At 73.6% G+C, this 56,689-nt stretch carries 48 protein-coding genes and 1 pseudogene (1 of these 49 cut by a window edge); 20 read left to right on the top strand and 29 right to left on the bottom strand.

From position 1 onward, the window contains the following. From AB0E77_RS15340 to AB0E77_RS15310, 7 genes are all read right to left on the bottom strand, one after another. Window positions 1–2,771: the 5' portion of a DUF5682 family protein gene (locus AB0E77_RS15340; RefSeq protein WP_361570348.1), read on the bottom strand. The gene continues 763 nt to the left of window position 1, outside the view; the window shows 2,771 of its 3,534 coding nt (coding positions 1–2,771); its start codon is at window positions 2,769–2,771; its stop codon lies beyond the left edge, outside the window. Between the two features lie 41 nt (window positions 2,772–2,812). Continuing rightward, window positions 2,813–3,982, bottom strand: coding sequence for an AAA family ATPase (locus AB0E77_RS15335; RefSeq protein ID WP_361570345.1), 1,170 nt, complete (start codon window positions 3,980–3,982; stop codon window positions 2,813–2,815). Between the two features lie 32 nt (window positions 3,983–4,014). Then, the gene (locus AB0E77_RS15330) at window positions 4,015–9,198 is read right to left on the bottom strand and encodes a hypothetical protein (protein ID WP_361570023.1); all 5,184 of its coding nucleotides are present in this window, start codon (window positions 9,196–9,198) and stop codon (window positions 4,015–4,017) included. Then, a complete protein-coding gene (locus AB0E77_RS15325; protein ID WP_361570021.1) occupies window positions 9,195–10,049 on the bottom strand; it encodes a DUF4132 domain-containing protein in 855 nt (284 codons plus the stop codon). Before AB0E77_RS15325 ends, AB0E77_RS15330 begins: the two co-directional genes overlap by 4 nt. A 73-nt stretch (window positions 10,050–10,122) precedes the next feature. After that, on the bottom strand, window positions 10,123–11,205 hold the full coding sequence (locus AB0E77_RS15320) for a MerR family transcriptional regulator (RefSeq protein ID WP_361570020.1): 1,083 nt from the start codon (window positions 11,203–11,205) through the stop codon (window positions 10,123–10,125). Window positions 11,206–11,293: 88 nt separating this feature from the next. After that, window positions 11,294–11,950 (bottom strand): maleylpyruvate isomerase N-terminal domain-containing protein, encoded by a 657-nt coding sequence (locus tag AB0E77_RS15315; RefSeq protein ID WP_361570019.1) that lies wholly within the window; start codon window positions 11,948–11,950, stop codon window positions 11,294–11,296. Window positions 11,951–12,011: 61 nt separating this feature from the next. Then, window positions 12,012–13,205 carry a phospholipase D-like domain-containing protein gene (locus tag AB0E77_RS15310; RefSeq protein WP_361570018.1) on the bottom strand — a complete coding sequence of 398 codons (1,194 nt, stop codon included), beginning with the start codon at window positions 13,203–13,205 and terminating at the stop codon, window positions 12,012–12,014. A 190-nt stretch (window positions 13,206–13,395) separates the two neighbouring features. Between AB0E77_RS15310 and AB0E77_RS15305 the strand changes: the two genes are divergently transcribed. Further along, window positions 13,396–13,926: an SRPBCC family protein gene (locus AB0E77_RS15305; RefSeq protein WP_361570016.1), complete on the top strand. Its 531-nt coding sequence runs from the start codon at window positions 13,396–13,398 to the stop codon at window positions 13,924–13,926. 39 nt (window positions 13,927–13,965) lie between these two features. Here the strand turns inward: AB0E77_RS15305 and AB0E77_RS15300 are convergent, their stop codons facing one another. Continuing rightward, the gene (locus AB0E77_RS15300) at window positions 13,966–14,829 is read right to left on the bottom strand and encodes an LppX_LprAFG lipoprotein (protein ID WP_361570014.1); all 864 of its coding nucleotides are present in this window, start codon (window positions 14,827–14,829) and stop codon (window positions 13,966–13,968) included. A gap of 346 nt (window positions 14,830–15,175) precedes the next feature. After that, entirely contained in the window at window positions 15,176–15,661 is a 486-nt protein-coding gene (locus AB0E77_RS15295; protein ID WP_361570009.1) for a MarR family transcriptional regulator, read from the bottom strand. Window positions 15,662–15,794: 133 nt separating this feature from the next. Here AB0E77_RS15295 and AB0E77_RS15290 point away from each other — a divergent pair, with 133 nt between their 5' ends. The 4 genes from AB0E77_RS15290 (at window position 15,795) to AB0E77_RS15275 (ending at window position 18,845) form a co-directional block, all read left to right on the top strand. Then, window positions 15,795–16,967, top strand: coding sequence for a PP2C family protein-serine/threonine phosphatase (locus tag AB0E77_RS15290; protein WP_361570007.1), 1,173 nt, complete (start codon window positions 15,795–15,797; stop codon window positions 16,965–16,967). A gap of 122 nt (window positions 16,968–17,089) precedes the next feature. Next, window positions 17,090–17,986, top strand: a complete 897-nt coding sequence (locus tag AB0E77_RS15285) for an STAS domain-containing protein (RefSeq protein ID WP_361570341.1) — start codon at window positions 17,090–17,092, stop codon at window positions 17,984–17,986. Then, on the top strand, window positions 17,983–18,402 hold the full coding sequence (locus AB0E77_RS15280) for an STAS domain-containing protein (RefSeq protein ID WP_361570005.1): 420 nt from the start codon (window positions 17,983–17,985) through the stop codon (window positions 18,400–18,402). The genes AB0E77_RS15285 and AB0E77_RS15280 overlap by 4 nt, the downstream gene beginning before the upstream one ends. Further along, a complete protein-coding gene (locus AB0E77_RS15275; protein WP_361570003.1) occupies window positions 18,402–18,845 on the top strand; it encodes an ATP-binding protein in 444 nt (147 codons plus the stop codon). The genes AB0E77_RS15280 and AB0E77_RS15275 overlap by 1 nt, the downstream gene beginning before the upstream one ends. Window positions 18,846–18,942: 97 nt before the next feature. Here AB0E77_RS15275 and AB0E77_RS15270 read toward each other — a convergent pair. Continuing rightward, window positions 18,943–19,408, bottom strand: a pseudogene (locus AB0E77_RS15270) (MarR family transcriptional regulator); the annotation flags it as partial. Between the two features lie 130 nt (window positions 19,409–19,538). Continuing rightward, window positions 19,539–20,165: a dihydrofolate reductase family protein gene (locus tag AB0E77_RS15265; RefSeq protein WP_361570001.1), complete on the bottom strand. Its 627-nt coding sequence runs from the start codon at window positions 20,163–20,165 to the stop codon at window positions 19,539–19,541. A gap of 514 nt (window positions 20,166–20,679) precedes the next feature. On the opposite strand from AB0E77_RS15265, the gene AB0E77_RS15260 reads away from it, so the two are divergent. Together AB0E77_RS15260 and AB0E77_RS15255 are read left to right on the top strand one after the other, a co-directional pair. Beyond that, window positions 20,680–22,239 (top strand): APC family permease, encoded by a 1,560-nt coding sequence (locus AB0E77_RS15260; protein WP_361570000.1) that lies wholly within the window; start codon window positions 20,680–20,682, stop codon window positions 22,237–22,239. A 131-nt stretch (window positions 22,240–22,370) separates the two neighbouring features. Beyond that, window positions 22,371–22,847, top strand: a complete 477-nt coding sequence (locus AB0E77_RS15255; RefSeq protein WP_361569998.1) for an NUDIX domain-containing protein — start codon at window positions 22,371–22,373, stop codon at window positions 22,845–22,847. A 13-nt stretch (window positions 22,848–22,860) separates the two neighbouring features. Here the strand turns inward: AB0E77_RS15255 and AB0E77_RS15250 are convergent, their stop codons facing one another. From AB0E77_RS15250 to xylB, 6 genes are all read right to left on the bottom strand, one after another. Beyond that, window positions 22,861–24,081 carry a metallophosphoesterase gene (locus tag AB0E77_RS15250; protein ID WP_361569997.1) on the bottom strand — a complete coding sequence of 407 codons (1,221 nt, stop codon included), beginning with the start codon at window positions 24,079–24,081 and terminating at the stop codon, window positions 22,861–22,863. 300 nt (window positions 24,082–24,381) lie between these two features. Continuing rightward, on the bottom strand, window positions 24,382–25,905 hold the full coding sequence (adh, locus tag AB0E77_RS15245) for an aldehyde dehydrogenase (RefSeq protein ID WP_361569995.1): 1,524 nt from the start codon (window positions 25,903–25,905) through the stop codon (window positions 24,382–24,384). Between the two features lie 133 nt (window positions 25,906–26,038). Continuing rightward, window positions 26,039–27,298, bottom strand: coding sequence for a GAF domain-containing protein (locus tag AB0E77_RS15240; protein ID WP_361569994.1), 1,260 nt, complete (start codon window positions 27,296–27,298; stop codon window positions 26,039–26,041). A 108-nt stretch (window positions 27,299–27,406) separates the two neighbouring features. Beyond that, window positions 27,407–28,015, bottom strand: coding sequence for an N-acetylmuramoyl-L-alanine amidase (locus AB0E77_RS15235; RefSeq protein ID WP_361569992.1), 609 nt, complete (start codon window positions 28,013–28,015; stop codon window positions 27,407–27,409). Between the two features lie 489 nt (window positions 28,016–28,504). Beyond that, window positions 28,505–29,716 (bottom strand): ROK family transcriptional regulator, encoded by a 1,212-nt coding sequence (locus AB0E77_RS15230; RefSeq protein ID WP_361569990.1) that lies wholly within the window; start codon window positions 29,714–29,716, stop codon window positions 28,505–28,507. A 145-nt stretch (window positions 29,717–29,861) separates the two neighbouring features. After that, complete coding sequence (gene xylB, locus AB0E77_RS15225; protein ID WP_361569988.1) at window positions 29,862–31,307, bottom strand: xylulokinase; 1,446 nt, start codon at window positions 31,305–31,307, stop codon at window positions 29,862–29,864. Between the two features lie 197 nt (window positions 31,308–31,504). Between xylB and xylA the strand changes: the two genes are divergently transcribed. Next, window positions 31,505–32,668, top strand: a complete 1,164-nt coding sequence (gene xylA / locus AB0E77_RS15220) for a xylose isomerase (protein WP_361569986.1) — start codon at window positions 31,505–31,507, stop codon at window positions 32,666–32,668. 109 nt (window positions 32,669–32,777) lie between these two features. After that, window positions 32,778–33,221 (top strand): NUDIX domain-containing protein, encoded by a 444-nt coding sequence (locus tag AB0E77_RS15215; protein WP_361569984.1) that lies wholly within the window; start codon window positions 32,778–32,780, stop codon window positions 33,219–33,221. 139 nt (window positions 33,222–33,360) lie between these two features. Here AB0E77_RS15215 and AB0E77_RS15210 read toward each other — a convergent pair whose 3' ends face one another. Further along, window positions 33,361–34,650, bottom strand: coding sequence for an SWF or SNF family helicase (locus AB0E77_RS15210; RefSeq protein WP_361569982.1), 1,290 nt, complete (start codon window positions 34,648–34,650; stop codon window positions 33,361–33,363). Next, window positions 34,647–37,523, bottom strand: coding sequence for a DEAD/DEAH box helicase (locus tag AB0E77_RS15205; protein WP_361570338.1), 2,877 nt, complete (start codon window positions 37,521–37,523; stop codon window positions 34,647–34,649). Before AB0E77_RS15205 ends, AB0E77_RS15210 begins: the two co-directional genes overlap by 4 nt. A gap of 269 nt (window positions 37,524–37,792) precedes the next feature. On the opposite strand from AB0E77_RS15205, the gene AB0E77_RS15200 reads away from it, so the two are divergent. Beyond that, a complete protein-coding gene (locus AB0E77_RS15200) occupies window positions 37,793–37,975 on the top strand; it encodes a hypothetical protein (RefSeq protein WP_187827720.1) in 183 nt (60 codons plus the stop codon). Between the two features lie 4 nt (window positions 37,976–37,979). Here AB0E77_RS15200 and AB0E77_RS15195 read toward each other — a convergent pair whose 3' ends face one another. The 3 genes from AB0E77_RS15195 to AB0E77_RS15185 form a co-directional block, all read right to left on the bottom strand. Next, window positions 37,980–39,368 (bottom strand): tannase/feruloyl esterase family alpha/beta hydrolase, encoded by a 1,389-nt coding sequence (locus AB0E77_RS15195; protein ID WP_361569980.1) that lies wholly within the window; start codon window positions 39,366–39,368, stop codon window positions 37,980–37,982. A gap of 145 nt (window positions 39,369–39,513) precedes the next feature. Continuing rightward, complete coding sequence (locus AB0E77_RS15190; protein WP_361569978.1) at window positions 39,514–40,479, bottom strand: hypothetical protein; 966 nt, start codon at window positions 40,477–40,479, stop codon at window positions 39,514–39,516. 139 nt (window positions 40,480–40,618) lie between these two features. Continuing rightward, window positions 40,619–40,915 (bottom strand): hypothetical protein, encoded by a 297-nt coding sequence (locus AB0E77_RS15185; protein WP_361569976.1) that lies wholly within the window; start codon window positions 40,913–40,915, stop codon window positions 40,619–40,621. Between the two features lie 98 nt (window positions 40,916–41,013). Here AB0E77_RS15185 and AB0E77_RS15180 point away from each other — a divergent pair, with 98 nt between their 5' ends. After that, the gene (locus AB0E77_RS15180) at window positions 41,014–41,910 is read left to right on the top strand and encodes an oxygenase MpaB family protein (RefSeq protein WP_361569974.1); all 897 of its coding nucleotides are present in this window, start codon (window positions 41,014–41,016) and stop codon (window positions 41,908–41,910) included. A gap of 23 nt (window positions 41,911–41,933) precedes the next feature. Here the strand turns inward: AB0E77_RS15180 and AB0E77_RS15175 are convergent, their stop codons facing one another. Beyond that, window positions 41,934–42,458: a PadR family transcriptional regulator gene (locus AB0E77_RS15175; RefSeq protein ID WP_361569972.1), complete on the bottom strand. Its 525-nt coding sequence runs from the start codon at window positions 42,456–42,458 to the stop codon at window positions 41,934–41,936. 183 nt (window positions 42,459–42,641) lie between these two features. On the opposite strand from AB0E77_RS15175, the gene AB0E77_RS15170 reads away from it, so the two are divergent. After that, a complete protein-coding gene (locus AB0E77_RS15170) occupies window positions 42,642–43,397 on the top strand; it encodes an alpha/beta hydrolase (RefSeq protein ID WP_361569970.1) in 756 nt (251 codons plus the stop codon). Between the two features lie 4 nt (window positions 43,398–43,401). Here the strand turns inward: AB0E77_RS15170 and AB0E77_RS15165 are convergent, their stop codons facing one another. Beyond that, window positions 43,402–44,001, bottom strand: coding sequence for a class I SAM-dependent methyltransferase (locus AB0E77_RS15165; protein ID WP_361569968.1), 600 nt, complete (start codon window positions 43,999–44,001; stop codon window positions 43,402–43,404). Between the two features lie 152 nt (window positions 44,002–44,153). On the opposite strand from AB0E77_RS15165, the gene AB0E77_RS15160 reads away from it, so the two are divergent. From AB0E77_RS15160 to AB0E77_RS15140, 5 genes are all read left to right on the top strand, one after another. Next, window positions 44,154–44,927, top strand: coding sequence for an MHYT domain-containing protein (locus AB0E77_RS15160; protein WP_361569966.1), 774 nt, complete (start codon window positions 44,154–44,156; stop codon window positions 44,925–44,927). A gap of 67 nt (window positions 44,928–44,994) precedes the next feature. Further along, complete coding sequence (locus AB0E77_RS15155) at window positions 44,995–47,607, top strand: sensor histidine kinase (RefSeq protein WP_361569964.1); 2,613 nt, start codon at window positions 44,995–44,997, stop codon at window positions 47,605–47,607. Further along, window positions 47,604–48,041: a roadblock/LC7 domain-containing protein gene (locus AB0E77_RS15150; protein WP_361569963.1), complete on the top strand. Its 438-nt coding sequence runs from the start codon at window positions 47,604–47,606 to the stop codon at window positions 48,039–48,041. Before AB0E77_RS15155 ends, AB0E77_RS15150 begins: the two co-directional genes overlap by 4 nt. A gap of 22 nt (window positions 48,042–48,063) precedes the next feature. Continuing rightward, the gene (locus AB0E77_RS15145) at window positions 48,064–48,477 is read left to right on the top strand and encodes a DUF742 domain-containing protein (RefSeq protein ID WP_361569961.1); all 414 of its coding nucleotides are present in this window, start codon (window positions 48,064–48,066) and stop codon (window positions 48,475–48,477) included. 34 nt (window positions 48,478–48,511) lie between these two features. Beyond that, window positions 48,512–49,150: an ATP/GTP-binding protein gene (locus tag AB0E77_RS15140; protein ID WP_361569960.1), complete on the top strand. Its 639-nt coding sequence runs from the start codon at window positions 48,512–48,514 to the stop codon at window positions 49,148–49,150. A 32-nt stretch (window positions 49,151–49,182) separates the two neighbouring features. Here AB0E77_RS15140 and AB0E77_RS15135 read toward each other — a convergent pair whose 3' ends face one another. Continuing rightward, window positions 49,183–49,611: a PPOX class F420-dependent oxidoreductase gene (locus AB0E77_RS15135; RefSeq protein ID WP_361569959.1), complete on the bottom strand. Its 429-nt coding sequence runs from the start codon at window positions 49,609–49,611 to the stop codon at window positions 49,183–49,185. Window positions 49,612–49,717: 106 nt separating this feature from the next. On the opposite strand from AB0E77_RS15135, the gene AB0E77_RS15130 reads away from it, so the two are divergent. Both AB0E77_RS15130 and AB0E77_RS15125 read left to right on the top strand, forming a co-directional pair. Beyond that, window positions 49,718–50,131 carry a roadblock/LC7 domain-containing protein gene (locus AB0E77_RS15130; protein WP_361569957.1) on the top strand — a complete coding sequence of 138 codons (414 nt, stop codon included), beginning with the start codon at window positions 49,718–49,720 and terminating at the stop codon, window positions 50,129–50,131. A gap of 137 nt (window positions 50,132–50,268) precedes the next feature. After that, on the top strand, window positions 50,269–51,159 hold the full coding sequence (locus tag AB0E77_RS15125) for a DUF6397 family protein (protein WP_361569955.1): 891 nt from the start codon (window positions 50,269–50,271) through the stop codon (window positions 51,157–51,159). A 19-nt stretch (window positions 51,160–51,178) separates the two neighbouring features. Here the strand turns inward: AB0E77_RS15125 and AB0E77_RS15120 are convergent, their stop codons facing one another. Then, window positions 51,179–52,045: an acyl-CoA thioesterase II gene (locus AB0E77_RS15120; protein ID WP_361569953.1), complete on the bottom strand. Its 867-nt coding sequence runs from the start codon at window positions 52,043–52,045 to the stop codon at window positions 51,179–51,181. Window positions 52,046–52,064: 19 nt separating this feature from the next. Continuing rightward, window positions 52,065–54,578: a DUF3516 domain-containing protein gene (locus AB0E77_RS15115; RefSeq protein ID WP_361569951.1), complete on the bottom strand. Its 2,514-nt coding sequence runs from the start codon at window positions 54,576–54,578 to the stop codon at window positions 52,065–52,067. Window positions 54,579–54,735: 157 nt separating this feature from the next. On the opposite strand from AB0E77_RS15115, the gene AB0E77_RS15110 reads away from it, so the two are divergent. After that, window positions 54,736–55,530 (top strand): metal-dependent hydrolase, encoded by a 795-nt coding sequence (locus AB0E77_RS15110; protein WP_361569949.1) that lies wholly within the window; start codon window positions 54,736–54,738, stop codon window positions 55,528–55,530. 71 nt (window positions 55,531–55,601) lie between these two features. On the opposite strand, the gene AB0E77_RS15105 is transcribed toward AB0E77_RS15110, so the two are convergent. After that, complete coding sequence (locus tag AB0E77_RS15105) at window positions 55,602–55,877, bottom strand: type B 50S ribosomal protein L31 (protein WP_361569948.1); 276 nt, start codon at window positions 55,875–55,877, stop codon at window positions 55,602–55,604. Between the two features lie 63 nt (window positions 55,878–55,940). Beyond that, entirely contained in the window at window positions 55,941–56,411 is a 471-nt protein-coding gene (locus AB0E77_RS15100) for a DUF5709 domain-containing protein (RefSeq protein ID WP_361569947.1), read from the bottom strand. Window positions 56,412–56,689: the final 278 nt, after the last annotated feature.

Genomic DNA, 56,689 nt, shown 5'->3' with positions numbered 1-56,689 from the left:
TGCCGGAGCACGGTCCGCAGCAGCTCGACGGAGGGCCGCGCGCTGTCCGGGTGGAGCTCGGCCAGGACGTCGGACCGGCCCGCGGCGGCCGCGGCCGCGAGCACCTCCTCGCGGATGCCCGGACCGAACAGCGCCGCCAGATCCTCGGACCACTCCCGCACCCCGGGGTAGGGCGCTTCCCGGCCGCCACCACCGCCGTGACCTGCCCCCTCGCCCCGGCTGCCCTCGCCGCGCCCGCTGCCGTACAGCTCGTCCAACGCCGTGGCCAGCGCCGCCGCCGACGGAGGCAGCCGGTCGGTGCGGCGGCCCAGCACGAGCCGCCAGCGGTCGGCGGGGGCGGGCCGGCGCTCCTCGGCGGTGCCGGGCTCTGCCTCCCCGTCCCCGCGGTCGGGCCCGCCGGTCCGGGCCTCCCCGGACGGGTGCGGGGGCAGCAGGCCGAGCGCGTCCAGAGTGGCCCGGGCCGCCAGGTCCGCGCCGGTCCACCGGGCGAGGGCGACGGGGTCCACGGTGCCGGTGTCGGCCAGACGACCGACCGCCAACCGCTCCTCGACGGTGGCGAGGAGCCGGTCGCGGGCCGCCGGGCTGAGGGCGTCGAAGCCGCCGCGCAGCGCGGGCAGACGGTCGAGGAAGTCCCGGTCCGGCAGTTCGGACACCCGGTTCAGGAGCGGCTCGAGCGCCGGGGCGGCCGACTCCAGCAACGGCGCGGCGGCCGTCAGCAGACCCGTCAGCCGTGCGGTGAGCGCGACCCGGGAGGCGGGGTCGTTCGCCGTGTCGACCCACGCGGCGACGCGCGCACCGAGCACTCGGGCGTCCTCCTGCCCGAGGAGCACCCGGACGGCGCCGGCGGCACCGCGCATCAGGGGCGAGCCGGCCTCCGCCAGCCGGGCCAGGGCGTCGGTCAGCCGGACGCCGCCGAGGAGGTCGGCCCGGTGGGCCAGCTCCAGCAGGGCGTGCGCGTCCGCCGGGTCCTCCGAGCCGGTCAGGCCGTCCACCTGACGCACCGCGGCGGCGGTGAGCAGCTCGGCCGCGGCGGCGGCCCGCGCGGTACGGTCCTCGTCGGCGCCGAGCCCGGCGAAGTGCCCCGCCCTCAGCCGGTCCAGCAGGCCGAGCCCGCCGAGGAGTTCGGACAGCGACGCGGCACCGGGCAGCACCTCGGCGGCCTCCGCCAGCCGCGCGTCCGTCAGCTCCGGCAGACCGCACTCCGCCGCCTGCCGCAGTCCCTCCAGCGTCTGCGCGGGCGTGGGGCCGCCCTCGTCCAGCTCGGCCCGCCATCGTTCCCGCAGCACGCCCTCGGCGGCCTGGGCGGGCGTCACCCCGCGCACGCCGGCAGCGGACAGCATGGCCTCGGTCGCCGGTGTCCAGCGCACCTCCCACCGGGTGGTGAGCGCCTCGGCGCCCCCCGCGCCGACGACCTCCTGCGGCTCCGCGTACGGCACCCCGCACACGGTCAGCCGGCGCAGCAGCAGGTCGCGCCGGCGGTCGAGGACGGAGCGCTGCGGATCGAGGCGGAGGTCCCGGGCCTTCGTACCGCCGGACCCGTCGGCCGCGGGGCCCGGCAGCCCGAGGTCCGACAGCTCCGCCTCCACCGCCGGGGCGAGACCGCTGCGCGGTGCGCCCGGGGCGGGACGGCCGCCGCGCGTGCCGACGAGCACGTGTTCCATCGCCCGCGCGACGGCCCGCCCCCTGCCGTACGGCTCGCCCTGCGCGAGCACCGTCTGCACCGCCTCGACCAGCTCGCCCCGCCCGGCCGCCGGCAGCCCCCGCAGCCGTGCGAGGTCCGCGGCGAACCGGGTGATCTCACGGGCGTCGGCGGGCCCCGACGGATGTCCGAGGTCACGCAGCCGCGCGCACACCCGCACGGCCGTCCGGGCGAGCGCCTCCTCCAGCGCGGCGGGGTCGCCCGCCGCCCCCAGGACCAGGTGCTGCCACTCCGGGTCCCGGATGCCGGCCGGATAGCCCGACCGCTCGTCCAGGAGCGCGTAGGTGTACGGGATGAGCGAGGTCGTCCACCCGGGCCCTGCGGCCCCCGCGCCTCCCTCCTCCCGGCCGGCCCGGGCGTCCGCGCCGTCCCACGCCTCGCCCTGCCCGGCGGGGAACGCCAGTGCCGGGGCGTGGAAGGCGCCGACGACCACGGCGGCCCGCTCCCCGTGCGCGGTGGCGGCGGCCACCCGGTCGCGCATCCACTGTTCGCGGCGCAGATCCAGCTCGGGCACCCCGCCCGAGGCCGCCGCCTCCTCGCGCAGCGCCCACCCGGTCAGCAGCGCGGCACGGCGCAGCTCCTCGGGCGTGGAGCCGGGAGCCGTCGCCTCGACGAGCCGGTCCCAGAGATCCTCGCCGGGGCGGCCGGTCAGCCGGGCCCGCAGGGCACGGCTCAGGTCACGCGGCCCGGACTCCGCCACGGGACCCCGCCCGCCGCTCCACGCCCGGTCGGCCAGCGGCAGGTCGCACGCGACGACCGGGACGCCGTGCCGTACCGCCCAGCGCACGGCGGCCAGTTCGGGCGAGAAGTCGGCGAAGGGATAGAACGCCGGCCCCCCGCCCCCGTCGGCGGGCGCCGCCGCCAGGGCGACCGGCGCCCGCGTCTCCTCGTGGCCGAGCCAGGGCAGCCACGCCTGCATCTCGGCGGGCAGCTCGATCAGCAGGACGTCCGGTGCCGCCCCGTCCAGCAGCGCGGGCACGGCCGCGGCCAGGGACGGCGCGTGATGCCGTACGCCGACGAGGTAGGGCGCCGCCGGATCCGTGAGGGCGTCGGCCGCCTCGCCGGGCGTCAGCGACGGGGCGGGGAGGGAGGGCGGGAGAAGGGACACGGCGGTCAGGCCTCCAGGACCGTACGCAGGTCCCACAGGGTGCGCCAGGTCGCCGAACCCTGCTCCGCGCGGCGCCGCACCGGACCGTCCCAGTAGCCCCGCAGCCGGGCCGCGTCGGCGGGATCGTCCTTGCGCACCACACCGAGGAGATGCCCGGGCAGCAGGCCCAGCACGTCGCGGTCGCCGGGGAAGTAGGCCGCCGCCAGCCCGAGCGCACCCGCGACGGACACGGCTTCCGCGGTGCTCATCACGGTGGACGGCCGCTCGACCTCCCAGCCCTCCGCCGACCGGCCCTCGCGCAGGTCGCGGAAGGCGACGACCAGCGCCTCCAGCACGGCGTCGTCGACCCGGAAGGGCGCCCCCGCCCGTTCGACCGCGGCCCGCGCCTGGCTGCGGACCAGCGAAGTCTCCGCGTCCAGGTCGGGGATGGGACCGACGGTCTCGAAATTGAAGCGGCGCTTGAGCGCGGCGGACATCTCCGAGACGCCCTTGTCGCGCAGGTTGGCGGTGGCGATGAGGTTGAACCCGGGCGCCGCGTGGGCCAGGGCGTCGTCGGTGCCCGACAGTTCGGGCACGGCGATGCGCCGCTCGGAGAGCAGGGAGACCAGGGAGTCCTGCACCTCCGGCAGACAGCGGGTGACCTCCTCCACCCGGGCCAGGGCGCCGCGGCCCATCGCGGTCAGCACGGGAGAGGGCACGAGCGCCTGCCGGCTGGGTCCCTGGGCGAGCAGCAGCGAGTAGTTCCAGCCGTACTTGAGCTGGTCCTCGGTCGTGCCGGCCGTGCCCTGCACGACGAGCCCGCTGGTGCCGCACACGGCGGCGGACAGCAGTTCGGACAGCAGGGACTTCGCGGTGCCGGGCTCGCCCACGAGCAGCAGGCCGCGCTCCCCGGCGAGGGTGACGACACACCGCTCGACCAGCGCCCGGTCGCCGACGAACTTGCCCTCCACCGCCAGCCGGCGCGGCACCCCGTCGGGCACCTCCGCGTCGTCGGGCAGCCGCAGGGCCCGGCCCTCGCTGCCCATGACGAAGGTGACGACGGCCCGGGGCGTGAGCCGCCAGGCGGGCGGACGCGGGCCCGCGTCGTAGGCGGCGAGGAAGGCCAGTTCGGTGGCGTACCGGTCCTCCGGCGGCACGATCTGGCGGACGGGGGCGGGGGACAGAGCGGTGGTCATCGACGGGTCTTCCAGTGGGCTCGGAGCGGTGGTCATCGGCGGCGGCCCTTGCGTGCGGGCCGGGTGACGAGTTCCTCGTAGGCGGGCGCGTCGCCGGAGCGGACGCGGTCCCAGGCCCGGGCGAACAGCTCGGGCACCGGCAGCAGCGGCACGGCCCGCAGCCCGCCCCGCACCGGGTAGAGGCCCTCCTTCCACGTCTCCACGGGCAGCGCCGGGGACTTGAGGTCGAGCCAGCCGCAGGGCAGGAACAGCGTGCGGCCGGCGCGGGGCCGCTTGGCCTCCACCACCAGGTCCGTCGCGGCGAGTTCGGCGCGGGCCTTCTTCAGACGGGCGGGCTTCCAGCCGGTCCAGCGGGCCACGTTGCGGTCCGTCGGATCGGGCAGGGCGAGCAGCTGGAGGTAGAGCGCCGCGGCGTCCTCGCCCAGGCCGTGGGCCCCGGCGACCTCGGCGACGAGGTCCGGCGCGCCGACCGCGGGATCCTGGGCGTAGCCGACGGGCCCCTCGGGTTCCTGCCCGGCGGCGACGGCCCGGGCCTGCTCGTCGCCGAGAAGGGTCCGCAGCGCCCGCAGCCCCGTCGCCCGCGAGGGGCCCACGAGTCCTTCGAGCAGCCCGAGGACGGCGTCGTCCGGCCCGGTGAGGCCGGCCGGGCGGATCAGAACGGTCTCCGCGTCCCCGTGCCAGGGACGCAGCGCGAGCGCCTCCCCGACCCAGGTCGTGCCGTCCACGTCGGCGCCGCCCGTCTCGGGCAGCCCGTAGGCCTTGCGCACCTCGCCGGCGGTGTACCCGCCCTTCTCGGTCCACCCGATGTTCACGTCGAGAAGCAGCCCGGGGTCGGCGACGCGGCGCCGCAGCGCGGCCAGACCGTCCGGCAGGGCGGCACGCAGAGGGTGGCCGTGGGGCAGGGCGTAGGCGAGCGAGCCGAGGGCGGCGACCGCGCCGGTCAGGTGGTGGCTGCCGGGCAGCGCGGCGGGGTCCGCCGCGGCCAGACGGCCCTCCTCGTCCGGCCGCTGCACGGTCGTGCGGGCGATCCACGCGGTGCGGGACGGATTGAGGACGGACTCGGCGTACGCGGTCGGCAGCCCGTCGAGGCAGGCGGCCAGGTCCTCGGGCACGCGGACGAGGTCGCCGAGTCGCTCGGCCCACACCCGGCCCGCCGTCCGCGTGTCGGGCCCGGACGTCCACAGGTCGGCCGGGTCCCCGGGCAGCAGGGCGCCGATGAGTGCCGCCCGGTCCTCCTCGGTGAGCGAGCCGAGCATCCCCTTGGCCGCGGCGAACTGACGGGGCTTCAGGCCGGTGACGGCCAGTGTCCCGGCGCCCGGGTCCGCCGGATGCCCCGCGAGCAGTACCGCGGCCTGGACGGGACCCAGCGCCCCGCCCGTCGCCTCGGCGAGCGCGGCCGGTGCCTCGGCCTGCCAGGGAGCGGCCTCCTTGTCCCGGACCAGCCGGACGACGGCGGTGAGCTCGTCGGCCGTGAGCGCCGGGGTGCGCCGGCGCTCACGCTCCAGGGCGAAGTGGGCGATCGCCCCGAACCGGCCCGTCGGATCGTGGTCGAGGGCGAGCCAGTGGACACGGTCACGGGCGTAGTCGGTGCTCTGGCAGGCGAGGACGACGACGGTACGGCCGTCGCGGCGCAGCACCTGCCCGACGCGCTGCCCGTTGTCTCGCGGCTCGCTCAGCACGACCTCGCGCAGGGCGCCACCGGGCGCGGTGAGGAGTCCTTCCGCGAGCGCCTCGAGCAGGAGCAACAGGGCCTCGCGCTCGGCGGCGGGCAGGGCCGGCGAGGCGGCACGGTAGGCGAGCGGGCGCAGCACGGCCAGCAGCGGCGGCCAGAGCAGGCCGGCGCCGGGGACCGTGTGCTCCTCGCTGCGCCACCCGTCGCCCAGGGCGGCGAGACGGCCGGGGTCGGGCAGCTTCCTGCCGTCGGCGGGCTTCCCCGACAGCACGTGGTTGACCGCGCGGACCTGACGGAGCGTCTGCCACTGGTCCCGGCCGCCGTAGCCTCCCCACAGCCCGGTCAGGCCGGAGGTGGCCTCGCGCAGGATCTCGTCGGTGCCGTGCTCGGGGCGGTAGTCCGCGAACATGCCCTCGATCAGCCGGCGGTCCTGCTTCGGCTTCTGCACGGGCGGCGTCGCGAACGTGGTGGCCTGTGCGGCGACCTGGAGCGTCGTGCGCACCAGGCCGACCACGCCGGTCAGCATCCGCTCGTCGGTGAGGCCGGGCAGCGACCGGGACACGGCCCGGCGCACGGCCTCGTCGGCGCTCGGCACGACGGGCCGGCCGTCGGCGTCCGCCGCCGTGCCGGAGCCACCGGTGCCGCTGGGGTTCCGGGCGCCGGCCGTGCCACCGGCCGCCTGGACGGGACTGTCCGTCGCCTCGCCGGCCCGGGCCGCCGCGGCCACCTGGGCCTCGCGTTCGGCCAGCGCCTCGGCCGCCTGTGCCAGCACCTCGGCCGCACGCTCGTCGGTGAGGGACCGCAGGACGGCCGACGCCGCCTCGTCCCGGGGCCGCAACGCGTGCCAGAAGGCGACCGGCGGCACGAAGCGCGTGCCCCCGGCGAACGTCCCGCCCCGCTCGTTCGGCGTGACGTGGCCGAGCTCGCCGCCCGCCGTACGGTCGTCCGGCGCGAACAGGGAGATCCTCCGGTGCGTCCGGGCCACGACCGGCTCGGCGCCCCCGGGCAGCCGCAGCGCGCCGAGCGGCACCGCGCGCGCCGCGCCCCGTGGCGTGCTCAGCGTGACGGTGCGTCCGTCGGGCGTACCCGTGGTCGTGCGCAGTTCCTCGGTCTCGTCCTCGGCCCGCACCCAGCGGCCGACGACGCTCCCGTCGGTACCGAACGGGCTGCTCTCCAGGCCGGGCTGCAGAGGCAGCGTCTCGCACTCGTCCTGCAGCAGCGTCGCGTCGTCCCGGATGCCGGAGCGCAGGAAGGCGGGCAGGGAGGCGCGTCCGTGGGTGCCCGTCTGCGGGTCGTACTCCAGCCACACCCGCTGCCGTCCCTGCCTGCCCTGACGCCAGAACAGCGTGCCGTCCCCGAGGACGGGACGGCCGGCGGGCAGGACGGTGTCACCGGCGTGCAGGGTACGGCCTCCGGTGACCCGGCCGCCGCCGGGCAGCGGCAGCGAGGGGGAGCCGGCGTGGTCGCCGTACCACCCGTGGACCACGCGCTCCCCGGAGAGCGTGATCACCTCGGCCGGCCGGGACGACCAGTAGCCGCACTGCTTGCCCTCGTGCCACCACACCACCAGCAGCTCACCGTCGGTGTAGCGGAACTGCGGGCGCTCCCAGCGCCTCAGGACGACCGGTATCCGCAGCTCGTGCTCGAGCACGACGCCGTCCGGACCCACGACGAGCGCCTTGGTCCCGCGGGACAGGATCAGGAAGGGCCAGGCCTCGTTCACGGTCAGCGTGTTGTCGCGGTCCTTGCGCGTCTCGGCGTCGAGCAGCCGCAGCGCCTCGTCGAGCGCGGGCCAGCCCAGCTCGTCCAGGACGCCGGCCCGCAGGGTGCGCCCGAGCAGGGGTGCCGTCGCGTACCCGGCGACCCGGGCGACGGCCTCGGGACTGACGCGCGGGGCCACGGCACGGAAGGGGCTCAGCCGGTTCAGCGCCGCGCGGGCACCGGGCAGGCCGGACGCGCCGGCGAGCTCACCGACCGCGTCGTCCAGCCACTCGCGCAGCACGTCGCCGAGGACGGGGTGTTCCGCGACGCGCTCCAGGGCCCGGGAGCCGTTGCGGTCGCCGCCCACCGCGCCGACGGCGTGCAGCAGCAGGGGGCGCAGCCGGGGGTCGGCGGCCACGGCGGCCAGGTCGCGCCGTCCGGGCCGGTCGGAGAGCACCCACTCGTTCAGCCTCATGTGGACCTCGGTGCCGGGGTCCGGGAGGGCCAGGGGGACGTCCTCGGCGGCGCACAAATCGAGCAGGTCGACGTCGACGCCCGTGTGCCGACGGCCGCTGAACAGGTCCACGGGGCGTTCCTCGGCGCGCAGCCGGGGGGCCATCCGGGCGACGAGGTCCAGGGTGGCCGGCGAGCGGTCGCTGACGGTGCCGCCGTGCTTGCGGTGGGCGGCCCACCGGGTCAGCCAGTCGGCGGCGTCCACGCCCTCGGACGCGTCGGCGCCGGCGGTCCGGTCACCCTCTCCTGTCTCTCCGGTCTCGTCGCCCTCGCCGGTGAGCAGCCGGTCGGCGCCGCACTCGGTGAGCAGCTCCAGCCAGAACTCGTCGGCCTTCGTCGTGCGGTCCAGCCCGGCCGGCATGATCTCCAGCAGCCGGGCCCGTACGTCCGGCCGCTGTACGGCGAGGACGGTCAGGGTGGTCCGGTAGGCGGTCCAGAAGGAGGCGGGCGCCCGCACCGCGGCCGGCGAGGCGATCAGGTCGGCGACCAGTGCGGCCTCGGCCTCGGCCCGGGGAAGGCCCGCGGCCTTGACGAGCGCCCGGGCGTCCTGCGGCAGCGACGCGTACGGCGGCATGCCCGCCGCGCAGCGCTCCACCGTCAACTGCCGGAACTGGTCCCAGGCCTCGGCGCCGTCGAGCCGCGCGGAGAGGTCCTTCACGTGCTGCTTGAGCGCCTTGACCGTCAGGGCCCCGGCGAAGGCGAACTCCAGGAAGACGGCCCGCTGCCGCTCCTCGTCGACGGCTAGCGCGTGCACCCGCTCGGCGTCGCGGGCCTTGCCGAAGAACGCGCCCGCGTAGGTGGTGTTGTCGTGCTGGAGGAAGATGCGGGCGGCCTGCTCGTAGAAGGTGGGCAGGAAGTGCGGAACGGCACGGCCGAGCCGGTCGCCGAGCTCCTCGAAGCCCTCCTTGGCGGTGCCGGGACGGGACTTGGCCTGCCGGGCGAGCCGCTCGACGTCCTTGACCAGGGCCAGCGCGTGGTGCCCGTTGGCCGGGTCGTTGACCAGGGCCCAGGCCGGGAAACCGAGGGTCTCCCGGCGCACCTGCCCGACCTCGGGCGTCTCCGCCTCCCGGGCCAGCCCCAGGAAGTCCAGCGCGAGGTCCTCGGCGTCGCCGAGCGTGCCCGGCACCAGCCGGACGACGCTGCGGTCGCCCAGGGCGGGGTGCGCGTAGGTGCGGACCGTGAGGGTGTCGGCGTCCTCGCGGCCGGTGCTTCCCGGCGGCAGCACCGCGCCGGCCTCCAGGAGGGCGGCGGCCGTCGCGTCGTCGTACCCGCCGGAGCCGGGGCCCGGGGCGGCGGACAGGGAACCGCCGGCGTCGTTCGTCCCGTTCATGCCGCCCGCTCCTCGTCCTCGATGTCCCGCCCGGCGTACAGCGCCGCGGCCATGCGCATGCCCTCCGACCAGGCCACGGGCCCGATCCGGCCGAGCTTCAGCACCTGCCCGGCGGCGTCGGTCCACATCAGGGGTCCGGTCTCCGTCTCCTCGTAGCCCTCGTAGTCGCCGACCCAGACCCTGGCCTCGACGGCGTGGCCCTCCTCGCGCATGGAGCAGACGGAGTATCCGCCGCGCACGCGGTAGCCGAGCTGGGTGACGCGCCCGTGCAGGAAACGCAGTTCCCTGAAGGTGCCGCCCGCGTACTCCTCGACGGAGACGGCCTCGGCGTCGAGTCCGGCGGGCCGGTGCCAGACCTCGCGGAAGAGCTGCTGGGCCCGCTGCTCGACGCCGAGTTCGACCGCGAACTCCCGCAGCTCCTCCAGCTCCTCCAGGAGCACCGGGTGCGGAAGGCGGACCAGGGCGGGGGCGATGCGCACGGTGTCGCCGTCGAGGTCGACGAGGCCGAGCCCGCGCTCGGGGTCGGCGTCCCGCAGGAACCCGGCGACCTCGCCGTCCGCCCCGGTGACCACGAGGTCGTGCAGGGCGGACCGCCAGGCCGGATCGGGCCACACCCGGGTGAGGACGTCCAGGGGAACGGGCAGCGACCGGACCATCCACCGCTCCACGTCGGCCAGGCACTGGCGTTCGTGCCGCTCCAGCCACTCGGCGAGCTGCCGCAGCCCGACCACGGCCGGATCCTCCGCGAGCTTGGCGGGTACCGACTTCAGCCGCCGTCCGGCCGCGTTGCGGCACACCACCTTCCCGTCGTCCAGGGCGACCTCGTAGTCCCCGGCCGTCACCCACCCCATTCGTGCCTCCCCGCACCGCAGTGATCAAGTGCTGGGAACTCTAGGACAGGCCACTGACAACGCCGCCCGCCGGTCAGCTGTCCAGGCGGACCGGCATCAGCAGGGAGAACGTCTCCTCGTCGTCGGTCCGGCGGATCGCGAGGGGCGCGTTGGGCGCGCCGAACTCCAGGACCAGCCGGTCCCGGGCACCGGCGGCGAGCGCCTCCAGCAGGAACGTGCGGTTCACGGCCACGCGGTCCGGGGCCTCGTCGGCGTCCCCGCAGACGGTCACCGTGTCGTCGTCCGCGACGTGCAGCAGGCTGACGTCGTACGGCGCGCGGTCCGGCCCGTCGGTCTCGTCCGGGCGGACGGGACCGCTCTCCAGGGCCCGCCGGAACGCCGGGACATCGACGACCGTACGGCGTCCGGAGGGGAGTCGGACGAGTCGGCGGTAGTCGGGGAAGTCGTGCGGAAGGCACTGGCCGGCCGCCTGCCCGTCCCCGCTGTCGAGCATCACGCGGTCACCGTCCACCGTGAGCCGTACGGGTTCCTCACCGGTCAGCAGCGCACGCATCGCGTCGACGAGCGGAGCCGGCACGACGGCCTGTACGCGGGGCCCGTCGTGCCCGGCCGCACCGAGACGCGCCACGGCGAGCCGGTACCGGTCGGTGGCCACGAGGCGCAGCGCACCGTCCTCCAGGTCGAACAGGACCCCGCCGAGCACCGGCAGTTCGGGGTCGGTGCCGGACGCGAAGCGGACCGTGTCCAGCGCGGCCGCCAGTTCGGGCGCGGGGACGGACAGCCGGACGGTGGCGGTACGGAGCGACGTCATGGGGTTCTCCCTGTGATCGAGTAGGGCGCGGAGCGTGGAGAACTCGTCGCGGGCATCGGACAGCCCCTGTTCGAGGCGGCGCAGATGCGCCTGGAGGAGGGTCCGCACCAGGGCGGCGTCCGGGCCGGCCCAGCCCGCCAGCACCAGCCGGAGGTCCGCGAGCGGCATCCCGGCCCGCCGCAGCCTGGCCAGCACCCGGGCCTCCTCCACCTGTTCCGGCGCGTACCACCGGTAGCCGCTCACCGGATCCACCCGGGCGGGGACCAGCACACCGGCACGGTCGTAGAACCGCAGGGCGCTCACGCCCAGGCCGCTGTCGCGGGCCGTCTCCCCGATACTGCGCATCTCGCTCTCCACGCCGAAGACTCTGGGCCCTTGACCAGGTCGAGGGTCAACTCCCTCCTTGCGTACCCCCGTCCCGTCCCCGTCCGGGTCAGCCGAGCACCAACGGCAGGCGCGCGCCGAGCCCGCCGAGTGCGCCCTCCTCCGCGCGGGTCGGTGCCCGGCGCCCGGTGCCGACGAGCAGCGCGTCCGTGTCGGTGAACGACGCCGGGAAGGCGGCGCCGGCGATCCTCTCCAGCGCCGCGCGGGAGTGGGCCAGTGCCTCCGCGGGCGGCCCCGGCACCTCCGGGAGGTGCGCGATGAGGTCGAGGTGGTGCAGCGTCCACTCCAGGACGTACGCGGTCAGGTAGTCGCCGGCCGTGAGGACCTCGCCCTGCGTGCTCACCCGGGCGCCGGGGTCGGCGAGCCCGGCGGCGCGGCCCGCGGCGGAACCGACGTCGTCGAGGTGGAACGCGAGCAGCCGCGGGTCCTCGTACGCGGCGGCCAGCCGGACGATCAGCGCGTCGAGGGGGTCGTCGCCGGTCGGCGGCCGGTCCCCGGTCTTCCAGTAGGTCACCGCGTCGACGGTCGGTTCCGCATCGGCCGGGGTGACGAGGGTGATCAGGACGTCCTGCGCGTCGATGACCAGATGGCACACGAGGTCCCGCACCAGCCAGCCGGCACAGCCGGAGGGCTTCGCGTAGTCCTCGTCCGGTAGCCCGGCGACGGCGGCGCGCAGCGCCGTCCAGGAGTGTGAGAAGAGATCCACGTCCGCAACGTAGTGCGGGGCCGCGAGCACGGACAAGCCGCGCGAGCCGCGCCCGGGACGCCTACAGGAACCGCCGGACGGGCAGGACCGCGGCCTCCTTCACCCGCTGCAGCGCGGCGCGGCGCTTCCAGCGGGCCCGGTCGATCGCGACGCTGCGCTCCAGGTCCGCGTCGAAGTCCCGGTCCAGACCGGCCGTGAACTCCTCGTCGAGCACGGCCAGCATGACCTCCTCGTCGTGGTCCATGGAGCGCCGGTTGAAGTTGGTGGAACCTATCAGCGAGGCCACCCCGTCCACCGTGATGATCTTGGCGTGCATCATGGTCGGCTGGTACTGGCGGATCGACACGCCCGCGTCGAGGAGCCGTGCGTAGTGGTACTGCCCGGCCAGCTGGCAGGCCCGCTGGTCGGTGTGCGGGCCGGGCAGCAGGATCTCCACCTTCACCCCGCGCCGGGCGGTGGCGCACAGCAGGCCGATGAAGTAGGCGTCCGGCGCGAAGTAGGCGGTGGCCAGGCGGAAGCGGTGCTCGGCGGAGGTGAGCATCACCCGGATCAGGGTCTGCATGTCCTGCCAGCCGAAGCTGGCCGATCCGCGCACCACCTGGACGACGGAGGTGCCGGGCTGCGTGTGCTCGGTGAACCGGTCCCGGTCGTCGTAGAGGTCGTCGTGGCACTCGGCCCAGTTCTGGGCGAACGCCGCGGCGATCCCGTCCACGGCGGGGCCCCGCACCTTGACGTGCGTGTCGCGCCACTCGTCCGGGTTGCGGGCGTCGCCGCACCACTCCTGGGCGATGCCGACGCCGCCGGTGAACGCCGTGTGCTCGTCGACGATCAGCGCCTTGCGGTGGCAGCGATGGTTCTGCTTGAACGGCGACAGCCACAGCGGCTTGCGGAACCAGGCCACCTGCACACCGGCGGCGTCCATGCGGTCGAGCAGCTCCTGTTCGATCTCCTTGGCGCCGAACCCGTCCAGCAGCAGCCGCACCCGGACCCCGGCCCGGGCCCGGTCCGCGAGGGCGGTGGCGAAGTCGTCGGCGACGCTGCCCCGCCAGTACACGAAGGTCATCATGTCGACCGTGTGTTCCGCCGACCGGATCGCCGCCAGCATGGCCGGGAAGATCTGGTCGCCGTTGCGCAGCGCGGTGAGTTCGTTCCCCTCGGTGGCGGCGACGCCGATCAGCCGCTCCAGACGGCGCCGCAGCCGCTGCGCACCGGTCGGACCGGCACCGTCCCGCTGTTCCGGCGTGCTCGTGCGCACGGGCGCTGAAGCCTGGTCCGGCATCGTTCCTCCACCTGCCTGTCTTCCGCGGACGTCCTGCGCCGCCGGGGCCCGGGAAGCTTAATCCGTACCCGGGCCACCGCCAGCACGGACGGTGGCCTCGGCTAGCCTGCGAGCCACGGCTGCCGCGGGCGCCGGCCCGTGCGGGGGCGGAGACGGAGGGGACGACATGGGTTCTGCGGAGCTTCCACAGGTGCGGTGCGAGGTGCTGGTCCGGGCGGCCGTGGCGCGCGTCTGGGACCTGGTGACCGACATCCACTTGCCTGCCCGGCTCAGTCCGGAGCTCCAGCGGGTGGCCTGGCTCGACGGCGTGCCGGGTCCGGCCGTCGGCGCGCGCTTCGAGGGGCACAACAGTCACCGTCTGCTGGGGGAGTGGCGCACCGTCTCCCAGGTCGTGCGGCTGGAGGAGCACCGGGTGTTCGCCTGGGCCGTCCTGGACGCCGACGGCCGCTTCGGTGAGCCGACCCTCGACCCCGCGCGGGCGCTGGCCTCCTGGTGCTACGAGCTCGAGGCCGACGGCGACGGCACCCGGCTGCGCCAGACGGCCGTGCTCGGGCCGGGGCGCAGCGGCGTCACGCTCGCCGTCGAGCGCATGCCGGACCGGGAGAAGGAGATCGTCGCCATGCGCCTGGAGGAGCTCCGCGCCGGGATCGAGGGAACGCTGCGCGGCATCGAGGAACTGGCGGAGCGGGCCGGCTGAGCCGAGTACGGAGCAACCGGCCCCTGCACATCCGGGCGGTCAGTTCTGGGTTCGGCCGCCCTGTGCCACCTGGTCCGTCACATCGGTCACCTGGCCGGCCGGCGGGGCCTCGGCGTCGACCTTCGTGCCGAAGTCGGAGAACTCCATCAGCGTGCTGACCTTCACCTGGGATGCGACGCCCCCTTCGGGCCGGGCGGAGGCCGGCGTCTTGAGCGCCATCTCGATCTGCTGGCGGCGGATGCGGCCCTCGTCGTCGAGCCAGATCTGCATGGGCAGCGTCGGGCCGATCTGCTTGCCGAGCTGTGCGCCGCCGGGAAGCTTCGCGACGTCGATCGACACCTTGTAGTGCGTGGTGTCGACACCGTTGATCTCCTCGGTGCCGACCTCGGAGACGTCCTTGTCGGTGACCGCCTTGGCGTAGGCGGCGGACTGGGCGGGGTCACCGATCTGCTGCGGGTTCGCGCCCTGCCGGCCGGCCACGCGCTTCAAGTCGATCTTCATCCAGGACTTGCCGCCGGAGGCCTTCGGGTCGGGTGCCTTCTGATAGAGGACCTGGTCGACCACTCGCTGCTCGATGCTCTGGCCCTCGGCGGTGATGGTCATGGTGCTGTCTCCCTCGGCCAGGTCGAGGGCGCCGCGGCCGTCGGCGGTCACCGACTTGCCGTTCGCGTCTGCCTTCACCTTGATCGTCATCTTGGCGGTCTCGGCCTCGGCCGTTCTGTCGTAGGCGTTGCGCACGGCCGTGGTGTCCTGCTGCCGGCTTCCGGCGGAGCTGCTCGCGCTCGTCGAGGCGGTGGATCCGTCGGCCGCCGGTTCGCCGTCGTCACCGCAGCCCGTCAGGGCGACGCTCCCCATGGCGACGGCTGTCGCGATCGCGCCCGCCTTCATCCCCCTGCTCCTCATGCGTGTTCCTTTCTCTCCTCACGATGGCCGACCGTCCGGTTCGTGGCGTCGGCTGTCGCCGCGACTGCCCGGCGGGTTCACGAACACGCCTGGGGGACGAAGGGTTGGCTCATTTTCGATATCTCCGCACAACTGGTGCAGAAGATGCGCTTCAGGGGGTAGCCGAGCCACGGAAAGGGCTGCCGAGCAGCGTTGTTGCCGTTTGACAACAATGGCCTCGAGGCAACGGGGTGGCCGTGTCGGACTGCGGGGGAGGACCAGGAATGCTCCGGTGGACGGAGACCGCTCCGTGCGCTGGTCGCAAGTGGCCGCGGGCGGCAGTGGCTCCGGTGCCGCGAACGGTGGTTCAGGCGGTCCGGCTGCCGGAGTCCGAGACGCCCTCGTGCGTCTGCGCGGCCGCGGCGGCGCAGAAAGCCTCCAGCCCCTCCAGCAGGGCGACCCGCTTGCCGGCGGGCATGTCCGCCAGCACGTTCCGCAACTCCCTCTCTCTGCGCGCGCGCAGGTCGGCGAGGAACGCGCGGCCCCGGCTGCTGAGGTGCAGCCGCACCTCGCGCCTGTCCGCCGGACTCGGCACCCGCTCGACGAATCCGGCCGCATGCAGCCGGTCGCACAGCCGGCTGGTGGACGGTGGCGTGGACGCCAGCAACTCGGCCAGGGTGCGCAGGTTGATGCCGTCGTGGTGTTCGAGGATGTGCAGCACGCGCAGCTGGGACGCGGAGGTGGGCGCCGTGGAAGCCCGGCCCCAGACGACTTCCAGCAGCTCAACGGCCGTCGTGGTCACACGAGCGACCTCGTCGGGCTCCGGGCGGCGGCGGAAGGCAGTCACGATCACACTCTCGCAGGCACTGGGGTGCCTGCCAGCGTACTAGGCGCACGCGCTGGTCACGCATGACTCGGGCCACCCGACGCGACTCCGCGAGCGGAGTGGGCCCGCTATTCGGCGAAGGACAGGTGCATTTCTCATCATGAACAGATTTATGGTCGCTGAACGTGCTCTGCGTACAGCGGCTCCCCACGAGTTGCTCGATGCCATCCGTGCCGTACTGATCGACCAGTACGGCGCGGAGGACGTCGAGCTCTTCATGGCTGACTACGGCCTGACCGTGCTTCAGCCTGTCTCCGTACTGCCGCACACCATGGAACCGGTGTCCGTGCACAACAGCGCGGCAGGCCGGGCGTTCGGCTCGCAGAGGCCGTACTGCGAGGAGACCCGGGACGGGCGGGCACGCCTGCATCTGCCGGTCGCTGTGCGCGGCGACCGGCTCGGTGTGCTGTCCGTCACCCTGGCCGAGGCGGACGCCGCGCGGCAGTGGGAGGCCGAACTCGCCGAGATCGCGGACGTGCTGGGGCACGAGGTGATGGTGGCGGAACGCGATACGGACCTGTATCTGCAGGCGCGCCGCAAGGACCGGCTGACCCTGGCGGCGGAGATGCAGTGGCAGTTGCTGCCCGGCCGCTCGTGCTCCCGCCCCGAGTACGAACTGGCGGCTCAGCTGGAGCCCGCCTACGCCATCTTCGGCGACAACTTCGACTGGTCCGCCACCGCCGACCACCTGATGCTGTACGTGACCAACGGCATGGGTGAGGGCATGGAGGCGTCGATGCTGACGAACCTGGCCATCAACGCCCTGCGCAACGCCCGACGCGCCGGCATCTCCATCGCGGATCAGGCCGCCCTGGCCGACCAGGCCGTCTATGCCCACTACCAGGGGCGCTGCTACCTGTCCGTCCTCATGTTCGACTTCGATCTGGCCGCCGGCCGTGCGAGCGTCGTGGACGCGGGCTCGCCGGAGCTGTGGCGACTGCGGGGCGGCACCGTCGAACGCGTCTCCTTCGACGCCCAGCTGCCGCTGGGCATGTTCGAGGAGACCGACTACGTGGTGCAGGACTTCGACGTCGAGCCCGGTGACCGGCTGGTCTTCGTCAGTGACGGCGTTCACGCCGTGGTGTCCCCGAAGGGAGAGGCGTACGGGGAGGCGGCCCTCGCCCGGGCCGTCCACTCGACCCGCTTGCTGCCTGCCGCCGAGGTGCCGCGCGCGATCCTGCGGGAGCTGACCGGTCATCGCGGCGAGGCCGCACCGGAGGACGACGCCCTGGTCGTGTGCCTGGACTGGCACGGACGGCCGCCGACCGGCTGACGGCCGGGGCGCAGGGACGTGACGATCGCGTGCAGGCCGCCTCATTGCGGCGTGTCAATATTTGCCATGAGGCAATAATTGCCTCATGGCCCAGGTGGGTCATGAGGAGCAACAGGGAGACGATGCAGGTGGCGGAGCACGACAATGCCCTTGACGTGACGCAGGACGTGGCCGAGTTCCTCGAACGACGCCGGGAACAGATTGCCCAACGATGGGCGGACGCCGCGCTGTTCCGCACGGTCTTCACCGTCTCGAGGGACGAGGCGGTCGAGGCCTGCAAGTCCGTGGTGGACGCCCTGGCGGACGTGGCCCGCAGCGGGCGGCTGGAGGACGCAGGGGCTCCTGGCTTCGGCACCGTGCGGGACCAGCTCGGCCGCATGTCCGCCTCCCGCAGCCGGGCCGGTGCCCGCCCGTCGCAGATCGCCGACGAGGTCGCCGGCCTGCGCGAGCCGGTCGGCGCGCTGATGCGGGACGAGTTCGAGGAGCCGGTCGGCGAACGGGCCCACGCGTGCCTGCTGGCGTTGACGGTTTTGATGGGCACGCTTCGTCTGGTGGTCGTGCAGACGACGGTGAGCGCGGGTGAGGAGCTGATCGCGCGCCAGCGCGAGCAACTGCTGGAGGTGGCCACCCCCGTCATCAAACTGTGGGAGGGCATCGTCGCCGTGCCGCTGATCGGCACGCTGGACAGTGCCCGCAGTCAAGTCGTCATGGAAAACCTGCTGGAAGCGATCGTGGCTGAACGGTCCCAGTACGCCATCCTCGACATCACCGGGGTCCCGACCGTCGACTCGCTCGTCGCCCAGCACCTGATGAAGACGGTCGCCGCGGCCGGTCTGATGGGCGCGGAGTGCATCGTCTCCGGAATCCGGCCCGCCATCGCCCAGACCATCGTCCACCTCGGCATCGACCTCGGCCCGGTCGTCACGCGAGCCACCCTGGCCGATGCCCTGGCCTACGCGCTCAACCGGCAGGGCATCGTCGTCTCGCCACGCCCGGTTGCGGGAGCGAACCCGCGGTGACCGGCCTCCTCGCCGCTCCCACGGCGTCCGTGCCGGTGCTCGCGCCGGGGGACGTCCTGCTGGTCGCGTTCCAGGGAGAACTGCACGACGGAGCGGCCGAGCAACTGCAGTACGACGTCGCCCACCGCATCGCCTCCGGCCCGGCACCGGTGGCCGGCGCCGTGATCGACATCTCCGGCCTGGACATGGTCGACTCCTTCCTCGGCCGCGTCCTGGCCGAGATCGCGGCGAGTGCGAGCCTGCCGGCCACCCGGACCGTGCTGACCGGCATGCGGCCCGCCGTGGCCAGCACCCCCAAAGAGCTGGGCCTCACCCTGCCCGGCCTGGTGACGGCCCTGGACGTGGACGCGGCACTGTCCTTGCTGGACCGGTCCCCTCGGCCGGCCCCGCCCGCTCACCCGGAAGAGGGTGCGTGATGCATGCCCCACTCGTCCCGGCCGCCCGCCTGCCCATCGGCTCGGACGTGGATCTGGGCTGGGTACGTCAGCAAGTGCGTCAGGCCGCGGCAGGCCTCGGCTTCGGCCTGGTGCAGCAGACGAAACTGGTGACCGCGGCCAGCGAACTGGCCAGGAACACCTTGGTGCACGGCGGCGGAGGGCACCTGGAGATGACACCGCTCGAGGACGGCGCCGCTCGCGGGCTGCGGCTGTCCTTCATCGACGCCGGACCCGGCATCCGCGACGTCGAGCTGGCCATGACCGACGGCTACACCTCCGGCGGCGGCCTGGGGCTGGGCCTGAGCGGGGCCGAGCGACTCGTCCAGGAGTTCACGCTCGAAAGCCGTCCCGGCCAGGGCACCACCGCCACCCTCACCGACTGGGTCGCCGGCTTCCCCCCGGTCCGCGCGGGGGCGTCATGAGCCGGGACCGAAGGGCACCCGAACCCGGACGGCACGGGCGTCTTCGCGTTCGGAGCCCGGTCAGTCCTCGGGCCGTCCCCGTGTCCCGAACGCCGCGGTTCCGTGCGGCCAGAAAGCCCGGCAGGCCGCGGTGCAGCGCTTCCCGGACGGGCCGGTCCATGGCCGCGAGCACGGCGGCCGGCGCGCGTGCCCGGCGCCACGCCACCTCGTCCAGCATCTGCCGGCCGTGTCCGGTGAGGCGCAGTTGCACCTCACGCCGCTTGCGCGGATGCAGCACACGCTCCAGCGGACCGGCCGCCTCGATCCTGTCGCACAGCCGGCCGGCGGTCGGCAGCCCCATCTCCATGCGCTCCGCCAGAGGTGAGGTTGAGGCCCGGCTCCGACTCCAGGAGGCGCAGGGCCCGCAACCGGTGCGGAGACAGGCGCGTGCTCGCCCCCTGAGCCGCCACGGTCCACAGAGTCGTCAGAGACTCCACGGCGTCGGCGATCTCCGGCGCGAGGGCAACGTGGTCACCGACTGATCCGCCGGCCGAGTCGTCCCCGGAGCCACTGAGGCGAGTCACGAAGGCATCACTTTCAACCATCACCTGCCGGCACGAACACACCGTCCTCACCTCCACGCGGTACCCGAAGAGTCACCGGTCAAGCACCACCGACCCTGCCGAGTGCGGGACGCGGTCGGACGTCGGCGCCTCAGGCCCGCCGCGGTACGCGGTAGGTCACATGAGTCACCAGGCTCGCCGGCCGCGACGTCACCTGCTCCAGCGCCACCGGTGGGACGCCCTCGAACAGCCGCGTGCCGGCGCCGAGCACGAGCGGCACGATGTGCAACCGCAGCTCGTCGATGAGGCCGGCGGCGAGGTACTGGTTGACGGTGGTCGCACCGCCGTGGACCAGCACATCACCGTCACCGGCCGCCGCACGTGCCCGGGCCAGCGCCGACGCGATGCCGTCGGTGACGAAGTGGTATGTCGTTCCGCCGGCCATGGGCTGCGCCTCGCGAGGGTGGTGGGTCAGCACGTACACCGGCGCGTGGAACGGCGGATCGTCGCCCCACCAGCCGTTCCACCGCCGGCCCCATTCACCACGGACCGGGCCGAACATGTTGCGTCCCATGATGAACGCCCCGGCGGCGGACAACCGGTCGAGCTCGGCCCGGTTCTCGTCGGGGGTGTCGAACATCCAGGCGTGCAGGGCGGCGCCCGAGCCGTCGCCGCCGTCCTCACCGAACGGACGTTCCTCGGATTGGTGGAGCCCGGCCGAGTACCCGTCGACCGAAACCGTGATGTCGCAGATCACCTTGCCCGTGTGCGTGGTCATCGCTGTGTCCTTCGCGCTCGACACCGGACGAACGTAACGGTTCCCGCCCCGCATCCTCACTCTCAGGCCGGAAGCCCGGGCCTTCGACGGGGCCTCGCTCGGCCCCTTCGCGTCGAATGCCCGGGCGACGGCGAGGCCGTCCTCCTGGACATGGTGCCGGGCCCGGAGCAGGGCCGCAGCGGCGCCCGTCGTCAGGGTCGTGACCGCCGTGCCGGTGCTGCTCCCGATCCACGTCGTCCGGAGGCTGCCGCGACGGACACGCGACCGGCAGCGGGGTCAGATGTGACGCGGATCGCACGGAATCCTCCGACCGTCGTAAATCGGACAGCGGTGCGGTAACCGAATATCGGACACTCGCCGCTCACACTTTGAAACTATCGATCAAGGTTTGCCTTCGCCTTGGAAAACGAGGTGAATCTGCCGTCAGGTGGCATGAAAGTCAGGTCATTGGTGCACTCTTTACCTCACCTCAAGTGATCGCACCACGGAAAACGCAGGATTTAACGTCTTGTTCATGACTCAGCTGGACACGCGTTCCCCGGCCACTGCCAAAGACGGCGGGGCACCCGCCGACGGCATGCGCAGCAAGGGCCTGGGCGGCAACAGCGTGGGCCTGCTGGGCAGCGCGGTCATCGGGGTGTCCACCGTGGCCCCGGTGTACTGCCTCACCTCGACGCTCGGCTCCACCGCCGGCGAGGTCGGCGTGCAGATGCCCGCCGTGTTCCTGGCCGGCTTCCTGCCGATGCTGCTCGTCGCCTTCGCCTACCGCGAGCTGAACAAGGCCATGCCCGACTGCGGCACCTCGTTCACCTGGACGGTCAAGGCGTTCGGCCCGCGCGTGGGCTGGATGTGCGGCTGGGGCCTGGTCATCGCCACGATCATCGTGCTGTCCAACCTGGCCGGCGTGGCCACCTCCTACTTCTGGCTGCTGGCCGGCGAGATCACCGGCAGCGACTCGGTGGCGGGGCTCGACGGGAACAAGGCCGTCCACATCGTGACCTGTCTGGCGCTCATCGCCGTGGCCACCGTGATCAGCTATCGCGGCATGACGGCGACCAAGGGCCTGCAGTACACCCTGGTCGCCCTGCAACTGCTGGTCCTGGCGGTCTTCGTGGTCATGGCCTTCACCAAGGCCGGCGGCGCGGACTTCCCCACCTCGGCACACTTCTCCTGGTCGTGGCTGAATCCGTTCGCCGTCCAGTCCTTCGCGGCGTTCACGGCCGGTCTGTCCCTGTCGATCTTCATGTACTGGGGCTGGGACGCGTGTCTCACCGCCAACGAGGAGACCAGCGGCAGCAGCCGTACGCCGGGCCGTGCGGCGCTCGTCGCCATGACCGTGCTCGTCGGCTCGTACCTGCTGACGGGCGTCGCGGCGCAGATGATCGTGGGCTCCGGCGACCAGGGCCTCGGACTCGCCAACCCCGGCACCTCCGACAACGTCTTCGCCGCCCTCGCCGGCCCCGTCATGGGCCCGGTGCTGGGCGTCGCGCTGTTCGTCGCGGTCCTCGCGTCGGCCGCGGCCAGCCTCCAGACGACGTTCATCCCCGTGGCCCGCACGGTCCTCGCCATGGCGACGTACGAGGCGCTGCCGGCCTCGTACGCCCGGGTCCACCCGCGCTACCGCACCCCGGGCCGTGCCACGGTCACCGCGGGCGTCGCGACCGGCGTCTTCTACACCGTGATGACGCTGGTCAGCGAACACGTGCTGGTCGACACCATCTACGCCCTGGGTCTGATGATCTGCTTCTACTACGCGCTGACGGCCTTCGCCTGCGCCTGGTACTTCCGTGCCGACCTGCTGAGGTCCGGACGCGATCTCGTGTTCAAGGGCGTCTTCCCCGTCCTCGGCGGAGTCCTGCTCGCGGCGGTCTTCACCAAGACGCTCGCCGACATGTGGGACCCGGCCTACGGCAGCGGATCGTCCGTGTTCGGCGTCGGCTCGGTGTTCGTGATCGGCGTGGGCCTGCTCGCCCTCGGCGTCGTGATCATGAGCGTGATGCGCCGGCGGAGCCCCGCCTTCTTCCGGGGCGAGGTGCTCACGAAGTCGACGCCCGCCCTGGTCGCCGAGGACTGAGCCGCGCCCCCGCCGGGGCCGTGCGGCGCCGTCCGGCAGGATGCGGGCGGTGCAGGGCCGGGTGGCATCGCCGAGCACTCCCGGCACCCGCGACTTGATCGGCATTTCCGGCACCGCATACCGTCAGGACGGTGGAAGCGACGCTCCGGCCCGCGGCGCGGGTCATCTGCCTGGACCCCGCCCACCGCCTGCTTCTCCTGCGCTGGCGGGACCCGGTCGAGGGGACCTGGCTGTGGGAGCCGCCCGGTGGTGGGCTCGAGCCCGGAGAGACACCACTCGTCGCGGCACGGCGTGAACTGGTCGAGGAGACCGGACTCGATCCCGCCGCCGTCCTCGGCCACTCGGTGCTCGTCGACCGCGATGTGCGCTGGAAGGGCAGGCGGTACACCGGCACCGAGCACTTCTTCGTCGCCCGGTTCGCCGAGGAACGGCCGTCCCTGGTGCGGACCGGCCTGCTCCCCGACGAGCAGGTCAACCTCGGCACGCACGCCTGGGTCGCGTGGTCGCAGCTCGGCGCGCTGCCGGATCCGGTCGAGCCGCCGCAGCTGCTCACCGTGCTCGGCACCCTGGTGCCGGACGGCCCCTGGCGCGGTCGCGAAGGCGGATGAGGTCCGGACGGCGTCACGGTGTGGCAGGCAGGTCCGGGGAGCGGAGCACGAGCAGGGTGATCTCGCTGGGGGCGAAGACACGGAACGGCGGACCCCAGAAGCCGGTGCCGCGACTGGTGTAGAGGAGGGTGCGGGCACCGTGACGGCTGAGGCCGGCGAGGGCGGGCTGGTCGAGGCGGACCAGGTGGTGGAAGGGCCAGATCTGGCCGCCGTGGGTGTGACCGGAGAGCTGGAGGTCGATGCCGGCGGCCGCCGCCCGGTCGACGAACTTCGGCTGATGTGCCAGGAGCAGGACCGGCAGGTCGGGATCGGCACCGTGCAGGGCGCCGGCGAGGTGGGCGCCGTGGCCTGCCAGGCCGGAGGTCTCGGCGGTGACGTCGTCGACACCGGCCACCACGAGGGTGTCGCCGCCGCGTTCGAGCAGCAGATGGCGGTTGCGCAGTGGCTCCCAGCCGAGCTCGTCCATGAGGTCGACCCAGCCCTGGGCCTCGCTGTAGTACTCGTGGTTCCCGGTGACGTAGACCCGGGCCCGGGTGGCGCGCACGGTACCGAGCGGGGCGGCCTGGAGGCGGCGGCGTTCGGCCGTGCCGTCCGCGATGTCGCCGGTGTGACAGACCAGGTCGGCCTCCAGCGTGTTCACCGTCTCGCAGACCCGGGCCGACCAGCGGGCGCGATCGAGCGGGCCGTAGTGGGTGTCGGTGACGAGGACGACACGGAGTCCGTCCAGCCCGGCCCCCAGACGCGGGAGCCGCACGTCGAGCCGGCGCACGCGGGGCACGCGACGGGCCTCGGCGTACCCCCAGGCGAGGAGCAGGACGGAGGTGCCGAGAACGGCCCAGGTGACGATCCGGGCGCGGTCCTGGCCCTCGCCGGCACCGGCCACCGTCAGCGCGAGGCGCAGGAGGACGCCGAGCAGGACGGACCAGGTGAACAGGATCCAGCTGGAGCCCAGCAGGGTGTCACCGATGATCGCCGCCCGGTCCTGCCGGCGCCGGCCGTGGCCGCGCACCATCGCGAGCGGCATGCATATGAGGCCGAGGGCGAACAGGGCGGTGCCGGCGAGCGTGACGGGCAACGGCCAGTGCTGGCCGGCGTGCAGGAGCACCCAGCAGGGCACCGCCCACAGCAGGACGGGGGCGACGAGGGGGACGTAGCGCATCACACGGAGCAGCCGGCTCCGCCGCGGCGCCCGTGCCTCCCCCTCGGCTGGCCGAGTGCCGCTGGTGTCGGTCACGCGCCCGTTCCCCTCCCTGGCCGGTTGCCGTCCCGCGCACTGTATCCGGTCGCTCTCTGCCCGGCGGGCCCGTCCGCCGCGCCCACGGGGCCGTCGGTCACCTGAGGACGCCGTCCGGCACGCGGCCCGGTCCAGGTCGTCCCGGGAGGTGCTCGCCGAGAGGGACCCGGGATCCGTTCCGTGGGCCCGCGCGCCCCGCTGGTCCCCGGGTCGGCAAGACGGAGCCTCGACCGCCCGGCTGCCCCTTTCCCTGCGGGGCGGACCGGGCGGTCTGCCCTGGTCTGCGTGCTTCTCCGGCGCCTAGAAGAAGCCCAGCTTCTTCGGCGAGTACGACACCAGCAGATTCTTCGTCTGCTGGTAGTGCTCCAGCATCATCCGGTGGTTCTCCCGGCCGATACCCGACTGTTTGTAGCCGCCGAACGCGGCGTGGGCCGGGTAGGCGTGGTAGCAGTTCGTCCAGACGCGTCCCGCCTGGATCGCGCGGCCCGCGCGGTACGCGGTGTTCATGTCGCGCGTCCACACCCCCGCGCCGAGGCCGTACAGCGTGTCGTTGGCGGTCTTGATCGCGTCGTCGAAGTCGTCGAAGGACGTGACCGACACGACCGGGCCGAAGATCTCCTCCTGGAAGATCCGCATGCGGTTGTGCCCCTCGAAGATCGTGGGCTGGACGTAGTAGCCGCCCTTCAGCTCGCCCTCGTGCTCGAAGCGCTCACCGCCGGTGAGGACCTTGGCGCCCTCCTGCCGGCCGATGTCCAGGTAGGAGAGGATCTTCTCCAGCTGGTCGTTGGACGCCTGGGCGCCGATCATCGTGTCGGTGTCCAGGGGGTGGCCGGGTGTGATCAGCTCCGTGCGGGCGACCGCCGCTTCCATGAACTCGGCGTAGGTGCCGCGCTGGATCAGCGCGCGGGACGGGCACGTGCACACCTCACCCTGATTGAGGGCGAACATCGTGAAGCCCTCGAGCGCCTTGTCGCGGAAGTCGTCGTCCTGCGCCCAGACGTCGTCGAAGAAGATGTTCGGCGACTTGCCGCCGAGTTCCAGCGTGACCGGTTTGATGTTCTCCGAGGCGTACTGCATGATCAGCCGCCCGGTGGTGGTCTCTCCCGTGAAGGCCACCTTCGCCACCCGCGGGCTCGACGCGAGCGGTTTGCCCGCCTCCACCCCGAAGCCGTTGACGACGTTCACGACCCCCGGCGGCAGCAGATCGGCGACCAGGCCCAGCCAGTAGTGGATCGAGGCCGGGGTCTGCTCGGCGGGTTTCAGGACCACCGCGTTGCCGGCGGCGAGAGCGGGAGCGAGCTTCCAGGTCGCCATCAGGATCGGGAAGTTCCACGGAATGATCTGCGCGACCACGCCCAGCGGCTCGTGGAAGTGGTACGCGACGGTGTCGTCGTCGACCTCGCCGATCGAGCCCTCCTGCGCACGGATCGCGCCCGCGAAGTAGCGGAAGTGGTCGATGGCGAGCGGGATGTCGGCCGCCAGCGTCTCGCGCACCGGCTTGCCGTTCTCCCAGCTCTCGGCGACCGCCAGGCGTTCCAGGTTGGCCTCCATGCGGTCGGCGATCTTCAGCAGGATGCCGGAACGCTCGGTCACCGACGTGCGGCCCCAGCCCGGGGCGGCACCGTGCGCCGCGTCGAGCGCCCGCTCCACGTCCTCCGCCGTGCCGCGCGCGATCTCCGTGAACGGCAGTCCGTTCACCGGGGACGGGTTCTCGAAGTACTGCCCGCGCACCGGCGGCACGTACTCCCCGCCGATGAAGTGGTCGTAGCGCGACTCGTAGGAGACGATCGCGCCCTCGGTGCCGGGCGCCGCGTAACGGGTCATCCTGGTCTGCCTCCCTCATCGTGCGCTGCCCGCCGTCGGACAGCTCCCCGGGAGGCTAGGGAGCGTGACGTTGCGGGGACGTTGCGTGCGGGGCGGCGGGACCGGGCGGAGTCCGGCCCGTCACCGGCGGCCGTCACCACGCGCGCGGTGCCGCCAGTTCGGACTCCAGCGCGGCGAGCCGGGACAGCACCGCTGCGGTGGGGCGGACCGCGGCCAGCGCACGCCACACGTCCAGATCGTCCTCGCCCCACGGCGCGTGCGCCCAGTCGGCGAGGAGATCGGGGTCACCGCAGGCGATCAGCGCGGTGCGCAGACCGTCGGCCAGCCGGCGCCGGAGCCGCGCCACCGCCGGAGCCTGGGAGCCAGGCAGCAGCGGACCGGCGTACGCCGCCGCGGCCGCCGTCACGCCACCCGCCCGCAGCCGGCGCTCGACCACCGCGACGTCGGACTCGACGGGCATCGCGAGCCGGTACGGGCGGGACGCCAGCACGTCCGGCCCCAGCACCCCGCGCAGCCGCGCCAGTTCGGCCCGCAGGGTCACCGGAGGCACCGTCTCGTCCTCGTACAGCGCGCACAGCAGCTCGTCGCCGGTCAGGCCCTCCGGATGCTGTGCCAGCAACACCACGATCTCACTGTGCCGGCGGCTGAGCCGGACCCTGCCGCCGCCGTGGCTCAGCAGGGCCTCGTCCCGGCCCAGCGCGGTCAGCTCGGCGGTGCCGGCGGCGGGATGCTCCGGGGTCAGCAGAGCCAGCTGGGACTCGGCGGCCCGGGCGACCGCCTGGACGAACCCCAGGCTGTGCGGATGTGCCAGCCCGTCCCCGCCGGTGATGTCCACGGCGCCCAGCACCCGCCCGGTGCGCGGATCGTGCACCGGAGCCGCCGCGCACGTCCACGGCTGGACCCGCCGGATGAAGTGCTCGGCCGTGAAGACCTGCACCGGGCGGCCCACGGCCACCGCCGTGCCCGGCGCGTTCGTCCCCACCGCGGACTCGGCCCAGCGGGCACCCGGCACGAAGTTCATCCGTCCCGCCCGCCGCCGGGTGGCCGGATGACCCTCGACCCACAGCAGCCTGCCGTGGGCGTCGCACACCGCCAGCAGATGCTCGCCGTCGGCCGCGAACGCCCCCAGCAGCTCCCGGAACAGCGGCATCACCCGTGCCAGCGGATGCTCGGCGCGGTAGGCGCCGAGGTCACCGTCCATGAGTTCCACGCTCGCGGTGCCGTCCGGGCCGACACCCGCCCGGACGGACCGCCGCCAGGACTCCGCCACCACGGCGCGCACGGGCCGCGACACCGTGCCCGCCTCGGTGAACGTCTCGTGCGCGCGGCGCAGCGTCCGCGCGCGCTCGACGGGATCGGTCCCCGGTTCCAGAGCCAGCCACGAATCGGTCAACTCGGCCTCCCCGGAACGCGATACGACGGGGACATCGTCACTCCGCGCAGGGGCTCCGACAACCACTTCGACCGATCCGACCACCCGAACGTGGCCGTCCGCCGCCGGTCAGGCGAGATTGACCAGTCTGATGTACCGGGTCCAGTCCCACAGCGGTCCCGGATCCGTGTGGTCGCTGCCCGGCACCTCGTAGTGACCGATGATGTGCGCGCGGTCCTTGGGGATGCCGTACGTGGCGCAGATCGCCGCGGTGAGCCGCGCCGACTGCTCGTACAGGGCGTCGGTGAAGTACTCCGGCCGGTCCACCCAGGCCTCGTGCTCGATGCCGATGCTGCGGGTGTTGTAGTCCCAGTTGCCGGCGTGCCAGGCGATGTCGGTCTCGCGGACGCACTGCGCGACGTGCCCGTCGGCGGACCGGACGACGTAGTGGGCGGAGACCTGCTTGTCCGCGTTGCCGAAGATGGAGAGCGTGTCGGCGTACGTCTCCTGTGTGACGTGGACGATCACGTAGTCGAGGGGGTAGGTGAGGGGGCGGCTCGACCGGCTGTAGTTGGCCGAGTTCGCCGGCAGCCACTCGGCGGGCGGGTAGTCGACGTCGGCGAGGGGCCGTGCGGCGGCCCGTGGGCCGGACAGCAGGGTGGAGGAGAGGGTGGCGAGCGCCGCGCCCTGAAGGAGTCGGCGCCTGGTCGGGGAAGGTGTTGCCCTTTCCGTGTCCACGGGGAGAACCGCCTTTCGTGTGGGGGGTGGTGCGCGGGTGGGTGCACGTACACGGCCGGGTGTCGTGTCGCACACGGTTGCCAACGGTGAGGTCACGGCTTGGTTGCGACGGGTGGGGCCGAACGCCGAGGAGCCGGCCGGACGTCGCGGAGCCCCGGTGCCGCGGTCACGCGGGGCTTCGCGTGAACAACCGTACGAGGCGCGGGGGTTGGGCAGAAGAGCGCGTCGCGGAACGGTGGACGACCGCGGTGTTGTGGATACGGCGCCCACTCGTTCGAGTGAGCGCCGTGAGAATCCGGGCAGGTTTGGGTAGGGCCTCCCGGCTCCTGCCCTGTGTGCCTGCCGTCCCGCCTGTGTGCCTGCCGCCCCGCGCGTCTGGCTGCCGCCCCGCCTCGCTCCGCCCTGCCTCTTGCCGTGAGACCGCCTGGCTCCGCCCTGTCCCTCGCCGTGAGACCGCCCGCTCTGCCCCTTGCCGGGAGACCCGGCGGCTCAGACCCGGTCGGCCACCGCGGCGGCCGGGTCGTCCAGGACTCCCCAGACCACCGAATGGGCCGCGCCGAGCAGCGGTCCCTGGGGGCCCAGCTCCGACACGGACACGGGGCACGCCGGGCCGGCCGTCCGCCGGGCCAGTTCGTCTCGCAGGGACGGCAGCAGCCAGGGCGCCAGACCGGCCAGAGCACCGCCCAGCACCACGCTCTCGGGATCCAGCAGGTTGACCGCCCCGGTCAGCGCGATGCCGAGCGCGGTCCCCGCCTCGCGCAGCGCGCGCCGCACACCCTCGTCGCCCTCGGCGGCGCGCCCCGCGAGCAGCCCGACACGGTCCTCGCCCGGCTCCACACCGGCCGCGCGCAGCACCGCCTTCTCACCGGCGTACTGCTCCAGACAGCCACGCCCCCCGCAGGCGCACTCCGGCCCGTCGGGACGGACCGGCACATGTCCCAGCTCGCCCGCGAAGCCCCGGGTCCCGCGCAGCAGACGCCCGTCCACGACCACACCCGCGCCGATGCCGATCTCGGCGGACACGTGCAGGAAGTCCCGCGGGGTGCCGTCACCGAGCCACAGCTCGGCGAGCGCGCCGAAGTTGGCCTCGTTGTCCACCGTCAGCGGCACGTCGAAGGGCAGCAGCGCGCCGAGGTCGGCGTCGTGCCAGTCGAGGTTCGGCGCGCGGACGACGGTCCGGCCGTCCCGGGCCACCAGACCCGGCACGGCCACGGCCAGCCCGGCCGGCCACAGGCCCTCCGCCTCGGCCTCCTCGGTGACCGTCCGCACCAGGCCGGTGAGCTGCTCGACGACCGGCTCGAGCGAGCGGCCGCGATTGCTGCCGTACCGCACGGCCCGCGCCCGTACCTGGCCGCGCAGGTCGACGGCGCAGACCGCGAGGTGGTCGACGCCGATCTCCGCGCCGATCCCGGCGGGGCCCTTGGCGCTGACGGCGAGCGCGGATCCGGGCCGGCCCACCCGCCCGGGCCGTTCGGGCCCCAGCTCTTCCAGCAGACCCGACCGGATCAGCTCGTCCACGAGCGTCGACACGGCCGCGCGCGTCAGTCCGATCCGCGAGGCGACGGCTGCCCGGGACAGCGGCCCCTCGGCGCCGACGGTGTGCATGACCCGGGAGAGATTGCGCCGGCGCATGCCCTGCTGGGTGTCGGGCAGCGCGCGCGAGGGGCGGGCCGGGCGCGCTTCGTGCGGGGGTGCGGTCATGCCTCCGTCAGTCCTCGGTCGGTACGTGTGCGGTGCTCGGCCGCTCGGTCTCGTCGGTCGTCCCTGGCGGGCAACGCCCGGGGCGTGCCGCGGCAGACGCCCCGGCCGCGCCCGTGCGTGACGCCGCCGTCCGTGCGGGCCGCCGTCAGCGGGTGCCGCCGTCCCGCTCCAGGAGCGGCGCCGCGTCGGAGACTACCCCGGCGATCCTGGCCAGCGTCTCCTCGTCCCGCTCCACGGCCTCGAGCACCGGTCCGGCGGCCGTGTTCCAGCGCCGGGCGACCGCCGCCGGATCCTCCCCGGTGAGCAGGCCGGCCGCCTGTGCCGCGGCGCCGAGCGCCACCAGTTCTCCGGCCTCGGGGATCTGGACGGGGCGTCCCGAGAGACGCCGCACCGTCTGCTGCCACGCGCTCCCGCGCGCGCCGCCGCCGATCAGCAGCAGCGGCGTGGAGGGGTCCGCGTCCGCGTCGAGGACCAGGTCGAGGGCGCCGAGCAGCGAGTGGACGGCTCCGTCGTAGGCGGCCTGGAGCAGTTGGCCGGCGGTCGTGTCGTGGCGCAGCCCGTACAACAGGCCGGAGGAGTGCGGCAGGTTCGGGGTGCGTTCGCCGTCCAGGTAGGGCAGCAGCGTGATGTCCGTGCCGGGTGCGACGGCCTCCCGGTCCAGGCCCAGCAGGGCCGCCAGGCGGTCCACCGCGAGCGTGCAGTTCAGGGTGCAGGCCAGCGGCAGCCAGTCGCCGCGCGCGTCGGCGAAGCCCGCCACGGTGCCGGTCGGGTCGGCGGGCCGCCGCTGCGAGACGGCGTACACCGTGCCGGAGGTGCCGAGGCTCATCACCGGCACGCCGGGACGCACCCCGAGGCCGAGCGCGGCGGCCGCGTTGTCGCCGGTGCCGCCGGCGACCAGGGTGCCCTTGGTGAACGGCAGGTCGTGGCTGTCGCGCACGGTGCCGGCCACCTCGCCGGGCCGGACCACGCGGGGCAGCAGCGCCGGATCGAGCTCCACGCGCGCGAGGATCTCCTCGTCGTAGGACTCCGTCCCGGAGGCCCACCAGCCGGTGCCGGACGCGTCGCCGCGGTCGGTGGTCCCCTCGCCGGTGAGCCGCTCGGTGAGGTAGTCGTGGGGGAGCCGTACGGCCTTGACGGCGCGGAGGGCGTCCGGCTCGTGCTCGGCCAGCCAGGCCCACTTGGTGACGGTGAAGGAGGCACCGGGCACGCTGCCCGTGCGCTCGGCCCAGGCCTTGGCCCCGCCCAGCTCCTCGATCAGGCGGCGGGCCTGCGGGGCCGAGCGCACGTCGTTCCAGAGCATGGCCGGGCGCACCGGGTCGCCGCCGGCGTCCAGTGTGACGAGGCCGTGCTGCTGCCCGCCGATCGACACGGCCGCTGCCTCGCGGGCCGCCTCGCCGCACTGGGCGAGGGCCGTGCACAGGGCGTCCCACCACTGTCGCGGGTCGCTCTCGCGGCCGGCGCCGGAGGACACCGTGTGGGGCGCCTGGCCGCTCGCGACGACCCGGCCGGTGGCCGCGTCGACGACCAGCGCCTTCGTGGACTGGGTGGACGTGTCCACGCCGACGACAAGCGGACCCTCGGCTGCTGACATCGGGCTACTCCCTCTTCCGCGGCTCTGCGGCTCGGTGGCTGGGACCGGTCTGTACTGGGGGTTCTGCGGCGGACCCGGGTCGCCGAGACCCGACACGATCCGTCGGCGGCACCGTGTTCCCTTCCCGGGACCGCGTGTGCATACTAATTTGTAAACCGCCATGACGAAATAGTCGCCAGCGAGCAAGGAGCCGTGGAATGAACTACCAGCCCACTCCCGAGGACAAGTTCACGTTCGGTCTGTGGACGGTCGGCTGGCAGGGCCGGGACCCGTTCGGCGAGGCCACCCGTCCGGCCCTCGATCCCGTCGAGTCGGTGCAGCGGCTGGCCGAGCTGGGCGCGTACGGGGTCACGTTCCACGACGACGACCTGATCCCGTTCGGCTCGGGCGACGCGGAGCGGCAGGCCACGGTCAAGCGGTTCCGGCAGGCCCTGGACGCGACCGGCCTGAAGGTGCCGATGGCGACGACCAACCTGTTCACGCACCCCGTGTTCAAGGACGGCGCCTTCACGGCGAACGACCGGGACGTGCGGCGCTACGCGCTGCGCAAGACGATCCGCAACATCGACCTCGCGGTGGAGCTCGGCGCGCAGGTCTACGTCGCCTGGGGCGGCCGCGAGGGTGCGGAGTCCGGGGCCGCCAAGGACGTGCGCGACGCGCTCGACCGCATGAAGGAGGCCTTCGACCTGCTCGGCGAGTACGTCACCGGGCAGGGCTACGACATCAGGTTCGCGATCGAGCCGAAGCCGAACGAGCCGCGCGGTGACATCCTGCTGCCCACCGTCGGACACGCGCTGGCGTTCATCGAGCGGCTGGAGCGCCCGGAGCTGTACGGCGTGAACCCCGAGGTCGGCCACGAGCAGATGGCCGGGCTGAACTTCCCGCACGGCATCGCGCAGGCCCTGTGGGCGGGCAAGCTGTTCCACATCGACCTCAACGGCCAGTCCGGCATCAAGTACGACCAGGACCTCCGGTTCGGCGCCGGTGACCTGCGCGCCGCGTTCTGGCTCGTCGACCTGCTGGAGCGGGCCGGGTACGCGGGGTCGCGGCACTTCGACTTCAAGCCGCCGCGCACCGAGGACTTCGACGGGGTGTGGGCGTCGGCCGCGGGCTGCATGCGGAACTACCTCATCCTCAAGGACCGGGCAGCCGCCTTCCGTGCCGACCCGGCCGTGCAGGAGGCCCTCGCCGCGGCCCGGCTGGACGAGCTCGCCCAGCCCACCGCCCCCGACGGGCTCAAGGGCCTCCTCGAGGACGCCACGGCCTTCGACACCTTCGACGTCGACGCCGCCGCGGCCCGCGGCATGGCCTTCGAGCAGCTCGACCAGCTCGCCATGGACCATCTCCTCGGCGCCCGCTGAGCCACCCGGCTCCGAGGCCGCTTCGGCACCCGTTCTCAGGGGCGGGTGCCGAGGCGGCCTGCGCCATGCCGGCGTCGGCGCTTCCCGGACGCCTGCGAGGATGTCGGACATGGAACACGAGCGTGGAGTGATGGTTGCCCCGGGCTCCGGTGAAGGTGAGCCGCTTGCCGTCGTGGCGGCGGCGATCGTGCAACAGGGGCGGCTGCTCGTCGTGAGCAAGCGGGCCGCCCCCGACGTCTTCTACCTGCCCGGAGGCAAACCCGACGCGGACGAGACGCCGTTGCAGGCCCTGGCCCGCGAGCTGGACGAGGAACTGGGCGTCGAGCCGTTGCGGCCCCGGCTGCTGGCCGACGTCGAGTCGGTAGCGGTCCTGGAGGGGGTGCCGATGCGGCTGACACTCTTCGAGGCGCACCTCGACCGGGCGCCCCGGCCCGCGGCCGAACTGGCGGACATGAGGTGGATCTCCGGACACGAGAACGGCATCCGGCTCGCACCTGCGGTCACCGACCACGTCCTGCCGCTGCTCCGGCAGGCAGGTTCCCTGGCCCCCTGACGGACTGCAACGCCCCGGCGGCCAGGGCGGGTCCGCTCCGCCCCCACGGGGCCGCGCCGGACCCGGTGCGACCACACGGCGATCATCCGCGGGCCGGCGCGCCTGCCCGAGCCGTCCGACCGCCGGGGTGGTCAGACCGTCACGGTTCGTCCCCCGCCGCCGGTGCCGCCGAGGCCAGTGCCGTCGCCGGATCCTGGGACGGGCCGCCCACGGGCATCCAACGTCCGCCCTCCCGCCGGAACGGCCACCAGCGTCCGTCGCGGTCCAGACGGAGCTGATGCGGCGCACCGACGACCGTCCAGTGGTTGGCACGTGCGCGCAGGGACGGCCTCTCGTCCCCGTCCCACGCCGACTCCAGAGCGGCACGCGCGCGGGCGAGCGTGCCGCCCCGCACCGTCCACTCCTCCTCGAGCACCGACAACGCCGCCGTGCCTCCCAACCGCCACGCGCGCACGGCGGCGGCCAGCGCCTCGCGGTCGCGCCCCGAGCCGTCACCGAGACGGTCCCGTACGGCCGTCGCGGGGTCGCCCGCGGCCAGGCGGACGGCGTCCTCGGCGACCGTCGGCTCCACGCCGGGCACCTGCGCGTCGTGCCCGGCGCGCAGGGCGTCGGCGAGCAGGCGGTGCGACTCCGCCGCGGTGCGCGAGGCCAGGAAGGCCAGCGCCGCCGGGTCGACGCCGGGCGGTGGCGCCGTATCGGTGTCCAGGACCGGCGGTTCGCCCGGCCCGTCCGGCAGGAGGGGGAGTGGAGGCAGCGGCGGCAGGACAGCCCCCGCCGCGTACGCCTCGGCGGCGTCCACCCCCTCCGGCCGGGAAGCCGCAGCCTCGGCGGGTGTGCCGTCGCGCGACTCCAGGCAGGACAGCACGGCGTCTTCGCCCCGCCCGCGCATCAGCAGCAGCAAGAAGGGGTCCTGGTCCAGCAGCCGCGCCACCTGGTAGCAGAGCGCCGCGGTGTGTCCGCAGTGGTCCCAGGCACCGCAGTCGCACTCCGGTTCCAGATCGCCCAGGCCCGGCAGCAGGTCGATCCCCGCCGACGCCGCGTCCTCGACGAGATGCGGGGGCATCTCCCGGTCCAGCAGGGCTGCGACATGCCCGGACCGCTCGACCACCATGTCGACAAAGCGATCCCACTGCTCGTCCGGCAGCTCCTCCAGCACGACGTCGGCGCGGTGCCCCGTACGGTCCCGGTCCTGGACCACCGCCGTGATGCGGCCCGGCCGCACCGAGACCGCCCCCACCGCTCCCGCGCGCGCGAGACGCCGTCCGGCCTTCACCTGCGCCCCGTCCACCGCACCGTCCTCGAGGGCCCGCAGCCAGGCCTGCCCCCACCAGGTCTGCGCGAAGCCCCTGCCGTGCGCGGGCGGCAGCGGGGCGAACGTCCGCTCCTCGCCGCCCTCGTCGAAGCCCTCGTCACCGTCGTACCGCGTCATCGCGCACCTCCGCGCAGGTCGACCAGATCGGCCAGTTCCGCGTCCGTCAGTTCCGTGAGCGCCGCCTCGCCTGCTCCCAGCACGGCGTCGGCCAGGGCGCTCTTGCGGCTCAGCAGCGCCGCGATGCGGTCCTCGACGGTCCCCTCGGCGATCAGCCGGTGCACCTGCACCGGACGCGTCTGGCCGATGCGGTGGGCGCGGTCGGTGGCCTGGGCCTCGACCGCCGGATTCCACCAGCGGTCGTAGTGCACGACGTGCTCCGCGCGCGTGAGGTTCAGTCCGGTGCCCGCCGCCTTCAAGGACAGCAGGAAGACGGGGACCTCGCCGTCCTGGAACCGCCGTACCAGCGACTCCCGTTCGGTCACGGACGTCCCGCCGTGCAGGAACAGCGACGGCACGCCGCGAGCGGTCAGATGCCGTTCGAGGAGCCGCGCCATCTGCACGTACTGGGTGAACACGAGCACACTCGCGTCCTCGGCGAGGATCGTGTCGAGCAGCTCGTCCAGGAGCTCGAGCTTGCCCGAGCGGCCCGCGATCCCCGGACCACCGGAACGTTCCTCCTTGAGGTACTGCGCCGGGTGGTTGCAGATCTGCTTCAGGCTGGTCAGCAGCTTCACGATCAGACCCCGCCGCGCCATGCTGCCGGTCCCGGAGATCTCCGCGAGCGCCTCGCGCACCACCGCCTCGTACAGGCCCGTCTGCTCGGCGGTCAGCGACACCGGGTGGTCGGTCTCGGTCTTCGGCGGCAGTTCGGGCGCGATCCCCGGGTCAGCCTTGCGGCGCCGGAGCAGGAACGGCCGGACGAGCCGGGCCAGCCGCTCCGCCGCGGCCGGGTCCTGACCGCCCTCGACGGCCTGCGCGTAACGCCTGCGGAAGGTGCCGAGCCGGCCCAGCAGCCCCGGGGTGGCCCAGTCCAGGATGGCCCACAGCTCCGAGAGGTTGTTCTCCACCGGGGTGCCCGTGAGCGCCACGCGCGCGCGTGCGCCGATGGAGCGCAGCCGTCGGGCGGTCTCCGAGTACGGGTTCTTCACGTGCTGCGCCTCGTCCGCCACGACCATGCCCCACTGCACGGCGGCCAGTCGTGCCGCGTCCAGCCGCATGGTGCCGTACGTGGTGAGCACGAACTCGCCGTCGGCCAGGTCCGCCAGGCCGCGCCGGGGGCCGTGGAAGCGCCGCACCGGCGTGCCGGGTGCGAACCGCTCGATCTCCCGCTGCCAGTTGCCCATCAGGGACGTCGGACAGACGACCAGGGTGGGGCCGGCGGCGGACGTGTCGGTCTGCCGGTGCAGGTGCAGCGCGATCAGGGTGATCGTCTTGCCGAGGCCCATGTCGTCGGCGAGACAGCAGCCCAGGCCCAGCGACGTCATGCGGGCCAGCCAGTTCAAGCCCCGGCGCTGGTAGTCGCGCAGCGTCGCGGCGAGGGCGGCCGGCTGGTCGACGGCTTCCTGCCCCTCGGGATCGGCGATCCGCTCCCGCAGGGCCGCCAGCCATCCGGTGGGCCGCACCTCGACGCGGCGCCCGTCGACCTCCGTCGAGCCCGTCAGGGCCGCGGCGAGCGCGTCGACGGGAGTGACCTTGTGGTCCTGCCGCGCCCGGGCCCGGCGCACCTCCTCGGGGTCGACGAGGACCCACCGGTCGCGCAGCCGCACCACGGGCCGGTTGGTCTCGGCGAGCCGGTCCAGCTCGTCGCGGGTGAGCCGCTCGTCGCCCAGGGCGAACCACCACTCGAAGGCGAGCAGTGCGTCCGCGGACAGGAACGACGGACCGCCGTCCCCGGTGGCCGCTGCCGGCACCGGCTCGCCGTCCGGCGGCCCGACCTCCGCGCGGGTGGTCAGGTCCCGGGCCAGTTCCCGGGGCCAGTGCACGTCGACGCCGGCGCCGGCCAGCGCCCGGGTGCCCGCCCCGAGGAGATCGGTGACCTCCTCGTCGGCGAGCTCGACGGCGTCCGGCACGGCGGCCGACAGCAGTGGCGCCAGCGGCGGCCAGGCCCGTGCCGCGCGGCGCAGCGCGAGCAGGGTGTCCATCCGCGCGCGCGTGCCGAACGCGTCGTCCACGGCGCCCGACCACACCTCGGCCGTGTCCGCGACGAGCGCAGGGTCGCTCACGCTGTGCACCTGCGGCACGGCCCGGAACGCCGGTGACGCGTCGTCGGACGCGTCCCCCAGGTTCCGCACCTCGACGCGCAGCGACAGCCGTACGCCGGCGTCGTGTCCCGCGGCGACGTCGGCGGCCCAGGCGCGCAGCTCGGGCAGCTTCCGTGGCCCGGCCGCCGCGTAGGCGGGGCCGTCCGTCACCAGCGGGGCGGCGGGGGACCGGGGGAGTGTGTCGGCGACGGCGTCCAGGAAGGCGCGCACCAGTCGTTCCGGGTCCGGCAGCCGTGGCGGCTCGGCTCCGTCGACGGGGGCCGCGTGCGCCTCGGGGGGCATGGCGGCGGCCAGGTGGCGGACCCGTTCGGTGTCCCGCGCGTCCAGCGGGCCCGCACGCCAGGCGTCGTGGTCGGCCTCGGACAGGCCGGGCAGCAGCAGCCCCCGCGCCACCAGGTGCAGCGCCTCCACTGCGACGGCGCCCCAGAACACGGCCGCCCGATGGCCGGACGCACCGGAACGCGCGCGCGTGAGGACCGGCAACGCCTCCCGCACCGGCAGCAGGACGGCGGGCACGTGGACCGCCTCGACCGCGCCCTCGCCGTCCGGTACCACGACCGTCAGATCGGCGACGGACGTCGACGGGACGGCCGGCGGCTCCGAACCGTCGGGCCGCCAGAAGGCGACCGTGCCGGTACGGGCGGGGTCGCCGGGCACGAACACGGCGCAGCATCGGGCGAGTTCTGACACGGGGAGGGTGGTGGCCTGGACGCTCGTCTGTGCAGCGATGATGTATTCCTCAAATTTGACTAGTGCGGTCGCGGTCGCCGATTGTACATGACCGGCGACGTCCCGGGTGTCGCTCCGCCGTGTTGTGCGTCACTATCCGGTCAGGGGCGCTGCGGCGCCGTCACCGGCCGACGGCTTTCTCAGGGTGGCCTCGGGGGTGCGGCCTCAGGGACCTCTCAGGGGTCTCTCAGGGGCGAGGCCCGGAACTGCGGGAAGCGCGGGCCCGTTTTCCAGACAGAGAGCGGCATTGGCCGCGAAGGAGGCGCACCATGTCGAAGAACGCCAAGATCGCCGCGGGGGGTGTGGCGGCCGGGCTCATCCTGCTGATCTGGCTGCCCTGGTGGGCCGCCCTGCTGATCATCCTCGGAGTCCCGGCCGCCGCGTACCTCACACTGGACCCCTCGCAGCGGCGCAGGCTGCGCCGCGTCACACGCAAGGAGCTCGGCCGCTGACGCGCTAACGCCGTGCCGGGGCGCCCTCGCCCAGGTCACAGGAGTCGACCAGGTCGCCGTCCGCCGGCCTGCCGACCGTGTGGTCGGCGGGCGGCGGGGTGCCCCGCTCCACCCATCCGGTCAGCGCGTCGAACGCCGACCGGAAGCAGGGCAGGATCGGACGCAGCCCGCCGGGATAGGAGTCGTACAGCCCGTCGACGTGCGTGCCGGCCTCGATCGTGTAGTAGCGGTGCAGCCGGCCTCGGCCGCTCGCGTCGACCATGCGCGCGTACACGTCGGAGTCGGCGGCCTTGGGCAGCAGCGCGTCGAGGTCGCCGTGCAGGGTGATCAGCGGTTTCCCGACGCGCCCCGTCAGGGCCACCCGGGCCACGGCACGGTGGACGGACGCGGGGCGTGCCGCGTAGTCGTAGACCGCGTCGGCGGGACACGGCGCCAGGATCTCCTCGAGCGAGGACCCGGCCGACGGACCCGGGCAGGCGGGATCGTAGGCCGGGTCGAACTCGGCGCGGTAGATCTTCTGGGTCAGGCCCCAGTAGGCCTTCTCGTGGTACGGCCACAGGAATTCCGAGCCGGGCGCGAAGCCCGCCGCGTACATGTCCTCGTCCCGCGCCGCGCCGAGGGAGCGGGCCACCGCGGTGGGCAGGGAGGTGAGCAGGCCGGGGCCGTCCGCCGTCCACAGCGCGCCCTCCCAGTCCACGCCGCCGTCGTACAGCTCCGGGTGGTTCTCCAGCTGCCAGCGGGTGAGGTAGCCGCCGTTGGAGATGCCGGCCACGTACGTGCGGCGCGGCGCGTGTCCGTAGCGCTGTGCCACCACTCGCCGGGCGGCACGGGTGAGCTCCGTGGTCCGCGAGTTCCACTCGGCGACCGCGTCTCCCGGCCGCACGCCGTCCCGGTAGAAGTCCGCCCCGCTGTTGCCCTTGTCGGTCGCGGCGTAGGCGTACCCCTGTGCCAGGGCCCGGTCGGAGATCGCCTTGTCCGTCGCGTACTGCTTGCGCGTGCCCGGCGCGCCCGTCACGACGAGGCCGCCGTTCCAGTGGTCCGGGAGCCGGATCACGAACTGGGCGTCGTGCTGCCAGCCATGCGTGGCGTTGAAGCGGGAGGAGTCCGGGAAGTAGCCGTCGACCTGGATTCCCGGGACCCCGGACGGTGTGCGGGTGCCCGCGGCCGTCAGGCCGGCCTGGTCGGCCGGGTCCGTGTAGTCCGTGCCCGCCAGCCCGGTGGTCGTCAGGTCGGCCAGACAGGCGCTTCGCTGCAGTGCGGCGCCCGGCACCCGCACACGCTCCTGGCGGCCGCAGTGCTCACCGCCCTCCGCCGCGCCGGCGGGGGACGGGCCGGTGAGCGCCGCCGCCGTCAGCGCGGCGGCGAGCAGGGGGACGGCACGGGACGGACGCATGGAGGACCTCCGGGGCGCGACGTGGGAGTGGAGCCGATGGCCGCCCCATCGTGCGGGCCCGATCCGCCCTCATCCATGGGCTGGAGCCACATGTCGGCACAACTGCGCATGGAGGTTGAAGACAGCGGGTGCGTCCCCACCCGGTTCAGAGAGGCCGGACCGCCATCTTGTCGAGGGCGTCCAGCAGGCCGGGCAGTTCCGGGCCGCGGCCCACCGGCAGCACCTCACCGGGTTCCTCGTCGAGCAGGACGAAGGCGATGTCGTCGGTTCTGGCCACGAGGGACCAGCCGGGGCCGTCGGCGCGCAGCGTCCGCGCGTCGCCCGGCGCGAACGACGACCGGACCCGCCCGAGCGGCGGCGGCGTGTCCACGTAGGCGCGGGCCTCCGCGAGCACCCGCCGGACACCGCCGTGCCCGGGGGCCCCGGCCGCGGCGGTCGAGTCGGCAGCTCGCGTGACGGCGTCGGCGGTCGCAGAGGTCTCAGCGGCGTCCGCGTGCTTTCCGCCCGCCACGTGCTCCGGTTCGGCACCGTCTCCCGGTCCGGTGTCCGTGCCACCGCCGGCCTCAGACGCATCCCCGGCGTCCGCGGTCTCCCCGCCCGGCACCGGGAAGTCGGAGTCGTCCACCTGCTCGCGCCACTGCGCCCACTGGAGCGCTATCTCGTCGGCGCCCAGGCGCCGCTGGGCGGGCCCCCACACCGCGGTGTCCGGCGGAGCCAGCGGGGCCTGTCCGGCCAGCTCGGGGTCCGGGTCGTGAGGCGCGGGCACGCCCGGGGCCGCCACGGCGACCGCCAGGGGCCAGCCGGGCAGGGCGGCGACGACCGTACGCTCGTCCGGCGACAGGTCGTACTCCATCCCGCAGTCCCAGGAGGCCACGGCGACGGCGACCAGCGAGACGTCGTCGATGACGACGGTCCACCGGGCGCCGTCCCCGTCCTGGCCGAGCACCAGGCCGTAGCCGTCGGCCAGCGGCGGGAGACCGAGCGCGGCGCACGCCTCCGGATAGTCGTCGCCCAGCACACTCGGGAACTTCGCCGGCGTCAGCAGCACCGCCGTGAGCACGTAGAGCGCATCGTCCGCGGCGGCGACGGTGTCCTCTTCCGTCCCTGCCATCCCAGCCTCCCCATCGGTTCGTCCAACGGCGCGCACCCTAGTGCGACCAAGAGTCCCTTGTCACGAGCCCCGCACCCGGCCGAGCTGCAGTTTTCCGGCTGGACGGGGGCGAATCGACCACCACCGAGGACCGGGCGCGTCACAGCGTCGGAAGCCCGAGCAGCGCACGGGCCACGTCCCGCGGCGACTCGTCGCGTTCCCGCGCGAGCGCGACGACCGCCCGGCACGCCAGTTCGTTCACGCCGAAGGACAGGGCCTCCGGTGACACCCAGCCCGCGGCCTCGTCGATGCCTTCCTGATCGTCGTCGGCACACGCCGAGACGTACGCGGCGGCGGCCTCGAACAGATTGTGCGAACGCGTGTCCCTCTCCGCCTTCCCCTCCGCGCGCCGGGTCTCGACCCAAGCGTCCCAGGCCCTGCGGGTCCTGCCGAACACACTGACCACCCTCCCCCTGTCGTTCGTGCTCGCCGATCGTGCATCTCGCGCTACTCAACGTAGAGTTGAAGCCTCGACGGCAGAAGGGGACAGCCACCGTGAAGCGCTTCGAACGGCTCGGGGAGATCCGGCGGATGGACCCGCACAAGGACGCTTCGGAGATCTACCGGCTCTCCTCCGCCTATGAGTTCCCCTGGGACTTCACCCGCGCGCTCGAACTCGCCCTCTACCGCACCTACGCCGTGCCCAGCATCGGCCGGCTCCTGGCCGAGACGGCGGAGCTCACGGACCGCTCCCAGAAGCGGTACGACGACACCGTGCTGCTCCTCGACGCCGTCGTCGAGCACGGCTTCGGCAGCGACGAGGGCCGTACGGCGATCCGCCGCATCAACCAGATGCACCGCAGTTACGACATCACCGACGACGACATGCGGTACGTCCTGTGCACCTTCGTCGTGATGCCCAAGCGCTGGATCGACGCCTACGGATGGCGCAGGATGTCCCGCCACGAGACCGTCGCCTGCGCCATCCACTACCGCACGCTCGGGCGGCACATGGGCATCAAGGACATCCCGGAGACCTACCAGGAGTTCGAGGACTTCCTCGACGCCTACGAACAGGCGCACTTCGCCTGGGACGAGGGCGCGCGCCGGGTCTCCGACGCCACGCTCGACCTGATGACCTCCTGGTACCCGCGCCCCCTCGCGCCCCTCCTGCGGACCGGCACACTCGCCCTGCTCGACGAGCCCCTGCTGCGGGCCTTCCGCTACACCCCGCCGTCTCCCGCCACCCGCGCGCTCGTGCGCGGCGCCGTTCGGTTGCGGGGGCGCGCGGTGCGCCTCATGCCACCGCGCCGGGCCCCGCACCACGCCCGGCAGAACCGGGAGGTCAAGGGCTACCCGAACGGCTACCGGCTGGCGGACCTGGGCACCCGCCCCGTCCCGGGTGTCGGGGGCTGTCCCGTGCGCCACATCGACACGTCGGCCGTCGAGTGAGCCCCGCGCGGCAAGGAGGCGCATCAGCCGTCGAGCGAACCGATCGTCTCCCGCAGCCAGCTGAGTTCGGCGCGCGAGGTCGCCCGCGCGATGGTCAGCACGCCGCGGCGGAAGGGATCGTCCAGTTCCTCGGCGCGCAGCGGCCGGTCACCGTCGTAGAAGAAGCTCGCGGGCTCCTCCAGGAAGGCCAGACGGCGGCGTAGTACGGCGGCCTGGGCGGCGTCGTCGTCGAGGTGCCGGAGGAAGGCGAGCACCGTGAACCAGCGGTTCTCGTCGCTGATGTCACGCTCCGCGGGCTCGGCGAGCCGACGGAGCAGTTCGCGTCCGCCCTCCTCGGTGAGCGTCAGAACGTGACGGGGGGCGGCGACAGAGCCGGGCTGCGTGGTGCGCGCGAGCAGCCCGGCCTTCTCCAGACGCTTGATCGCGGGATAGAGCGTGCTCTCGGCGACGGGGCGCACATGGCCGGTGAGCGCGCTGATGCGCTTGCGCAGTTCGTAGCCGTGCAGCGGGGAGTCGTAGAGGAAACCGAGGATGGCGAGCTCGAGCATGCCCGCATTCTCGCGTACGGCCGGTGTACATCGGACGGCCCCTACCCCGGTTCATGGTTACCACGGTCCATGGTTACACCGGTCCATGAATACCTCGTACTATGAATACCTCGCATCCGATGTATTCTCCTCGCCGTGTGCCGGAGCGCCGCTCCGCCCGACGAAGGGGAGACGTGAGACGTGATGAGAGAGACCGAGTTCGACGGCAGGGGAAGCCGCATCCGCTGGACGGAGACGCCGGGGGCGGAACCGGCGCGGGTGTACGTGCACGGGCTCGGCGCGATGTCCTCCGTCTACCACGCGCACCTCGCCTCCCGCCCCGACCTCGCGGGCCGGCGCAGCCTCTTCGTCGACCTGCCCGGCCACGGGATCAGCGACCGGCCACAGGACTTCGGCTACACCCTCGACGACCACGCCGGGGCGCTCGCCTCGGCGCTGGACGCGGCGGGAGTGGGGGGTGCCGAGCTGATCGCGCACAGCATGGGCGGCGCCGTGGCCATCGTCCTGGCCCACCGGCGGCCCGAGCTGGTCTCCCGCCTCGTCCTCACCGAGGCCAACCTCGACGCCTTCCCGCCGTCGGGCGCCGGCAGCAGCGGCATCGCCGCCCACGACGAGGACGACTTCGTGAACGGTGCCCACGCGCGCGTGCTCGAGAGCGTCGGCCCGCAGTGGGCCGCGACGATGAGGCTGGCCGATCCGCGTGCCCTGCACCGTTCCGCCGTCGGTCTGCGGCGCGGCTCCGAGCCCGTGATGCGCACCCTGCTCGAAGGGCTGGGCGTCGACCGCGTGTATCTGCAGGGCGCGCTCAGCGGCGAACTGGCCGGCCGGCAAGCCCTGGAGGCGGCGGGCGTGCGCGTGGTGACCGTGCCGGACGCCGGGCACAACGTCATGTTCGACAATCCGGACGCCTTCGCGGCGGCCGTCGCGGGGCCGGCCTGAGCGGTCAGCCCTCGCGGACGGCCAGTGCGAGGAACCGGGCGTCCTCGTCGGCGTACGACGTCATGCGCCACCCGGAACCGGCCAGCAGCAGCCGGAGGTTGGGCTCGGCGCGCAGGTCGTCCGGGGTGAGCGTCCGCCCCTGCCGCGCCGCGAGCGCCGCCCTGCCGACCGGGTGGAACAGCGCCAGCACACCACCGGGGCGCACCACCCGCGCCAGCTCGGCCAGATCGCCCGCCGGATCGGGCAGATGGGCGATCAGCCCCGCCGCGAACACGGCGTCCAGCGAGCGCGAACGCAGCGGCAGCGCGGTCACGTCGGCCACGAGCAGCGCCCCGTCCCGGTCCCGCCCGGCCCGAGCGGCGGCCTCCAGCATGGCCGGGGTCAGGTCGGCGCCGGCGACCACCCCCGACGGGCCCACGGCCGCCCGCAGCGGCGGCAGGGCCCGTCCGGTGCCGCAGCCCGCGTCGAGCACCCGGTCGCCCTCGCGCAGACCCAGTTCGGCGACGGCGGCCGCGTAGGCGGGGCCGTCGTCGGGGAACCGCCTGTCCCAGTCGGCGGCGCGGGTGCCGAAGAACTCCCGGACGTGTGTGTGGTCGTCGCTCATGCCCCGCATGATCCCCCAATCGCCACCGAGGACGCCGCAGCGCACACGTTCGAGCGTGACGCGATCGTTCCAGCACCTCTCTGTGTCATATCCCAACAGCTTTCGAACGCGCCCCCGTTGTGCGCCCCCGGCGGGACTAGCGTCCCGGGGCCATGGGACACCTGGACCACGCCGCCCTGGGCTGGCTGACACCCGCGCTGTCGTACGCGATGGCCTGCACCGGCGCCGCCCTCGGACTGCGCTGCACCGTGCGCGCCCTCGGCGCCACCGGGCGCTCGCGCCGCAACTGGCTCCTCACCGCGGCCACCGCGATCGGCACCGGCATCTGGACGATGCACTTCGTCGCCATGCTCGGCTTCCGGGTCGGCGGCACCGACATCCGCTACGACGTGCCTCTCACTCTCACGAGCCTGCTCGTCGCCATGCTCGTCGTCTGCGCCGGCGTCTTCACCGTGGGGTACAGCCGCGACCGCGGCCGCGCGCTCCTGCTCGGCGGCCTCACCACGGGGCTCGGCGTCGCGAGCATGCACTACCTCGGCATGGCGGCCGTGCGCCTGCACGGCGACGTGAGCTACGACCCGACGCGGGTCGTCCTCTCCGTGGTGATCGCCGTCGCCGCGGCCACGGTGGCGCTGTGGGCCGCGCTCAACATCAGTTCGCCCCTCGCGGTCACCCTCGCGTCCCTGCTCATGGGCGCGGCGGTGAGCAGCATGCACTACACCGGCATGTTCGCCGTGAGCGTGCGGGTCACACCGTCCGGCGAGAGCCTGCCCGGGGCCACGGCGATGCAGTTCATCTTCCCCCTCGCCGTCGGCCTCGGGTCCTACCTCTTCCTGACCTCGGCCTTCGTCGCGCTGTCACCGGCCGCGGGGGCGCGCGGGGCGACCGCTTCGGCTCAGCAGCCCGCCCGGAGCCCCGCACGGTGACGACGGCCCGGAGCACCGGCGGCCCGGAGACGGTGCCCGCATCGAACCAGTCAGAAGCGAGGAGGCCATGCGCACACCCCGTACGACCCCTGCGACCGGCACCCGGACGCCCGCGCCGCCGCCCGTGCGCGGCCGTCGGGCGCACGCCGGACCACCGGCCGACGAGGGCCCGCAGGAGCCCGCGGACGAGGCACCGGGCCCGGCTCCCTCGCGCGCGTGGCGCTCACGCATGCGCCCGGGCACCGTGCGCGCCAAGATCGTGTGCTTGCTGATGGTGCCCGTGGTCTCGCTCCTGGCCCTGTGGGCGTACGCTACCGTCACCACTGCCCAGGACGTCTCCCGGCTGCGTCAGATCCAGCGGGTGGACGCCCAGGTCCGGGCCCCGGTGAGTGCCGCCGTCGCCGCGTTGCAGGCCGAGCGGACGGCTGCCGTACGCCGCGCCGCCGACCCCTCGGCGGTGTCCGTCGGCGACTACGAGGAACTGTCCGCCCGCACCGACCGTGCCGTCGCGAAGCTGCGGCTCGGCGACGACAGCACCGTCGCCGACAGCGGGGAACTGCCCGCCCGGGTGGCGCGGCGGCTCGAGGCGTTCGTCACCGGCGCCGAGGAACTGGGTCCGCTGCGCAGCGCCGTGCTCGAGCGCCGCGCGGACTGGGCGGAGACCTGCCAGCGGTACACGACGGCCATCTCGGCGGCCTTCGGGGTGGGCGGTGCCCTCAGCGGCGTCCTGGACGCGGATCTCGGGTCCGACGCGCGCGTGCTGGTCGAGTTCGCCCGTGCGGGCGAGGCGCTGGCCCAGGAGGACGCCGTGCTCGCCGGTGCCCGGCTCGCCGGCACCCTCGACGGTGAGCGACTGCGGCTGTTCGCCGGCGCCGTCGGCGCCCGCCGGGCCCTCACCGAGTCCGCCGTCGCCGACCTGCGCGGGTCGGAACGCGCCGCCTGGCTGGAACTCGCCGACGGCGCCGCCTACACGACGGTGAGCGCCACAGAGGGACGGCTGCTGGACGCAGGTGCGGACGGCCGGACGATCGCGGCATCCGGCAGCGCTTGGGACAGGGCCCACGCGCGGGTGCGGGACGGCATGCGGAGCATCGAGGCGGACGCCGGGCGAGGCGTCGCCGGCCGGGCCGACCCGTTCGCCCGCGGTCTGCTCACCCCGGCCGGGGCAGCCGTCCTCTTCGGTCTGCTCGCCGTCGCCGCGTCCCTGGTCATCTCGGTCCGCATCGGCCGCGGCCTCGTGGTCGAACTGGTGAGTCTGCGCGACAGCGCCCTGGAGATCGCCCGGCACAAGCTGCCCGAGGCCATGCGCCGCCTGCGCACGGGCGAGGAGATCGACATCCGCGCCGAGGCCCCGCCCGGAGCGCCCGCCGAGGACGAGGCCGGGCAGGTCGCCGAGGCCCTGGGCACCGTGCACCGCGCCGCGCTGCGGGCCGCCGTCGAGCGCGCCGAGCTCGCCAGCGGCATCTCCGGCGTCTTCGTCAACCTCGCCCGCCGCAGCCAGACCCTCGTCCACCGCCAGCTGAGCCTCCTCGACAGCATGGAACGCCGCTCCGACGACCCGGACGAACTGAGCGACCTGTTCCGCCTCGACCACCTCACCACCCGGATGCGCCGCCACGCCGAGAGTCTGATCATCCTCTCCGGGGCGGCCCCCGGACGCGCCTGGCGCATGCCGGTCCCGCTGACCGACGTCGTCCGTGCGGCGGTCTCGGAGGTCGAGGACTACGCGCGCGTGGAGGTACGGCAACTGCCCGACGCGTCCGTCGTCGGCGCGGGCGTGGCCGACCTCACCCACCTCGTCGCCGAACTCATCGAGAACGCCGCCCAGTTCTCGCCGCCCCACACGCGGGTGAGCGTCACCGGCGAGCCCGTCGGCAACGGCTACGCGCTCGAGGTGGAGGACCGAGGGCTCGGCATGGGACAGGAAGCCCTGGCGGAGGCCAACCGCCGCATCGCCCAGTCGGAGGCGCTCGACCTGTTCGACAGCGACCGGCTCGGTCTGTTCGTGGTCAGCCGGCTCGCGTCCCGGCACGGCATCAAGGTCCATCTGAGGACCTCGCCCTACGGCGGCACCACCGCCGTCGTCCTCCTGCCCACGGCTCTTCTGCACGGCGGAGCGGCGGAGCGTTCCCCCGGGGACGCCCGACCGAGGGATGCGCAGCCACGACGTTCACCGGAAGCGGCGGACAGGACAGCCGCAGAGAGGGCGGCAGATCCGGAACAGCACGGATACGCCCGCGTGCCCGTCGGCATCCCGCGCCAGGAGCCCGTCCCCGCACCGGCCGAACGACCCGCGCTGGTGGCGCCCGTACCCGCGGCGGAGACCACCACCAGCCGGCCGACAGGAGCCCCCAGCTTGCGTCTGCACCCGAACACCGGCCGGTCCGCCGGCGGGCCCACCGACCGGCACACCGAGCGAGCCGTGGAGTCCGACGGCCTCCCCCGCCGCGTACGCCAGGCCAGCCTCGCGCCCCAACTGCGCAACGGGCGACCGGAGGAACCCGCCAGGACCGACCCGGTGCACGACCAGGACGGGGACGAGCGCACCCCCGAACGCGTACGCGACCGCATGACGGCCTACCGCGACGGCTGGACGCGCGGCGGTGGCAGGCAACCCGGCCGCGGCGCCCCGCCCGGCGCGGCGACCACCCGCGACACCAGCGAAGGAGACCCCGCATGATCCAGGAACCCCGCACGCCCCCCGACCGGCGGACCGGCGAACTCGACTGGCTGCTGGACGACATGGTCGTGCGCGTGAGCGAGGTGCGGCACGCCGTCGTGCTGTCGAACGACGGGCTCGCCGTGGGCGCCTCGACCGGTCTCGGCCGCGAGGACGCCGAACACCTGGCCGCCGTCTCCTCCGGTTTCCACAGCCTCGCCAAGGGGGCGGGCCGGCACTTCGGCGCCGGGGGCGTGCGCCAGACCATGGTGGAGATGGACGACGCCTTCCTGTTCGTGGCCGCCGCGGGCGACGGCTCCTGCCTCGCCGTCCTGACCGCCGTCACCGCGGACATCGGCCTGGTCGCCTACGAGATGGCACGGCTGGTCAGACGGGTCGGCGAGCACCTGTACACGCCACCCCGCGCGGCGGCCCGGCCGCCCGCCGCAGGATGACGCGTGAGGGCGGGCCGCACAGATGACCGACGACATGACGCGCGGCGTCCCGGACCTGCCCGGCGGCCAGTGGTACGACAACGATGCGGGGCCCCTCGTCCGTCCCTACGCGATGACGGGCGGCCGCACCCACCCGGGCCCCTGCGGAGTGCCGTTCGACCTGATCGCCCTCGTCACCCTGGACCCGGGCGCACCCGCCACCGACCACGTCGCGCTCGGACCCGAGCACCGGGCCCTGATCGAGCTGTGCCGCACGGAGACCCAGTCGGTCGCCGAGCTCGCGGCCGACGCGGACCTGCCCGTGGGCGTCGTCCGGGTGCTCCTCGGCGACCTGGTCGAACTGGGCTCCGTGACCGTCAGCCGTCCCGTACCGCCCGCGCACCTTCCCGACGAGCGCATCCTGCGCGAGGTCATCGACGGGCTGCGTGCCCTGTAGAGGCCGCCCTGACCGAGAAGAAGAGGCCGCAGTCATGACAGCGAAGAACGCCCACGACGACTCGCCCGCCCACGACGTACACTCCGACGACACCGGCGGCGATGCGACCGCGCTGGCGCTGAAGATCCTGGTCGCCGGAGGATTCGGCGTCGGCAAGACCACCCTGGTGGGCGCGGTCAGCGAGATCAGACCGCTGCGCACGGAGGAACTGCTCAGCGAGGCCGGTCAAGGAGTGGACGACACCGGCGGCATCGACGAGAAGGTCACCACGACCGTCGCCATGGACTTCGGACGCATTACCATCCGGTCCGGGCTCTCCCTCTACCTCTTCGGCACGCCGGGCCAGGACCGCTTCTGGTTCCTGTGGGACGAACTCGCCCAGGGCGCCCTGGGCGCGGTCGTCCTCGCGGACACCCGCCGCCTGGAGGACTGCTTCCCGGCGGTGGACTACTTCGAGCACCGGCACATCCCGTTCGTGGTGGCCGTCAACTGCTTCGCGGGCGCCCGCCGTCATGGCGCCGACGACGTCCTGCGCGCCCTCGACCTCGACGCGGGAACGCCCGTGGTGCTGTGCGACGCGCGGGAACGCGACTCGGGGAAGGAGGTGTTGATTCGGCTGGTCGAGTACGCCGGGCGGATGCACACCGCCCGGCTGCTCGATTCGGTGCGGTGACCGGCTCACCGCACCGCGACGACGTCACCGCGTCAGTCCGCCACGGCCTTCTGCGCCATCACCTTGTCGACGGTGACACGGACCAGGAGTTCGCCCGGGACGCCGTTGCGGGCCCCGAACTCCTCGGCACGGTCCTCGCCCATGTACCGGGCGCCGATCCGTGCCGCCCAGTGCCTCAGTTCGCCGGGGTCGTCCACGATCCTCGCGCGGCCCTGCAGCACCACGAAGTCGAAGGGCGGCCGGTCGTCGTCGACGCACAGGGCCACCCTGCCGTCCCGGGCGAGATTGCGCCCCTTCACGGTGTTCTCGCCGGTGTTGAACACCACGTCGTCGCCGTCCAGCAGGAACCAGACCGGCGCCACATGCGGACTGCCGTCCTTGCGGACGGTGCAGAGCTTCGCCGTGCGGGTGCCGTCGGAGACGAACGCCCGCCACTCGTCATCGGTCATCTTCTGTGCCATGCACCCATCCTCCTTGCCCGAGGCACGGGTGTGGGGAAGGCTGGCGGGCAGATCCCCCGAGCAGGGGGAGACGAGGCATACGGGGACAACACGGGGAGAGCGGCTCATGGGGCAGAAGCAGGGACTCGGCTGGCTGCTGGACGACCTGACCGAGCGGGTGGAGCACGTACGGCATGCGCTGGTCCTGTCCAACGACGGCCTGGTGACCGGCGCGAGCACGGGGCTGCGCCGGGAGGACGCCGAGCACCTCGCCGCCGTCTCGTCCGGACTGCACAGCCTGGCCAAGGGCTCCGGCCGCCACTTCGGAGCCGGCGGAGTACGGCAGACGATGGTCGAGTTCGACGACGCGGTGCTGTTCGTCACGGCCGCGGGCTCCGGCAGCTGTCTGTGCGTGCTCAGCGGGGCGGAGTCCGACATCGGGCAGATCGCCTACGAGATGACCCTGCTCGTCAACCGGGTCGGCGAGCACCTCGACGTCGACGCCCGGCAGCCCGGCCAGAGTCCGACCATAGAGCTCTGACCAGGTCTTATGAAGCTCGTTGACGGTCTGCGTGGAGTTGTCCACAGGCCCGGACCGGGTGGCGCGACAGCCGCTACGGTTCTGTGTCGGGCGGCCGGGGACAGAGCCGGCCGGCGCACTCCACGAGGGAGACGAGCATGCCCGAGAAGACCATCACGCACGACCGTACGGCCACCGTGGTACACCTCACCACTGCCAGGGAGAATGCGGTCTCGCCGAGCCGGGCCGCACGGGAACTCGCACTGAGGCGAAGCGAGTTCGACATCGCCGTGCAGCTCGGACGAATCCGCACCGTCCCCGACGAAGGGGGAGGCGGACGACGCGTGCCCCGCGACGAGATCCGGCGGATCCGTACGGAGGCGGGCTTCCCCGATGCCCTGCGGGAGTGCGTCCGGACGGTGGGAACGACGGACGGCGCGGCCCTCCTGAAGGTGACGAAGCCGCGGTTCACCCGCCTGGCCCGGCTGGGGCTGCTGGTGCCGGCGACCTTCTCCGTCAACCGCTACCGGGCCGTCGTCTGGCGGTATCTCGCCGACGACCTACGGAAGTTCACGGCCGACGAGGGGAACACGGCGCTGCTGAGCGGGCGCACCCCGCAGGGCCTGCGCGACCAGCTCGCGGAAGGGCTGGACCTGCGCCCCCGCAACTGGCGGGGCCGGTACCTCGAGTGTCAGCTGCGCCGGACGGACGACCCGTGGGCCCGGGCCGCCGCCGTGGCCTCGCTGCTCGACCCGGCCGACGTCTCCGAGATCGTCAAGGACCCCTACGAGCGCTCCCGGCTGAGCCGGCTGCGCCCGGACCGCCCGGTCCACGGCTCACCGGGTTCCCCGGCCGCGCGGATCGCCGAGGAGCTCATGACGGCGGCCGAGCCGGACGAGATCGGCAAGCTCCGGGCCGACCTGGCGCACGAGGTGCGCGACGCACGCAGGCTCGGCGCGGTGCCGGCACCCTTCCCGGCGCGGCCCCGCGCCGAGGACTCCGGACGGATCCGCGGCCTGCTCAGTCGGCTCCGGCGCAGAGGCTCGTGACGCACGGGGGACTCGTGATCTACAGGGACCGGAACAGTCCTTCCTGGACTACGGACACGAGCAGGCGCCCCTCCACGTCGTAGATCCGCCCGCGGGCCAGTCCCCGCCCGCCGGTCGCGATCGGGGACTCCTGGTCGTACAGGAACCACTCGTCGGCACGGAACGGCCGGTGGAACCACATGGCGTGGTCCAGCGAGGCCATGTCGAAGCCCCGCGGCCCCCACAGCGGTTCCACCGGGATGCGCACGGCGTCCAGGAGGGTCATGTCGCTGGCGTAGGTCAGCGCGCAGGTGTGCACGAGCGGGTCGTCGCCGAGCGGGCCGACCGCGCGCATCCACACGGCGCTGCGCGGCTCCGCGCCCGCGACCTCGTCGGCGTTCCAGCGCAGCCGGTCGACATAGCGGATGTCGAAGGGCTGACGGCGGGCCATCCGCTCCAACTGCTCCGGCAATGCGCCCAGATGCTCCCGGAGCTCGTCCGGCAGTGTCGGCAGCGACTCGGGGTCCGGGACCTTGCGGGCCGGCGGCAGCTGGTGCTCGAAACTCCCCTGCTCAGGCTTGTGGAAGGAGGCGGTGAGCGTGAAAATCGTGCGGCCCTGCTGCACGGCGGTGACCCGGCGGGTCGTGAACGACCTTCCGTCCCGGTCCCGTTCGACCTGGTACACGATCGGCACGCCCGGACGCCCTGGACGCAGGAAGTACGCGTGCAGCGAGTGCACCGGGCGGTCGCCCTCCGTGGTGCGCCCGGCGGCGACCAGCGCCTGGCCGGCCACCTGGCCGCCGAAGACCCGCTGCAGCGACTCCTCGGGGCTGCGGCCACGGAAGATGTTGACCTCGATCTGCTCCAGGTCGAGCAGGTCGACGAGGCTCTCTGCCGGGTTCGTCATCGGTGGAACTCTCCTGTGCTCACAGCTGGCCGACATCGGTGACCCGGACGACCGCCCGGCCCTCGGCGTCCGAGGCCGCGAGATCGACCTCGGCGCTGATGCCCCAGTCGTGGTCGTCGTTCGGGTCGTCGAAGATCTGCCGCACACGCCACAGACCGTTCCTCGGCTCCTCCTCGATCACCAGCAGCCTGGGGCCGCGGGCGTCGGGACCGGTGCCGAGGTCGTCGTACTCGTCCCAGTACCTGTCCATGGCCTCGCCCCACGCGTCGGCGTCCCAGCCGGCGTCGGCGTCCATCTCGCCCAGTTCCTCCACCTGGTCCAGGGCGGCGAGCTCGACCCGGCGGAACATGGCGTTGCGGACGAGGACGCGGAAGGCGCGCGCGTTGGCAGTGACCGGCCGTACCTGGTCGGCCTTCTCCTGGGCCTCCTCGGCGGTCATCACCTCGGGGTTGGCGAGCTGCTCCCACTCGTCCAGCAGGCTGGAGTCGACCTGGCGCACCATCTCGCCGAGCCACTCGATCAGGTCCTGGAGGTCCTCGGACTTCAGGTCGTCGGGGACGGTGTGGTCGAGGGCCTTGTACGCGCTGGCGAGGTAGCGCAGCACGATGCCCTCGGTGCGGGCCAGCTCGTAGTGGGAGACCAGCTCCGTGAAGGTCAGCGCCCGCTCGTACATGTCCCGGATGACCGACTTCGGCGACAGCGGGTGGTCACCGACCCACGGGTGGCTCCTGCGGTACGTGTCGTACGCGTGGAAGAGCAGCTCCTCCAGCGGCTTCGGGTACGTGATGTCCTGGAGGCGCTCCATGCGCTCCTCGTACTCGACGCCGTCCGCCTTCATCGCGGCCACGGCCTCGCCGCGCGCCTTGTTCTGCTGGGCGGCGAGGATCTGCCGCGGATCGTCCAGCGTGGACTCCACCACGGACACCATGTCCAGCGCGTACGACGGCGACTCGGGATCCAGCAGCTCGAACGCGGCCAGCGCGAAGGTGGACAGCGGCTGGTTCAGCGCGAAGTCCTGCTGGAGGTCCACGGTGAGGCGGACGATGCGGCCCTCGGCGTCGGGCTGGTCGAGCTTCTCGACGATGCCGCCGTCCAGCAGCGAACGGTAGATGGCGATCGCCCGTCGGATGTGCCGCAGCTGCTGCCTGCGCGGCTCGTGGTTGTCCTCCAGCAGGTGCCGCATCGCCGCGAAGGCGTCGCCGGGCCGGGCGATCACCGACAGCAGCATGGTGTGCGTGACCCGGAAGCGGGAGGTCAGCGGCTCCGGCTCGGAGGCGATGAGCTTCTCGAACGTGCTCTCCGACCAGGCCACGAAGCCCTCGGGCGCTTTCTTGCGGACCACCTTGCGCCGCTTCTTCGGATCGTCACCGGCCTTGGCGAGCGCCTTCTCGTTCTCGATGACGTGCTCGGGCGCCTGGGCGACGACGAAGCCCTCGGTGTCGAATCCCGCGCGCCCGGCCCGGCCGGCGATCTGGTGGAACTCCCGGGCCCGCAGCGTACGCACCCGGGTGCCGTCGTACTTGGTCAGCGCCGTGAACAGCACCGTGCGGATCGGCACGTTGACGCCCACGCCGAGCGTGTCGGTCCCGCAGATCACCTTCAGCAGACCGGCCTGGGCCAGCTTCTCCACCAGCCGCCGGTACTTGGGCAGCATGCCGGCGTGGTGCACGCCGATGCCGTGCCGGACGTAACGGGACAGGTTGCGGCCGAACTTCGTGGTGAAGCGGAAGCTGCCGATCAGCTCGGCGATCTTCTCCTTCTCCTCGCGCGTGCACATGTTGATGCTCATCAGCGCCTGCGCCCGCTCCACGGCCTGCGCCTGCGTGAAGTGCACGATGTAGACGGGCGCCTGCCGGGTGTCGAGCAGGTCGGTCAGCGTCTCGGTGAGCGGCGTGTAGCGGTACTCGTAGGACAGCGGCACCGGGCGGGTGGCCGAACGGACCACGGCCGTGGGGCGGCCGGTGCGGCGCGCGAGGTCCTTCTCGAAGAACGAGACGTCGCCGAGCGTGGCCGACATCAGGACGAACTGGGCCTGCGGCAGCTCCAGCAGCGGGATCTGCCAGGCCCAGCCGCGGTCCGGCTCCGCATAGAAGTGGAACTCGTCCATGACGACCTGGCCGATGTCCGCGTGCTTGCCGTCGCGCAGCGCGATCGAGGCCAGCACCTCGGCGGTGCAGCAGATGACCGGGGCGTCGGCGTTCACCGAGGCGTCGCCGGTGAGCATGCCGACGTTCTCCGTGCCGAACAGCTTGCACAGCTCGAAGAACTTCTCCGACACCAGCGCCTTGATCGGAGCCGTGTAGAAGGTGACCTCGTCCCGGGCCAGCGCGGCGAAGTGAGCGCCCGCCGCGATCATGCTCTTGCCGGAGCCGGTGGGCGTCGACACGATCACGTTGGCGCCGGAGACCACCTCGATCAGCGCCTCCTCCTGATGGGGGTAGAGCGTGAGACCGCGCTCCTGGGCCCACGACTCGAAGGCTTCGTACAGGGCATCGGGATCGGCGGTCGGCGGGAGCTGGTCGATGAGGGTCACGCCCCCATCTTGCCTGGCCCGGGCCGCGATGGGGGAATCGGATGCCAGAACGAAGATCACGACCGCTACGCTGGGTCGCCGACGGCGCATCAGCGGGCCCGGAAGCGGATCCGGACAACTGGACAGCGGCACACGAGGAATGGGGCGGGCAACGGCGATGATGGGACCAGCACACTCACTCTCGGGCGCCGCGGCCTGGCTCGGAGTCGGCGCGGCCACCGCCGCGGCCGGACACCCGATGCCCTGGCCGGTGCTGCTCGTCGGCGCCCTGATCTGCGCGGGCGCCGCCCTCGCCCCGGACCTCGACCACAAGGCGGCCACCATCTCGCGGGCCTTCGGTCCGCTCTCCCGGTGGCTGTGCGAGATCGTCGACAAGCTGTCGTACGCCGTCTACAAGGCCACGAAGATGCGGGGCGACCCGCGCCGTTCCGGCGGGCACCGCACGCTCACGCACACCTGGCTGTGGGCCGTCCTGATCGGCGCGGGCACCTCCGCCCTGGCCATCACGGGCGGCCGCTGGGCGGTGCTCGGGATCCTCTTCGTGCACATGGTGCTGGCCATCGAGGGCCTGCTGTGGCGGGCGACCCGCGGCTCCAGCGCCGATGTGCTGGTCTGGCTGCTCGCCGCGACGAGCGCGTGGATCCTCGCCGGGACCCTGGACAAGACGGACGGCGGCGCGGACTGGCTGTTCACCGCGCCCGGCCAGGAGTACCTGTGGCTGGGACTGCCGATCGTGCTGGGCGCGCTGGTGCACGACATCGGGGACGCGCTGACCGTCTCGGGCTGCCCGATCCTGTGGCCCATACCGGTGGGCCGCAAGCGCTGGTACCCCATCGGTCCGCCGAAGGCCATGCGGTTCCGGGCGGGCAGCTGGGTGGAGCTGAAGGTGCTGATGCCGGCCTTCATGGTGCTCGGCGGAGTGGGCTGCGCGGCGGCGCTCAACTTCATCTGAGGCTTCGTCCGAGGCGCCCGCCGGGCCCACGCCACGCGGCCGTACGCCCCCGGGAGGAGCGCCCCGGCCCGTCAGCCGGCCCCGCGGCTGCCGTCCTGCCCCTCGCCGCTCCCGTAGCGCCGCTCGAAGCGGGCCACGCGTCCCTCGGAGTCCACCGTCCGGGCCTTGCCCGTGTAGAAGGGGTGGCTCTCCGAGGAGATCTCCACGTCCACCACCGGGTAGGTCTCCCCGTCGTCCCACGCGATGGTCTCCTCGCTGGTCGCGGTGGACCGGGTGAGGAAGGCGTATCCGGCGGCACGATCGCGGAAGACGACGGGCCGGTAGTCGGGGTGCTTGTCCTGCTGCATGGCTGCTCCTCGTACGGCGGGGATCGGTGCGGCGGGGGCAGGGGAACGCCGCGGCGGGTGGTGTCAGCCGGGCAGGGAGTCCTCGTCGACGACGTGCATCGCGGCCTCCTCCGCGGACGCCGCGGCCCCGTCGATGCCCACGTCCCTGGCGACCAGGGCCGGCTCCTCGTCCTCGTGTGTTCCCTCGTCCGGGGCCACGAGCCGGCCGGAGCGCTCCGCACCCACCTCGTCGTCCAGCAGCTCGCCGTCGGTGCCCTGGGAGTCGCCCAGGCCGTCGCCGTCGGGCGTGGGGGGATCCGGCTGCTCCTCGGCGAGCCGCTGGTCCAGCGTCTCGCCCCGGTGGCGTTCGGCGGCCGTCACACCGGTGTGCTCGACCGCCCAGGGGCGCTCGGGCGGGGACCAGCCCCGGTCGAGGGGATCGTCGACACCGTCGTACTCGAGGGTGTCCTCACCGTCGAGCAGCCCGGTGTCCTCCCTCTGCTCGGATCCGTCGGGCTGGTAGACGTCATCTCCCCATCCGTCGGCGCTGTTCACGGGTACCTCCAGGGGGTGGGGGCCGTCCCCTTCTCACCGTGGACCGCGGCGGGCCGCCGCTGCACGGGGCACAGGCGTCGCCCGTCGCCGCACCACGCGGTTGCCGGGCCTTCCCCGAGCCGGTGCCTTCTCCCAGCCTTCCACTCCCGTTCGGGACCGCGCAACGGCACGGGCCCCGGCCGGGGCCCGCGAGTCGAAAGCAGGTCGAGATTGCGATGAGCACTCGATGAGTACGCGATGAGTACGCCCATGAACTAGCGACGGTCCGGACGCAACCC

It is taken from the genome of Streptomyces sp. NPDC032940 (genome assembly GCF_040636935.1).
In the GTDB taxonomy this organism is placed as follows: domain Bacteria; phylum Actinomycetota; class Actinomycetes; order Streptomycetales; family Streptomycetaceae; genus Streptomyces.
Note: the sequence above shows the minus strand (reverse complement) of the source record. Positions and strands in the feature narration are given on the sequence as shown.

Excerpts from the sequence above, each read along its gene's own strand:
- AB0E77_RS15335 (WP_361570345.1), bottom strand. The coding sequence starts at position 3,982 with ATGACCACCGCTCTGTCCCCCGCCCCCGTCCGCCAGATCGTGCCGCCG.
- AB0E77_RS15330 (WP_361570023.1), bottom strand. The coding sequence starts at position 9,198 with ATGAACGGGACGAACGACGCCGGCGGTTCCCTGTCCGCCGCCCCGGGC.
- AB0E77_RS15325 (WP_361570021.1), bottom strand. The coding sequence starts at position 10,049 with ATGGGGTGGGTGACGGCCGGGGACTACGAGGTCGCCCTGGACGACGGG.
- AB0E77_RS15320 (WP_361570020.1), bottom strand. The coding sequence starts at position 11,205 with ATGCGCAGTATCGGGGAGACGGCCCGCGACAGCGGCCTGGGCGTGAGC.
- AB0E77_RS15305 (WP_361570016.1), top strand. The coding sequence starts at position 13,396 with ATGGGTTCTGCGGAGCTTCCACAGGTGCGGTGCGAGGTGCTGGTCCGG.
- AB0E77_RS15300 (WP_361570014.1), bottom strand. The coding sequence starts at position 14,829 with ATGAGGAGCAGGGGGATGAAGGCGGGCGCGATCGCGACAGCCGTCGCC.
- AB0E77_RS15290 (WP_361570007.1), top strand. The coding sequence starts at position 15,795 with ATGAACAGATTTATGGTCGCTGAACGTGCTCTGCGTACAGCGGCTCCC.
- AB0E77_RS15285 (WP_361570341.1), top strand. The coding sequence starts at position 17,090 with ATGCAGGTGGCGGAGCACGACAATGCCCTTGACGTGACGCAGGACGTG.
- AB0E77_RS15275 (WP_361570003.1), top strand. The coding sequence starts at position 18,402 with ATGCATGCCCCACTCGTCCCGGCCGCCCGCCTGCCCATCGGCTCGGAC.
- AB0E77_RS15265 (WP_361570001.1), bottom strand. The coding sequence starts at position 20,165 with ATGACCACGCACACGGGCAAGGTGATCTGCGACATCACGGTTTCGGTC.
- AB0E77_RS15260 (WP_361570000.1), top strand. The coding sequence starts at position 20,680 with ATGACTCAGCTGGACACGCGTTCCCCGGCCACTGCCAAAGACGGCGGG.
- adh (WP_361569995.1), bottom strand. The coding sequence starts at position 25,905 with ATGACCCGTTACGCGGCGCCCGGCACCGAGGGCGCGATCGTCTCCTAC.
- AB0E77_RS15230 (WP_361569990.1), bottom strand. The coding sequence starts at position 29,716 with ATGACCGCACCCCCGCACGAAGCGCGCCCGGCCCGCCCCTCGCGCGCG.
- xylB (WP_361569988.1), bottom strand. The coding sequence starts at position 31,307 with ATGTCAGCAGCCGAGGGTCCGCTTGTCGTCGGCGTGGACACGTCCACC.
- xylA (WP_361569986.1), top strand. The coding sequence starts at position 31,505 with ATGAACTACCAGCCCACTCCCGAGGACAAGTTCACGTTCGGTCTGTGG.
- AB0E77_RS15215 (WP_361569984.1), top strand. The coding sequence starts at position 32,778 with ATGGAACACGAGCGTGGAGTGATGGTTGCCCCGGGCTCCGGTGAAGGT.
- AB0E77_RS15210 (WP_361569982.1), bottom strand. The coding sequence starts at position 34,650 with ATGACGCGGTACGACGGTGACGAGGGCTTCGACGAGGGCGGCGAGGAG.
- AB0E77_RS15200 (WP_187827720.1), top strand. The coding sequence starts at position 37,793 with ATGTCGAAGAACGCCAAGATCGCCGCGGGGGGTGTGGCGGCCGGGCTC.
- AB0E77_RS15195 (WP_361569980.1), bottom strand. The coding sequence starts at position 39,368 with ATGCGTCCGTCCCGTGCCGTCCCCCTGCTCGCCGCCGCGCTGACGGCG.
- AB0E77_RS15190 (WP_361569978.1), bottom strand. The coding sequence starts at position 40,479 with ATGGCAGGGACGGAAGAGGACACCGTCGCCGCCGCGGACGATGCGCTC.
- AB0E77_RS15175 (WP_361569972.1), bottom strand. The coding sequence starts at position 42,458 with ATGCTCGAGCTCGCCATCCTCGGTTTCCTCTACGACTCCCCGCTGCAC.
- AB0E77_RS15170 (WP_361569970.1), top strand. The coding sequence starts at position 42,642 with ATGAGAGAGACCGAGTTCGACGGCAGGGGAAGCCGCATCCGCTGGACG.
- AB0E77_RS15165 (WP_361569968.1), bottom strand. The coding sequence starts at position 44,001 with ATGAGCGACGACCACACACACGTCCGGGAGTTCTTCGGCACCCGCGCC.
- AB0E77_RS15160 (WP_361569966.1), top strand. The coding sequence starts at position 44,154 with ATGGGACACCTGGACCACGCCGCCCTGGGCTGGCTGACACCCGCGCTG.
- AB0E77_RS15155 (WP_361569964.1), top strand. The coding sequence starts at position 44,995 with ATGCGCACACCCCGTACGACCCCTGCGACCGGCACCCGGACGCCCGCG.
- AB0E77_RS15150 (WP_361569963.1), top strand. The coding sequence starts at position 47,604 with ATGATCCAGGAACCCCGCACGCCCCCCGACCGGCGGACCGGCGAACTC.
- AB0E77_RS15145 (WP_361569961.1), top strand. The coding sequence starts at position 48,064 with ATGACCGACGACATGACGCGCGGCGTCCCGGACCTGCCCGGCGGCCAG.
- AB0E77_RS15140 (WP_361569960.1), top strand. The coding sequence starts at position 48,512 with ATGACAGCGAAGAACGCCCACGACGACTCGCCCGCCCACGACGTACAC.
- AB0E77_RS15135 (WP_361569959.1), bottom strand. The coding sequence starts at position 49,611 with ATGGCACAGAAGATGACCGATGACGAGTGGCGGGCGTTCGTCTCCGAC.
- AB0E77_RS15130 (WP_361569957.1), top strand. The coding sequence starts at position 49,718 with ATGGGGCAGAAGCAGGGACTCGGCTGGCTGCTGGACGACCTGACCGAG.
- AB0E77_RS15125 (WP_361569955.1), top strand. The coding sequence starts at position 50,269 with ATGCCCGAGAAGACCATCACGCACGACCGTACGGCCACCGTGGTACAC.
- AB0E77_RS15120 (WP_361569953.1), bottom strand. The coding sequence starts at position 52,045 with ATGACGAACCCGGCAGAGAGCCTCGTCGACCTGCTCGACCTGGAGCAG.
- AB0E77_RS15110 (WP_361569949.1), top strand. The coding sequence starts at position 54,736 with ATGATGGGACCAGCACACTCACTCTCGGGCGCCGCGGCCTGGCTCGGA.
- AB0E77_RS15105 (WP_361569948.1), bottom strand. The coding sequence starts at position 55,877 with ATGCAGCAGGACAAGCACCCCGACTACCGGCCCGTCGTCTTCCGCGAT.